Annotated in this window: 61 protein-coding genes, 1 tRNA gene and 2 pseudogenes (1 of these 64 cut by a window edge); 14 read left to right on the forward strand and 50 right to left on the reverse strand. The window is 68.9% G+C overall.

The window, feature by feature from the left end:
• Both BWR60_RS19330 and glgB read left to right on the forward strand, forming a co-directional pair.
• The coding region (locus BWR60_RS19330; protein WP_088152666.1) for a hypothetical protein at positions 1–1,242 on the forward strand (1,242 nt) is incomplete at its 5' end.
• Between the two features lie 103 nt (positions 1,243–1,345).
• Complete coding sequence (gene glgB / locus BWR60_RS19335) at positions 1,346–3,595, forward strand: 1,4-alpha-glucan branching protein GlgB (RefSeq protein ID WP_088152667.1); 2,250 nt, start codon at positions 1,346–1,348, stop codon at positions 3,593–3,595.
• Positions 3,596–3,776: 181 nt separating this feature from the next.
• Here glgB and BWR60_RS19340 read toward each other — a convergent pair whose 3' ends face one another.
• Positions 3,777–3,998, reverse strand: coding sequence for an antitoxin (locus BWR60_RS19340; protein WP_034841804.1), 222 nt, complete (start codon positions 3,996–3,998; stop codon positions 3,777–3,779).
• An 84-nt stretch (positions 3,999–4,082) separates the two neighbouring features.
• The gene (locus tag BWR60_RS19345) at positions 4,083–4,763 is read right to left on the reverse strand and encodes a hypothetical protein (protein ID WP_088152668.1); all 681 of its coding nucleotides are present in this window, start codon (positions 4,761–4,763) and stop codon (positions 4,083–4,085) included.
• A gap of 151 nt (positions 4,764–4,914) precedes the next feature.
• Between BWR60_RS19345 and glgX the strand changes: the two genes are divergently transcribed.
• From glgX to BWR60_RS19365, 4 genes are all read left to right on the forward strand, one after another.
• Positions 4,915–7,032, forward strand: a complete 2,118-nt coding sequence (gene glgX, locus BWR60_RS19350; RefSeq protein WP_088152669.1) for a glycogen debranching protein GlgX — start codon at positions 4,915–4,917, stop codon at positions 7,030–7,032.
• Positions 7,033–7,130: 98 nt separating this feature from the next.
• Positions 7,131–7,607, forward strand: a complete 477-nt coding sequence (gene bfr, locus BWR60_RS19355) for a bacterioferritin (protein ID WP_088152670.1) — start codon at positions 7,131–7,133, stop codon at positions 7,605–7,607.
• Between the two features lie 122 nt (positions 7,608–7,729).
• Positions 7,730–8,077, forward strand: coding sequence for a DUF6152 family protein (locus BWR60_RS19360; protein WP_088152671.1), 348 nt, complete (start codon positions 7,730–7,732; stop codon positions 8,075–8,077).
• A 4-nt stretch (positions 8,078–8,081) separates the two neighbouring features.
• Positions 8,082–8,585 (forward strand): hypothetical protein, encoded by a 504-nt coding sequence (locus BWR60_RS19365; protein ID WP_088152672.1) that lies wholly within the window; start codon positions 8,082–8,084, stop codon positions 8,583–8,585.
• A gap of 16 nt (positions 8,586–8,601) precedes the next feature.
• Here the strand turns inward: BWR60_RS19365 and phaR are convergent, their stop codons facing one another.
• Positions 8,602–9,243 carry a polyhydroxyalkanoate synthesis repressor PhaR gene (phaR, locus tag BWR60_RS19370; protein ID WP_088152673.1) on the reverse strand — a complete coding sequence of 214 codons (642 nt, stop codon included), beginning with the start codon at positions 9,241–9,243 and terminating at the stop codon, positions 8,602–8,604.
• A 354-nt stretch (positions 9,244–9,597) separates the two neighbouring features.
• On the opposite strand from phaR, the gene BWR60_RS19375 reads away from it, so the two are divergent.
• Positions 9,598–10,908, forward strand: a complete 1,311-nt coding sequence (locus BWR60_RS19375) for an alpha/beta fold hydrolase (protein ID WP_088152674.1) — start codon at positions 9,598–9,600, stop codon at positions 10,906–10,908.
• Here BWR60_RS19375 and BWR60_RS19380 read toward each other — a convergent pair.
• Positions 10,796–11,734 (reverse strand): 2-keto-4-pentenoate hydratase, encoded by a 939-nt coding sequence (locus tag BWR60_RS19380; RefSeq protein WP_218823579.1) that lies wholly within the window; start codon positions 11,732–11,734, stop codon positions 10,796–10,798. The two genes, BWR60_RS19375 and BWR60_RS19380, sit on opposite strands and share 113 nt — an antisense overlap.
• Positions 11,735–11,865: 131 nt before the next feature.
• Here BWR60_RS19380 and BWR60_RS19385 point away from each other — a divergent pair, with 131 nt between their 5' ends.
• Positions 11,866–13,038 carry an acetyl-CoA C-acetyltransferase gene (locus BWR60_RS19385; RefSeq protein ID WP_088152675.1) on the forward strand — a complete coding sequence of 391 codons (1,173 nt, stop codon included), beginning with the start codon at positions 11,866–11,868 and terminating at the stop codon, positions 13,036–13,038.
• A 107-nt stretch (positions 13,039–13,145) separates the two neighbouring features.
• Positions 13,146–13,868 (forward strand): acetoacetyl-CoA reductase, encoded by a 723-nt coding sequence (gene phbB / locus BWR60_RS19390; RefSeq protein WP_088152676.1) that lies wholly within the window; start codon positions 13,146–13,148, stop codon positions 13,866–13,868.
• Between the two features lie 28 nt (positions 13,869–13,896).
• On the opposite strand, the gene BWR60_RS19395 is transcribed toward phbB, so the two are convergent.
• Positions 13,897–14,250 (reverse strand): winged helix-turn-helix transcriptional regulator, encoded by a 354-nt coding sequence (locus BWR60_RS19395; RefSeq protein WP_088152677.1) that lies wholly within the window; start codon positions 14,248–14,250, stop codon positions 13,897–13,899.
• A 134-nt stretch (positions 14,251–14,384) separates the two neighbouring features.
• Here BWR60_RS19395 and BWR60_RS19400 point away from each other — a divergent pair, with 134 nt between their 5' ends.
• A complete protein-coding gene (locus BWR60_RS19400) occupies positions 14,385–15,401 on the forward strand; it encodes a zinc-dependent alcohol dehydrogenase family protein (RefSeq protein ID WP_088152678.1) in 1,017 nt (338 codons plus the stop codon).
• Positions 15,402–15,561: 160 nt separating this feature from the next.
• Here BWR60_RS19400 and BWR60_RS19405 read toward each other — a convergent pair whose 3' ends face one another.
• A complete protein-coding gene (locus BWR60_RS19405) occupies positions 15,562–15,969 on the reverse strand; it encodes a RidA family protein (RefSeq protein ID WP_179221841.1) in 408 nt (135 codons plus the stop codon).
• Positions 15,970–16,073: 104 nt separating this feature from the next.
• On the opposite strand from BWR60_RS19405, the gene BWR60_RS19410 reads away from it, so the two are divergent.
• Positions 16,074–16,955, forward strand: coding sequence for a LysR substrate-binding domain-containing protein (locus tag BWR60_RS19410; protein WP_088152680.1), 882 nt, complete (start codon positions 16,074–16,076; stop codon positions 16,953–16,955).
• Positions 16,956–17,022: 67 nt separating this feature from the next.
• Here BWR60_RS19410 and BWR60_RS19415 read toward each other — a convergent pair whose 3' ends face one another.
• From BWR60_RS19415 to BWR60_RS19565, 31 genes and pseudogenes are all read right to left on the reverse strand, one after another.
• Complete coding sequence (locus tag BWR60_RS19415; protein ID WP_088152681.1) at positions 17,023–17,616, reverse strand: adenylate kinase; 594 nt, start codon at positions 17,614–17,616, stop codon at positions 17,023–17,025.
• Entirely contained in the window at positions 17,613–18,965 is a 1,353-nt protein-coding gene (secY, locus tag BWR60_RS19420; RefSeq protein ID WP_088152682.1) for a preprotein translocase subunit SecY, read from the reverse strand. The genes BWR60_RS19415 and secY overlap by 4 nt, the downstream gene beginning before the upstream one ends.
• Positions 18,966–19,046: 81 nt before the next feature.
• Positions 19,047–19,562 (reverse strand): 50S ribosomal protein L15, encoded by a 516-nt coding sequence (gene rplO, locus BWR60_RS19425; protein ID WP_088152683.1) that lies wholly within the window; start codon positions 19,560–19,562, stop codon positions 19,047–19,049.
• Positions 19,563–19,588: 26 nt separating this feature from the next.
• Positions 19,589–19,780 (reverse strand): 50S ribosomal protein L30, encoded by a 192-nt coding sequence (gene rpmD, locus BWR60_RS19430; protein WP_034836970.1) that lies wholly within the window; start codon positions 19,778–19,780, stop codon positions 19,589–19,591.
• Entirely contained in the window at positions 19,773–20,378 is a 606-nt protein-coding gene (gene rpsE / locus BWR60_RS19435) for a 30S ribosomal protein S5 (protein ID WP_034836973.1), read from the reverse strand. Before rpsE ends, rpmD begins: the two co-directional genes overlap by 8 nt.
• A gap of 11 nt (positions 20,379–20,389) precedes the next feature.
• Positions 20,390–20,755: a 50S ribosomal protein L18 gene (gene rplR / locus BWR60_RS19440; RefSeq protein WP_034836977.1), complete on the reverse strand. Its 366-nt coding sequence runs from the start codon at positions 20,753–20,755 to the stop codon at positions 20,390–20,392.
• Positions 20,756–20,766: 11 nt separating this feature from the next.
• Positions 20,767–21,300 carry a 50S ribosomal protein L6 gene (gene rplF / locus BWR60_RS19445; protein WP_088152684.1) on the reverse strand — a complete coding sequence of 178 codons (534 nt, stop codon included), beginning with the start codon at positions 21,298–21,300 and terminating at the stop codon, positions 20,767–20,769.
• Positions 21,301–21,311: 11 nt separating this feature from the next.
• Positions 21,312–21,710: a 30S ribosomal protein S8 gene (rpsH, locus tag BWR60_RS19450; RefSeq protein WP_034836984.1), complete on the reverse strand. Its 399-nt coding sequence runs from the start codon at positions 21,708–21,710 to the stop codon at positions 21,312–21,314.
• 12 nt (positions 21,711–21,722) lie between these two features.
• Positions 21,723–22,028: a 30S ribosomal protein S14 gene (gene rpsN / locus BWR60_RS19455; protein WP_088152685.1), complete on the reverse strand. Its 306-nt coding sequence runs from the start codon at positions 22,026–22,028 to the stop codon at positions 21,723–21,725.
• A gap of 18 nt (positions 22,029–22,046) precedes the next feature.
• The gene (gene rplE, locus BWR60_RS19460) at positions 22,047–22,586 is read right to left on the reverse strand and encodes a 50S ribosomal protein L5 (RefSeq protein ID WP_088152712.1); all 540 of its coding nucleotides are present in this window, start codon (positions 22,584–22,586) and stop codon (positions 22,047–22,049) included.
• Positions 22,587–22,594: 8 nt separating this feature from the next.
• The gene (rplX, locus tag BWR60_RS19465; protein WP_218823581.1) at positions 22,595–22,915 is read right to left on the reverse strand and encodes a 50S ribosomal protein L24; all 321 of its coding nucleotides are present in this window, start codon (positions 22,913–22,915) and stop codon (positions 22,595–22,597) included.
• Positions 22,912–23,280: a 50S ribosomal protein L14 gene (gene rplN, locus BWR60_RS19470; RefSeq protein WP_026873847.1), complete on the reverse strand. Its 369-nt coding sequence runs from the start codon at positions 23,278–23,280 to the stop codon at positions 22,912–22,914. The genes rplX and rplN overlap by 4 nt, the downstream gene beginning before the upstream one ends.
• A gap of 3 nt (positions 23,281–23,283) precedes the next feature.
• Entirely contained in the window at positions 23,284–23,568 is a 285-nt protein-coding gene (gene rpsQ / locus BWR60_RS19475) for a 30S ribosomal protein S17 (protein WP_088152686.1), read from the reverse strand.
• Between the two features lie 14 nt (positions 23,569–23,582).
• A complete protein-coding gene (gene rpmC / locus BWR60_RS19480) occupies positions 23,583–23,789 on the reverse strand; it encodes a 50S ribosomal protein L29 (RefSeq protein ID WP_034837004.1) in 207 nt (68 codons plus the stop codon).
• A gap of 2 nt (positions 23,790–23,791) precedes the next feature.
• The gene (gene rplP, locus BWR60_RS19485; RefSeq protein WP_088152687.1) at positions 23,792–24,211 is read right to left on the reverse strand and encodes a 50S ribosomal protein L16; all 420 of its coding nucleotides are present in this window, start codon (positions 24,209–24,211) and stop codon (positions 23,792–23,794) included.
• A gap of 5 nt (positions 24,212–24,216) precedes the next feature.
• The gene (gene rpsC, locus BWR60_RS19490) at positions 24,217–24,969 is read right to left on the reverse strand and encodes a 30S ribosomal protein S3 (RefSeq protein ID WP_088152688.1); all 753 of its coding nucleotides are present in this window, start codon (positions 24,967–24,969) and stop codon (positions 24,217–24,219) included.
• Positions 24,969–25,346 (reverse strand): 50S ribosomal protein L22, encoded by a 378-nt coding sequence (gene rplV, locus BWR60_RS19495; protein ID WP_034837015.1) that lies wholly within the window; start codon positions 25,344–25,346, stop codon positions 24,969–24,971. The genes rpsC and rplV overlap by 1 nt, the downstream gene beginning before the upstream one ends.
• Positions 25,347–25,349: 3 nt before the next feature.
• On the reverse strand, positions 25,350–25,628 hold the full coding sequence (rpsS, locus tag BWR60_RS19500) for a 30S ribosomal protein S19 (protein WP_088152689.1): 279 nt from the start codon (positions 25,626–25,628) through the stop codon (positions 25,350–25,352).
• A 12-nt stretch (positions 25,629–25,640) separates the two neighbouring features.
• On the reverse strand, positions 25,641–26,465 hold the full coding sequence (rplB, locus tag BWR60_RS19505; protein WP_088152690.1) for a 50S ribosomal protein L2: 825 nt from the start codon (positions 26,463–26,465) through the stop codon (positions 25,641–25,643).
• A 4-nt stretch (positions 26,466–26,469) separates the two neighbouring features.
• Complete coding sequence (locus tag BWR60_RS19510; RefSeq protein WP_052120541.1) at positions 26,470–26,796, reverse strand: 50S ribosomal protein L23; 327 nt, start codon at positions 26,794–26,796, stop codon at positions 26,470–26,472.
• Entirely contained in the window at positions 26,793–27,413 is a 621-nt protein-coding gene (gene rplD / locus BWR60_RS19515; RefSeq protein WP_088152691.1) for a 50S ribosomal protein L4, read from the reverse strand. The genes BWR60_RS19510 and rplD overlap by 4 nt, the downstream gene beginning before the upstream one ends.
• 2 nt (positions 27,414–27,415) lie before the next feature.
• Positions 27,416–28,174: a 50S ribosomal protein L3 gene (gene rplC / locus BWR60_RS19520; RefSeq protein ID WP_088152692.1), complete on the reverse strand. Its 759-nt coding sequence runs from the start codon at positions 28,172–28,174 to the stop codon at positions 27,416–27,418.
• Between the two features lie 10 nt (positions 28,175–28,184).
• Positions 28,185–28,493, reverse strand: coding sequence for a 30S ribosomal protein S10 (gene rpsJ, locus BWR60_RS19525; protein WP_026873858.1), 309 nt, complete (start codon positions 28,491–28,493; stop codon positions 28,185–28,187).
• Positions 28,494–28,832: 339 nt separating this feature from the next.
• On the reverse strand, positions 28,833–29,144 hold the full coding sequence (locus tag BWR60_RS19530) for a hypothetical protein (protein WP_179221842.1): 312 nt from the start codon (positions 29,142–29,144) through the stop codon (positions 28,833–28,835).
• Between the two features lie 65 nt (positions 29,145–29,209).
• A pseudogene (locus BWR60_RS19535) lies at positions 29,210–30,019 on the reverse strand (elongation factor Tu); the annotation flags it as partial.
• Between the two features lie 20 nt (positions 30,020–30,039).
• Positions 30,040–30,453 (reverse strand): annotated as a pseudogene (locus BWR60_RS19540) (GTP-binding protein); the annotation flags it as partial.
• A 29-nt stretch (positions 30,454–30,482) separates the two neighbouring features.
• Entirely contained in the window at positions 30,483–32,558 is a 2,076-nt protein-coding gene (fusA, locus tag BWR60_RS19545; RefSeq protein WP_088152694.1) for an elongation factor G, read from the reverse strand.
• 27 nt (positions 32,559–32,585) lie between these two features.
• Positions 32,586–33,056 carry a 30S ribosomal protein S7 gene (gene rpsG, locus BWR60_RS19550; protein ID WP_034842379.1) on the reverse strand — a complete coding sequence of 157 codons (471 nt, stop codon included), beginning with the start codon at positions 33,054–33,056 and terminating at the stop codon, positions 32,586–32,588.
• A gap of 12 nt (positions 33,057–33,068) precedes the next feature.
• Positions 33,069–33,440, reverse strand: a complete 372-nt coding sequence (rpsL, locus tag BWR60_RS19555) for a 30S ribosomal protein S12 (RefSeq protein WP_026873043.1) — start codon at positions 33,438–33,440, stop codon at positions 33,069–33,071.
• A 316-nt stretch (positions 33,441–33,756) separates the two neighbouring features.
• Entirely contained in the window at positions 33,757–34,659 is a 903-nt protein-coding gene (sigJ, locus tag BWR60_RS19560; RefSeq protein ID WP_088152695.1) for an RNA polymerase sigma factor SigJ, read from the reverse strand.
• 69 nt (positions 34,660–34,728) lie between these two features.
• Positions 34,729–35,817, reverse strand: coding sequence for a glycosyltransferase family 4 protein (locus tag BWR60_RS19565; protein WP_088152696.1), 1,089 nt, complete (start codon positions 35,815–35,817; stop codon positions 34,729–34,731).
• Between the two features lie 180 nt (positions 35,818–35,997).
• Between BWR60_RS19565 and BWR60_RS19570 the strand changes: the two genes are divergently transcribed.
• The 3 genes from BWR60_RS19570 (at position 35,998) to BWR60_RS19580 (ending at position 37,525) form a co-directional block, all read left to right on the forward strand.
• Positions 35,998–36,624 (forward strand): 2OG-Fe(II) oxygenase, encoded by a 627-nt coding sequence (locus tag BWR60_RS19570; protein ID WP_088152697.1) that lies wholly within the window; start codon positions 35,998–36,000, stop codon positions 36,622–36,624.
• Positions 36,625–36,704: 80 nt separating this feature from the next.
• The gene (locus tag BWR60_RS19575) at positions 36,705–37,064 is read left to right on the forward strand and encodes a hypothetical protein (RefSeq protein WP_088152698.1); all 360 of its coding nucleotides are present in this window, start codon (positions 36,705–36,707) and stop codon (positions 37,062–37,064) included.
• Positions 37,065–37,150: 86 nt separating this feature from the next.
• Positions 37,151–37,525, forward strand: coding sequence for a hypothetical protein (locus tag BWR60_RS19580; protein ID WP_088152699.1), 375 nt, complete (start codon positions 37,151–37,153; stop codon positions 37,523–37,525).
• A gap of 7 nt (positions 37,526–37,532) precedes the next feature.
• Here the strand turns inward: BWR60_RS19580 and BWR60_RS19585 are convergent, their stop codons facing one another.
• The 13 genes from BWR60_RS19585 to BWR60_RS19645 form a co-directional block, all read right to left on the reverse strand.
• Positions 37,533–38,684: a glycosyltransferase gene (locus tag BWR60_RS19585; RefSeq protein ID WP_088152700.1), complete on the reverse strand. Its 1,152-nt coding sequence runs from the start codon at positions 38,682–38,684 to the stop codon at positions 37,533–37,535.
• A gap of 286 nt (positions 38,685–38,970) precedes the next feature.
• Positions 38,971–43,296, reverse strand: a complete 4,326-nt coding sequence (gene rpoC / locus BWR60_RS19590; RefSeq protein WP_088152701.1) for a DNA-directed RNA polymerase subunit beta' — start codon at positions 43,294–43,296, stop codon at positions 38,971–38,973.
• 81 nt (positions 43,297–43,377) lie between these two features.
• Positions 43,378–47,568, reverse strand: a complete 4,191-nt coding sequence (gene rpoB, locus BWR60_RS19595; protein ID WP_088152702.1) for a DNA-directed RNA polymerase subunit beta — start codon at positions 47,566–47,568, stop codon at positions 43,378–43,380.
• A 126-nt stretch (positions 47,569–47,694) separates the two neighbouring features.
• A complete protein-coding gene (rplL, locus tag BWR60_RS19600) occupies positions 47,695–48,075 on the reverse strand; it encodes a 50S ribosomal protein L7/L12 (RefSeq protein WP_088152703.1) in 381 nt (126 codons plus the stop codon).
• Positions 48,076–48,127: 52 nt separating this feature from the next.
• Complete coding sequence (rplJ, locus tag BWR60_RS19605; RefSeq protein WP_034834686.1) at positions 48,128–48,646, reverse strand: 50S ribosomal protein L10; 519 nt, start codon at positions 48,644–48,646, stop codon at positions 48,128–48,130.
• A gap of 341 nt (positions 48,647–48,987) precedes the next feature.
• Positions 48,988–49,695 (reverse strand): 50S ribosomal protein L1, encoded by a 708-nt coding sequence (gene rplA, locus BWR60_RS19610; protein ID WP_088152704.1) that lies wholly within the window; start codon positions 49,693–49,695, stop codon positions 48,988–48,990.
• A gap of 5 nt (positions 49,696–49,700) precedes the next feature.
• Positions 49,701–50,132, reverse strand: coding sequence for a 50S ribosomal protein L11 (rplK, locus tag BWR60_RS19615; RefSeq protein WP_088152705.1), 432 nt, complete (start codon positions 50,130–50,132; stop codon positions 49,701–49,703).
• Positions 50,133–50,280: 148 nt separating this feature from the next.
• Positions 50,281–50,814 (reverse strand): transcription termination/antitermination protein NusG, encoded by a 534-nt coding sequence (nusG, locus tag BWR60_RS19620; protein WP_088152706.1) that lies wholly within the window; start codon positions 50,812–50,814, stop codon positions 50,281–50,283.
• Between the two features lie 3 nt (positions 50,815–50,817).
• On the reverse strand, positions 50,818–51,015 hold the full coding sequence (gene secE, locus BWR60_RS19625) for a preprotein translocase subunit SecE (protein WP_088152707.1): 198 nt from the start codon (positions 51,013–51,015) through the stop codon (positions 50,818–50,820).
• A 49-nt stretch (positions 51,016–51,064) separates the two neighbouring features.
• A tRNA-Trp gene (locus BWR60_RS19630) sits at positions 51,065–51,140 on the reverse strand.
• 129 nt (positions 51,141–51,269) lie between these two features.
• Positions 51,270–51,887: a pyridoxal 5'-phosphate synthase glutaminase subunit PdxT gene (pdxT, locus tag BWR60_RS19635; protein WP_088152708.1), complete on the reverse strand. Its 618-nt coding sequence runs from the start codon at positions 51,885–51,887 to the stop codon at positions 51,270–51,272.
• Complete coding sequence (pdxS, locus tag BWR60_RS19640) at positions 51,881–52,813, reverse strand: pyridoxal 5'-phosphate synthase lyase subunit PdxS (protein WP_088152709.1); 933 nt, start codon at positions 52,811–52,813, stop codon at positions 51,881–51,883. The genes pdxT and pdxS overlap by 7 nt, the downstream gene beginning before the upstream one ends.
• Before the next feature lie 155 nt (positions 52,814–52,968).
• A protein-coding gene (locus BWR60_RS19645) for a PLP-dependent aminotransferase family protein (RefSeq protein WP_179221843.1) crosses the window boundary here: on the reverse strand, positions 52,969–54,412 show its 3' portion. It continues 20 nt past the right edge of the window; only the last 1,444 of its 1,464 coding nucleotides appear in the window; the start codon falls outside the window, past its right edge; it ends in the stop codon at positions 52,969–52,971.

Consider the following 54,412-nt stretch of genomic DNA (forward strand, 5'->3'; position numbering starts at 1 on the left):
CTCGAGATCATGAAGTCGATCTGCGGCACCGACTGGCAGAGCAGCGACCAGCCGGCCGCCCCGGCCGCACAGCAGGGCCAGGCCGCGGCCCCGCAGCCGCAGGGGCAGCAGGCCCCGACGCCGAAGGAGTTCACCATCGACGCCGGCGGGTGGAAAGGTGGGGCCGTTCCGAACCCGCAGAACCACCAGTTCAGCCATTGCGACATTTCGAAGCCCTATGACAATGGGCTGACGCTGGCCTTCACGCTGAACCCGAACTTCCTGTTCAACGTCGCCGTCGTGAAGCAGAACTGGGGGCTGAAGGAAGGCGACAAGGGCAAGGGCCGCATCCGCGTCGATTCCGCCTATGACAAGCAGATCGACATCGTCCCGGTGTCGCCGGTCGCCTATGTGCTGCCGGTCGGCCAGGACGGCGACCTGTTCCAGGCCCTGGCCAAGGGCAGCAAGGCGATCGTGACCACGCCGAAGGGCGAGTTCACCTTCCCGCTGACCGGCACCGGCGCCGCCCTGCCCGCGCTGAAGAACTGCATCGACACCGCCCGCGGCCTGATCGCCAAGGCCCAGGCCAACAACCCCCAGGTCGACCCGCGCACCCTGGTCGGCGCGCAGGGCTTCGGCATGCCGGTGGGCGCGCTGCAGGACATCCTGAACGGCGCCGGCATCAAGGATGTCGGCATCGCCGACCCGCGCAAGCTGCCGCGCGACCCGCTGCAGATCAACCAGGCCTGGCAGGTCGGCACCGACGGCAAGGTCATCGGCGGCCTGCACCAGGAGCCGCGCGGCGACACGGTCGAGATCGACCAGTTCGCCAAGCGCTATCTCGAGATCATGAAGTCGATCTGCGGCACCGACTGGCAGAGCAGCGACCAGCCGGCCGCGATCGAGGGCCCCTACGCCGTCAAGCGGGCCGAGCTGAGCTGCACGATGAACCAGCAGAAGATCGCCGCGTCGCTGGTCTTCACCCTGGACGACAACTACTACACCGCCTTCTTCCACCAGGCCCTGCAGACCGACAAGGCGCTGGCGGACGACGCCTCCAACAAGCTGGCCACCTTCATCCAGACGCAGATGGCGTCGGCCGAGGCGGAGAAGCAGAAGCAGGAGAACGGCCAGGGCGCCGCAACGCCGGATGCCGGCCAGGCGGCCCCCGCTGCCCCGGCAGCGCCCGCCGCGCCGGCGACTCCGCCGGCCGAGGGCACCCAGCCGCCCGCCGCGCCGGCCACGCCGCCGACCGGCAACTGACCGGCCCCATCCCGGCAATCGACGCGAGGGCGGATCCATACCGGATCCGCCCTTGTTGTTTCCGGAGAGAACCGGTCAAGATCGCGGCAGGATGGAGGCTTCGATGACCAACGCAGCGCCCCCTCGCCCGCCGGCCGGCACCGATGCCCCGGGCCGCCTGACCGACCCGGCCGACATCGCGGCCCTCGTCGCCTCGGACCATCACGACCCGTTCGGCGTGCTCGGCCCCCATCCGGACGGGGACGGCACGGTGCTGCGCTGCTTCCGGCCCGACGCCGCGGCGGTCGAGGCGATCGACCCCGACAGCGGCGTGGTGCTGGCGCGGCTGGAGCGGCGCCACCCCGACGGCGTGTTCGACGGCCGCATCGGCCGCCCCTTCCCGCCCCGCTACCGGCTGCGCATCGATTACGGCACCGCCGGCGGGGTGTGGGAGATCGAGGACCCCTACCGCTTCCCCTCGAGCTTCGGCGAGGTCGACCTGCACCTGCTCGGCGAGGGCACGCATCTGGAGCTGTATCATCGGCTGGGCGCCCATCCGCGCACGCTGGACGGGGTGGACGGCACGGTCTTCGCCGTCTGGGCGCCGAACGCCCGCCGCGTCGCCCTGGTCGGCGACTTCAACGGCTGGGACGGGCGGCTGCACCCGATGCGGCTGCATCCCGGTGTCGGCGTGTGGGAGATCTTCCTGCCCGGCGTCGGGCCCGGCGCGGCCTACAAGTTCGAGATCCGCGGCCAGAACGGCGACCTGCTGCCGCTGAAGACCGACCCGTTCGCCTTCCGGGCGGAGCATCCGCCGAAGACCGCCTCGATCGTGCACGGCCTGCCCGACTATGGCTGGGACGATGGCGGCTGGCTGGTCCGGCGCCCGGCGGCGCAGCGGCGCGACGCACCGATCAGCATCTATGAGGTCCATGCCGGGTCCTGGCGCCGGGTGCCGGAGGAGGGCAACCGGCCGCTGTCCTGGCGCGAGCTGGGCGACCAGCTGATCCCCTACGCGGCCGGCCTGGGCTTCACCCATATCGAGCTGCTGCCGGTCAGCGAATACCCGTTCGACGGTTCCTGGGGCTACCAGCCGATCGGCCTCTACGCTCCGACCAGCCGCTTCGGCCCGCCGGAGGATTTCGCCGCCTTCGTCGACCGCTGCCACCGCGCCGGCCTCGGCGTGCTGCTGGACTGGGTGCCCGGGCATTTCCCGACCGACGAGCACGGCCTGGCCCGGTTCGACGGCACCGCCCTCTACGAGCATGCCGATCCGCGCCAGGGCATGCACCAGGACTGGGGCACGCTGATCTACAATTACGGCCGGGCCGAGGTGCGCAACTTCCTGCTCGGCAACGCCCTCTACTGGCTCGACCGCTTCCATGTCGACGGGCTGCGGGTCGATGCCGTGGCCTCGATGCTCTATCTCGACTACAGCCGCAAGGCCGGGGAATGGGTGCCGAACCGCTTCGGCGGCCGCGAGAACCTGGAGGCGGTGGAGTTCCTGCGCGAGACCAATGTCGAGGTCTATGGCCGGCACGAGGGCGTGGCCACCGTGGCCGAGGAATCGACGGCCTGGCCGGCGGTGTCGCGCCCGGCCCATCTCGGGGGCCTGGGCTTCGGCTACAAGTGGAACATGGGGTGGATGAACGACACCCTGCGCTACATGCAGAAGGACCCGGTGCACCGGCACTGGCACCATCACGACCTGACCTTCGGCCTGCTCTACGCCTTCAGCGAGAACTTCGTGCTGCCGCTGAGCCATGACGAGGTGGTGCACGGCAAGGGGTCGCTCTTGGGCAAGATGCCGGGCGACGACTGGCAGAAATTCGCCAATCTCCGCGCCTATTTCGGCTTCATGTGGGCCCATCCGGGCAAGAAGCTGCTGTTCATGGGCGGCGAGTTCGCGCAAGCCAACGAGTGGAGCCACGACCGCAGCCTGGACTGGCATCTGCTGGAGGCCGGGCCGCACCATGCGGGTGTACAGCGTCTGGTCGGCGACCTGAACCGGCTGTATCGCGAGCTGCCGGCGCTGCATGTGCGCGACTGCGAGCCCGACGGGTTCGACTGGATCGACGCCAGCAACAGCGCCGATTCGATCCTGGCCTGGCTGCGCCTGGGGAATGAGGGCGACCGGCCGGTGCTGGCGATCTCGAACCTCACCCCGGTGCCGCGCCAGGGCTATCGCATCGGCGTGCCGCAGGGCGGCCGCTGGGCCGAGCGGCTGAACACCGACGCCGCCGCCTATGGCGGCTCCGGCATGGGCAATGGCGGCGGCGCCGAGGCCGAGGCCTCGCCCTGGCACGGCCGCCCCTTCTCGCTGCTGCTGACCCTGCCACCGCTGTCGACCGTGCTGTTCGAATGGGCGGGGTGAACGGCGGAATGAGGCTTGATCCCTCCAGCCCGATCATCGGGATCAACGGAAGGTCGGACGTTTTCTCGCGTTGCCTCTCCCGCTTGCGGGAGAGGCAACGCCGAATGCAATTCTTCCGGCGGAGTTTGACCCGAATCATCGGTCCCAGGTCATGGCTCAGGTTCGCCAAAGCGAACTCTGCCTATGCTTCCCTCTTCTGCGGGAGCGGATCGCTTCGGTCTTCGATGCCGATCGGAAGCTCGGCCAGCAACTCGAAGGCGCGGGCCATGCCGCGCCGCTTCTCGCGCAGCACGATCTCGTTACCGCGACGGAAGATCTCGACCTCGCGCCCCTCGAGGCGGAACTGCCTCGGCAGTTGAACGGCTTGGCCGTTGCCGGACCGGAACACGCGGGCCTTGGCCATGGCATTCTCCGCAGTCTGGGCCGCACGCTGGGTTCGCGGACGCGAAACCAGCCTACGACATCAGGACAGGCCTGTCGCCCGCCGCTACGGTTTCGGCGCCTCGGCCTGGCGCTTCAGCTCTTCCTGGGTGCGGGCGATCTGGGCCTGCAGGTCGGCCAGCTGCTGCCGGGCCGCCGCCAGGTCGCCCTGGGTCTTGCCCAGCTGCTCCGTCGCCTGCGCCAGCTGGCCGTTCACCGCCGCCGAATCGGCGTTCAGCCGGCCGTAGCTCTCGCGCTGCGCCGCCTCCTGCGCGCGCAGCTGGTCGATCTGGCCGGCAAGGTCCGCCACCTGCGCCTGACGGTCGGCCAGCTGCGAGTCGACGGCCTTGGCCTGGTCCTGCGCGGCCCGGGTCTGGGCCGCGGCCGCGTCGGCGTCGCGGACGGCCTGGTCGTGGCGCTGGCCGATCTGGTCCAGCGCCGCCTTGGCCTCGCCGATCTGCGTCTGCAACCGGTCGGACTCGGCCTTCAGCGCGTCGCGGTCGCCGCCGGCCTGCTTCAGCGCCGCCAGCTCCTGCTCCGTCGCCGCCAGCTTGCCCTGCAGCCCGTCGCGGGACTGGCCGGCGCTGCGGCTCTCGACGCCGAGATAGACCGCCGCCACCAGGGCGACGAAGGCGACGATCATCGCGACGACGACGCCGATTCGCGGCCCCTCGCCGTCGCGCGGCGGGACGGGATGCGGATCGGTCGGCGCGGCCGGGCTGTGGTCGGGATCGGCGAGGGTCGTCACGCTGTCGGTCCTTTCGGCGAACGGCTGGGCAACGGCTAGCGGCGAAACGTGGTGAAATCGTGTCGGCGGCGGCCGGTCATGATGGCCGGTGGACGGGCAGCGCCCGCGCACCCCATCCTGCCCTCCGGACAGGCTCGAAGGAACCGTCACGATGCCGCTGCCGACCAACTTTCCCGCGGGACCGCTTCCGGCTGGCAGCCCCTGGCCGCTGGGCGCCACGCTGGCCGGGGACGGGGTGAACTTCGCCCTGTTCTCCGCCCATGCGGAGCGGGTCGAGCTGTGCCTGTTCGACGCCGAGGGCCGGCAGGAGGCAGCGCGGTACGAGCTGGCGGCCCGCACCGACCAGGTCTGGCACGGGCTGCTGCCCGGCGCCGGGGCCGGCACCGTCTACGGCTTCCGCGTCCACGGCTCCTACGCCCCCTTGGACGGCCACCGCTTCAACCCGAACAAACTGCTGCTGGACCCCTATGCGAAGGGCCTGGCCGGCGGCTTCCGCTGGGATGATTCGGTGCATGGCTACACCCGCGGCGACCCGGCGGCCGACCTGTCCTTCGACCCGCGCGACAGCGCCGCCTTCGTGCCGAAAGCCGTGGTCATCGACCCCGCCCATGACTGGGAAGGCGACGAGGCGCCGCGCACGCCCTGGGCCGACACCGTGATCTACGAGGCGCATGTCCGCGGCCTGACCATGCGCCATCCGGGCGTGCCGGAGCCGCTGCGCGGCACGCTGGGCGGGCTGGCCCATCCGGTGATGGTCGACCATCTGCGCCGCCTCGGCGCCACCGCGGTCGAGCTGATGCCGGTGCACGCCTTCCTGGACGAGCGGGCGCTGGTCGAGCGGTCCTTGCGCAACTACTGGGGCTACAACACCACCGCCTTCTTCGCCGTCCATCCCGCCTATGCCGGCGCCCTCCCCCCTCTCGAAGCGCTGCGCAACGCGGTCAAGGCGCTGCACCGGGCCGGGATCGAGGTGATCCTCGACGTCGTCTACAACCACACGGCGGAGAGCGATGTCTTCGGTCCGACGCTGAACCTCCGCGGTATCGACAATCTCTCCTACTACCAGCATGCGGCGCATGACCGGCGCGAGCCGTTCAACCCGACCGGCACCGGCAACGCACTCAACCTCGGCCATCCGCGGGTGCTGCAGATGGTGATGGACAGCCTGCGCTGGTGGGTGGAGGCGGCGCATGTCGACGGCTTCCGCTTCGACCTGGCCACCACCCTGGCCCGCGTCGACGGCGAGTTCTCCGCTGCCGCGCCGTTCCTGCAGGCGGTGGCGCAGGACCCGGTGCTGGCGCAGGCCAAGCTGATCGCCGAGCCCTGGGACATCGGCCCGGGCGGCTGGCGCGTCGGGCAGTTCCCGACCGGATGGTCGGAGTGGAACGACCACTACCGCGACGGCATCCGCCGGGCCTGGCGCGGCGATCCCGGGTCGCGGCCGGAGCTGGCGCAGCGCCTTTCCGCCTCCGCCGACCTGTTCGACCATGGCGGTCGCGGCGCCCGGGCGACGGTCAACTTCGTCACCGCCCATGACGGCTTCACCCTGGCCGACCTCGTCTCCTACGCCCAGAAGCACAATGAGGCCAATGGCGAGGGCAACCGCGACGGCACCGGCGACAACCATTCCGACAATTGCGGCGTCGAGGGGCCGACCGAGGATCCCGCGATCCTGGCGCGGCGTGTGCGCCGGCGGCGCAACCTGCTGGCGACGCTGCTGTTCAGCCAGGGCGTGCCGATGCTGCTGGGCGGCGACGAGCTGGGCCACAGCCAGCAGGGCAACAACAACGCCTATTGCCAGGATGGCCCGCTGACCTGGCTGGACTGGGCGGCCGCCGATCCCGGCTTCGTCGATTTCGCCGCCCGCGTCGTGGCGCTGCGCCGAGCCCATCCCGCACTGCACCAGCCGCGCTTCCTGCATGGCGGCCCGAGCGGGCGCGACGACCTGCCCGACATCGCCTGGCTGCGGCCGGATGGCCAGGCGATGGACGGCGCCGACTGGGGCGATCCCGCCGGCCTCGCCCTGGGCGTGCTGCTGAGCCGGGCGGGCGCGCCGCCCCTGCTGCTGCTGCTCAACCCGGGGCCGGAGGGGCTGGCGTTCACGCTGCCGCCGCTCGGCGCTTGGCATCCCTGGCTGGACACGGCGCGCACGCCCAGCGTGGCGCGGCTGGAGCCGGGGGCCCCGGCCTATCCGCTGGCGGCGGAGAGCCTGGCATTGCTGGCGCTCGGCGCGGCCTCACCAGCGGAAATCAAGAATGATTTGCAGTAAACCTGCGACTGTCTCTCAATCACATAAGTAAAACTTTACGGACTCCTGTAATCGTTCTAAGGTGCGCCCCGACATCGACGACAACGGCCGAGGCGGCAATGCAGGGCGACAAGAAAGTCATCAACCACCTGAACGCGGTTCTGAAGAACGAGCTGACCGCGATCAACCAGTATTTCCTGCATGCGCGGATGCTCAAGAACTGGGACATCAAGCGCCTGGCCAAGAAGGTCTATGAGGAATCGATCGGCGAGATGAAGCACGCCGATCTGCTGATCGAGCGCATCCTGGTGCTGGAGGGCCTGCCGAACCTGCAGGATCTCGGCAAGCTCGGCATCGGCGAGAACGTGCCGGAGATGCTGGAATCCGATCTCGGGCTGGAGACCTTCAACCAGAAGACGGTGAAGGAGGCGATGGCGCATTGCGAATCGGTGCGCGACTTCGTCTCCAAGGACATCCTGCTGAAGATCCTCGGCGACACCGAGGAGCACATCGACTGGCTCGAATCGCAGCAATACCTGATCAGCCAGATGGGCCTGCAGAACTACATCCAGCTGGTGTCGACCGACGAGGAGTGACGGAATCAGGTCTCCGCAGCGCAAGAGCCCCGCTTCGGCGGGGCTTTTTTGCGCCCGGACGATTGCATCGCGGGCCCGGCACCCAACCTGATACGGAGATCCATCAGCACGGGAGACGACAGATGCCCCGGTGCGTGCCGATCATCCTGCTGGCGGCGCTCATTCCCGCCACCGCCCTGGCCCATCACGGCTGGAGCACCTATGACGCCAACACCACGCTCACGCTCTCCGGGCCGATCGAGGCCGCGAGCTACCAGAACCCGCACGGCCAGATCACCCTGACCCAGGACGGCAAGACCTGGCAGGTGGTGCTGTCGCCGCCATCGCGCATGGACCGTCGCGGCCTGCCGCGCGAGGACCTCGCCGTCGGCACGCCCGTGACCGTGGTCGGCTATCCCAGCCGGGTGGCCGCCGACGAGATGCGGGCCGAGCGCATCACCATCGGCGGCCGCACCGTCGAGCTGCGCTGAGCCGATGGAGCATGCCCCGCCCGGCAGCGGCCTGCTCGCCGAGACGGCCGCGCTGCTCGAGCACTCGGCCCTCGGCACGCTGATGCGCGATTCCCTGTGGCTGTACCCGGCGGCGAACCTGCTGCATCTGCTGGGGCTGGTGCTGCTGGCCGGAGGCATCGGGCTGCTGGACCTGCGCCTCGTCGGCTTCGGGAGATCCTTGCCGATCGACACCGTGTCACGCCTGCTGACCCGGGTCGCGCTGGTCGGCCTGGCGCTGATGGTCGTGACCGGCGCGGCGCTGTTCGCCGCCGATGCCGGGCCGCTGGCCGCGGCCGACATCTTCCAGCTGAAGATCGTGGTGATTGCCGCGGCGCTGGCGAATGCGCTGGCCTTCCGCTGGGTGTGGCGCCGGTCGCTGGCGGATTGGGATCGCACCCCGCCGCTGCTCGGCCGGATCCAGGCGGCGGGGTCGATCGTGCTGTGGTTCCTCGCCGGCGCGCTCGGCCGGCTGATCGCCTACGGATAAGGGCTCGGCCCAGCCGTCACCGCTTCGGCTTGGTGATCTCCTCGATCTGGCGCTGCAGGTCGTCCAGCTTCTGGCGCAGCGTGTCGATCGACCCGCCCTGCTCGGCGGTTTTGGCCGGCTCGGCCGCGGCCTCGCCGGCCCCGCCCGCCCCCGGCGGCTTGCCCTTGCCGGCGAAGGGCGTGAACATCTGCATCGCCCGCTCGAACAGCGCCATGTTCTGCTTGCCCATCTCCTCGAAGGCGCCGAACGGGAAGACCCCGCTGACGTCCTTGAAGTACTGGCGCATCTGGTCCTGGTTGCGGGCAAAGGCCTCCATCGAGGATTCGAGGTAGCGCGGCACCATGAACTGCAGGTTGTCGCCATACAGGCTGATCAGCTGCCGCAGGAATCCGATCGGCAGCATGTTCTGGCCCTTGCCCTCCTCCTCGACAATGATCTGGGTCAGCACCGACCGGGTGATGTCTTCGCCCGTCTTCGCGTCATAGACCACGAATTCAACGCCGTCCTTGACCATCTGGGCCAGGTTCTCGAGCGTCACATAGCTCGACGTCGCCGTGTTGTAGAGCCGGCGGTTGGCGTATTTCTTGATGGTGATCGGCGGGTCTTTCGGCCCTTCCGCCGAAGGGGCATTTCCAGGGGCGGCCTGACTGGTCGGCATGGGTTGTCCCTATCGCTTCTTGGGGCCGCGGGCACACGGCCGCTTTGACGGATTTGTGGCTATACTGGTCCGACCGGGCCGGCATGTCACGATCCTTTCGCATCGCAGCAACCGCCGGGCATAGGCAGGCCCGGCACGGCCGACTATGATCGCCGCCGATGACTGCGCCGAAACCGCCCCACGCCCCGCCGCCCGGCGACGGCGACAGCCCGGACGACCTGGCCCGCCGTTTCCTCGATCTCTGGCAAGAGCATTGGACCGCAACCCTGACCGATCCCGAGACGCTGCGCGGCTGGTCCGCCCTCCTGGACCCCGGTCCCATCTCGCGCGTCCTGGCCGGGCTGGGGGCCGGCGATGACGCCGCGCCTGGGGCCGCGGCCGCTGCCGCTGCATCTCGCCGCCGCGGCGGCGAGCCTGATGAGCGGGACCGCCGCATTGCCGCTCTGGAGGAGCGGGTCGCCCGGCTCGAAGCCGCTCTGGCCGGAGCCGCTGCGCCGCGCCGCCGAACGCCTCGCAAGCCTGCCGGCTGACGCCGCCGGCGCCGCCTTGGCGCGGGAGGCGACGCGGCGCGCCGCCGCCTTCCTGACCGGGCTGGAGCGCTACACCCGCCACCCCTACCGCCGCGACCTGCCGGCGCCGCCGGTGCTGTGGCGCGACGGGTCGGCCCGGCTACGGGACTATGGTCCCGCCGACGGCCTGCCGCTGCTGGTGGTGCCGTCGCTGGTCAACCGCGCCTATGTGCTGGATTTGACGGCGGAGCGCAGCCTGCTGCGCTTCCTGGCGGCGCAGGGCTTGAGGCCGCTGCTGCTGGAATGGGACGCGCCCGAGGGCGCCGAGCGCGACTTCACCCTGAGCGACGTGATCCTGCGGCGGCTGGAGCCGACGCTGGACGCCGCCCTCGCCGCCGCGAACGGCCCGGTCGGGCTCTTGGGCTACTGCATGGGCGGCACGCTGGCGGCGGCGCTGGCGGCGCGGCGGCCGGACGACATCGCCGGCATCGCCTTCCTGGCCGCGCCCTGGGATTTCCACGCCGATGCGCCGCACCAGGCCGAGATCGGCCGGATGGCGGGGGCGGCCAGCCTCTCGGTCATCGCTGCGCTCGGCGTGCTGCCGGTCGACGGCATCCAGGCGCTGTTCACCACGCTCGACCCGCTGACCGCGCTGCGCAAGTTCAGCGCCTTCGGCCGGCTGGACCCGGAGTCCGCCGAGGCTGCGCGCTTCGTGGCCTTGGAAGACTGGCTGAACGATGGCATCCCGCTGCCGGGGCCGGTGGCGCTGGAATGCCTGGCCGGCTGGTACGGCGAGAACATGCCCGGCCGCGGCCTGTGGCGGATCGACGGCACGCCGGTGCGGCCGGAGGCGATCCGCCGGCCCAGCCTGCACCTGATCCCGGCCCGCGACCGCATCGTGCCGCCGGCCAGCGCCCGGGCCCTGGCCGATCGCATCCCCGGCGCCGAGCGGATCGAGCCGGCGCTGGGCCATATCGGCATGGTGGTGGCCGGCGGCGCCGAGGCCCAGGTGTGGCGGCCGCTGGCGGCGTGGCTGGCCGGCGCTATTCGAAGCGCACGGACAGCGACACCGGCGCCGCCGAAAGCCCGTCATAGCGCACCGTCACGGTCCCGCCGGGCACCGGCTGCGCCGGCGGGCCGAAAGAGCCGAGGCTGACCAGCTGCCCCGGCCGCAGCGCCTCGCCCCGTGCCGCCAGGTCCTGCGCCAGCCAGATCACCGCGTTCAGCGGGTTGCCGAGAATGGCGGCACCCGGCGCCTCGGCCAGCACCTTGCCGCTGCCGTCGGTCAACGAGACCTGCATCGTCGCCAGCCGCTCGGCGAAGCCGGGCTCGATCGCGATCGGCTCGCCCAGCACGCCGAGGCGGGCGCCGACATTGATCGCGGCGATCGAGGCGGCACTCGGTTTCTCGTCCGGCGCCAAGGCGAGGTCGGCCAGCTCGATGAAAGGGTACAGACCGGCGAGATGCTGCAACACCTCGGCCGGCGTCTTCGCCTGGTTCACCCCCTCATCCGCCACGATCGCGATCAGATCGGCCTCGACCAGCGGGCGGGCAGCGAAATCGGCCGGGATCGGGCCGTTGTGCGCCGTGACTCCGTCTCCCAGCGGAAACGGACCGATCAGCAGGCTCTCCTTGCCATCTTTGCCCGTGGCGTACTTCACCCCGGGAAACCGCAGCATGCCTGTCAGCAGCACGCCCGACACCGGATGGTCGACGCCCAGCCGCTGCTGCATCGCCTTGCCGGTCAGGCCGACCTTGTAGCCGACCGGCGCCCCGGCATCCGGCGCGAGGTCCCCGACCAGCGTCTTCTGGACGCAGGCGGCGGTGGCCGCGTCGATCCCGGCCAGGCCGGACACCACCGCTTTCGCCCGCCAGGCCGCGGCCGCGCGGGCGGCGATGCCGGCGCAATCCCCGGCCGCCAGCGCTGGCATCGTTCCCACCATCACGGCCAGCATCGCGGCCCGCAGCAAGGGCTTGCGCATCGGTCCCCCTCCCCTTCGCACCTATCCTCCCGTCGTGGTTGCGCGGGCGGAAGCGGCATGGCTATCGTCATCCTAGCGCAAATCGACCGGTGCGGCCCGGCCGCGCCGAACAGCAAAGGGAAATCGCCCCTATGACCAATGTCGTCATCGCCGCAGCCGCGCGCACGCCGGTCGGGGCCTTCAGCGGCGCCTTCGCCGCGGTGCAGGCACATGAGCTGGGCACCATCGCGATCACCGCGGCGCTGGGCCGGGCCAAGGTCGACGCCGCCGAGGTCGACGAGGTGGTGCTGGGCCAGGTGCTGACCGCCGCCGCCGGCCAGAACCCGGCGCGCCAGGCTGCCATCGCCGCCGGCATCCCGAAATCCGCCACCGCCTACGGCATCAACCAGGTCTGCGGCTCCGGCCTGCGCACCGTGGCGCTGGGCAGCCAGGCGATCGCGCTGGGTGACGCCCGCATCGTCGTCGCCGGCGGGCAGGAGAGCATGTCGCTGGCGCCGCACGCGCTGCATCTGCGTGCCGGCACCAAGATGGGCGACGCCAAGATGGTCGACACCATGATCCGCGACGGGCTGTGGGACGCCTTCAACGGCTACCACATGGGCAACACGGCGGAGAACGTGGCCCGGCAGTGGCAGATCACCCGCGAGGAGCAGGATCGCTTCGCCCTGGCGTCGCAGCAGAAGGCGGGCGCAGCGCAGCGTGAGGGCCGGTTCAAGGACGAGATCATTCCGGTCACGGTCAAAGGCCGCAAGGGCGACACCGTGATCGATGCCGACGAATACCTGAAGCCGGACACCACGATCGAGGTGCTGGCCAAGCTGCGCCCGGCCTTCGACAAGGAGGGCACGGTCACCGCCGGCAACGCCTCCGGCCTCAATGACGGCGCCGCGGCGCTGGTGCTGATGACCGAGGAGGAAGCGGCGCGCCGCGGCATCACCCCGCTGGCGCGCATCGCCTCCTGGGCCACGGCCGGCGTCGACCCGGCGGTGATGGGCTCGGGCCCGATCCCGGCCAGCCGCGCCGCCCTGAAGAAGGCCGGCTGGACCGCCGAGCAGCTGGACCTGGTCGAGGCCAACGAGGCCTTCGCCGCCCAGGCCTGCGCCGTGAACAAGGACATGGGCTGGGACCCGGCCCGGGTGAACGTCAATGGCGGCGCCATCGCCATCGGCCACCCGATCGGCGCGTCCGGCGCCCGCATCCTGACCACCCTGCTCTACGAGATGGGCCGGCGGGACGCGAAGAAGGGCCTGGCCACCCTGTGCATCGGCGGCGGCATGGGCATCGCCCTCTGCGTCGAGCGCTGAGAGGCTCTCCGAGACCGGCGCCTCCCCGCTGAGGCGCCGTTTCCCGGGCCGCTCGCCGATCTCTCGTCGCGGCCGGCGGCCCTTCAATCCAACCCTGGGAGGACGCTATGGGACGTGTGGCCGTTGTGACCGGCGGGACGAGAGGCATCGGCGAGGCGATCTCGCTGGCTTTGAAGGAGAAGGGCTACAGGGTCGCCGCGACCTATGCCGGCAATGATGACGCCGCCCGCGCCTTCAGCGAGCGGCACGGCATCAGCGTCTACAAGTTCGATGTCGCCGATTTCGAGCAGTGCCAGGCCGCGATCGCGAAGATCGAATCCGAGCTCGGGCCGGTCGAGGTGCTGGTGAACAACGCCGGCATCACCCGCGACGGCACCATCCACAAGATGGACCGCCAGGCCTGGGACGCGGTGATCGACACCAATCTCGGCTCCTGCTTCAACATGTGCCGCTGCGTCATCGACGGCATGCGGGCGCGCAGCTTCGGCCGCATCGTCAACATCGGCTCGATCAACGGCCAGGCCGGCCAGTACGGCCAGGTGAACTACGCCGCGGCGAAGTCGGGCATCCACGGCTTCACCAAGGCGCTGGCGCAGGAAGGCGCCGGCAAGGGCGTCACCGTCAACGCCATCGCCCCGGGCTACATCGACACCGACATGGTGCGCGCCGTGCCGCCGAACGTGCTGGAGAAGATCGTCGCCAAGGTGCCGGTCGGCCGGCTGGGCAAGGCGTCGGAGATCGCCCGCGGCGTGCTGTTCCTGGTCGATGACGAGGGCGGCTTCATCACCGGCTCGACCCTGTCGATCAACGGCGGCCAGCACATGTACTGAGACCCCGGGGAGGGCCTCGGGTCCTCCCCTACGCCGCCTCTGCCGTGCCCTCGACCCGGTCCCGGAAGCTCTGGCCCCAGGCCTTCATGGCGTCGAGCACCGGGGCCAGCGTGCGGCCGTACTCGGTCAGCGAGTACTCGACCCGCGGCGGCACCTCGGCAAAAACCTGCCGGTGCACGATGCCGTCCGTCTCCAGCTCGCGCAGCTGCAGCGTCAGCGAGCGCTGCGAGGCGCCGTCGACCGTCTTGCGCAGCTCGCCGAAGCGCCGCGGCCCGGCCAGCAGCTGGTACAGGATCACCGGCTTCCACTTACCGCCCATGACGGCGAGCGTGACTTCGACGGCGCAGCCATAGGGCCGGCGGGCCTGGTCTCGTGGCGGCATTCTCGTCTCCATAGGTGCAAAAGAGTATCCTATGGCAAGAAATGTTGCCTTCTTGCGCGAAGGCCTGCAAGCCGCAACATGGCGCCCATGCCGCCGATCCGGCGGTATCCCGACCTCATCGGAGTGTTCGAGCCATGCGCCAGTACCGCTTTCCCCGCACCGGCAGCATCGACGACCTGACCCTGGCCGAGACCGAGATCCCGACGCCCGGCCGCGGCCAGGCGCTGGTCCGGCTGCGCGCGGCGTCGCTGAACTATCGTGACCTGATGGTCGCCACCAACCGCTACGGCCGCGGTGCACCCCGGCCGGACCTGGTGCCGCTGTCGGATGGCGCCGGCGAGGTGGTGGCGGTCGGCCCCGACGTCACCCGGGTCAAGGTCGGCGACCGCGTCGCCGGCATCTTCATGCAGAGCTGGATCGGCGGAGAGATCGACGCCGCCGATCAGGCCAGCGCCCTGGGCGGCGCGGCCCATGGCGTGCTGGCCGAGCATCGCGTCTTCGACCAGGAGGGGCTGGTGCACCTGCCGGAGCATCTGAGCTTCGAGGAGGGGGCCGCCCTGCCCTGCGCCGGGGTGACCGCCTGGAACGCGCTCTATGGCGGCCAGCATCCGCTGCAGCCGGGCGAGACCGTGCTGGTGCTGGGCACCGGCGGCGTCTCGATCCTGGCCCTGCAATTCGCCCATGCCGCCGGGGCGCGGGTGATCGCCACCTCCTCCAGCGACGCCAAGCTGGAGCAGGCGAAGGCGCTGGGCGCCGCCGATCTCATCAACTACCGCAGCCATCCGGACTGGGAGAAGGAGGTGCTGCGCCTGACCGGCGGGCGCGGCGTCGACCATGTCATCGAGGTCGGCGGCGCCGGCACGGTGCCGAAATCGATCGCCGCCACCCGGATCGGCGGCCAGGTCCAGCTGATCGGCGTGCTGACCGCCGGCAGCCCGTTCGAGCCGACGCCGCTGATCGGCCGGTCGGTGACGCTGCGCGGCCTCTATGTCGGCTCGCGCCAGATGTTCGAGGCGATGAACCGGCATATCGCCCGGGCCGGCATCAAGCCGGTGATCGACCGGGTCTTCCCCTTCGAGCAGGCGAAGGACGCCTACCGCCATCTCGAGGCGGCCGGCCATGTCGGCAAGATCGTGATCGCGATCGGGTGACGGGCGGACGTCCTGTCGAAGCCCAGATCGGCCCGCAGATGGACGGACAGGGCGTCCGGCTGCAGCAGCGGCGGACGGCGCTGGCGGGGAGGGTGCGCCCCGCCGGCGAGGCGGCGCAGCGCCGCCATCAGCCGGAACGAGAGGGTTGCCGACATCGCGCTCACCCCGGCACCATGGCCAGCACGTCGAGCTCGAACAGCAGCCCCTCGCGGAAGAAGCGCGAGACCTGCAGCGTGGTGCTGACCGGCGGCGCCGCCACGTTGACATAGCGATCGCGGACCGCGCGCAGGGTCGGGCCCTGGGCGGCGAAGTCGGTGACGAACATGCCCAGCCGGATCACGTGCTCGAAGCCGCTGCCGGCGGCGGCCAGCCCGGCCTCGACATTGGCGAAGGCCTGCTCGGCCTGTTCAGCGAAGCCTGGCCCGGCGATCGTCCCGTCCGGGCGGATGCCGACCTGGCCGGCAAGCTGCACCAGCCGGGCGCCGGCCGGGACCAGCACGACCTGGGAATAGCCGTTCGGCGCCGGCATGGCGTCGGGGTTGAGGAAGACGGGAAGATCGGCAGGCATCGCGGCCATCCTGGCTGGTGGGGATGGGCGGAGGATGCGTCGGCGGCCCCGGCCGAACCACGCAGGGCCTCGCCGCCGATCATAAGCCAGGCTTATACTGGACCATGCCGACCGACAGCTTGCCCCTGCCCGCCCTGCACGCCTTCGAGGCGGCGGCGCGGCATGTCAGCTTCACCCGCGCGGCGGAGGAGCTGGGGCTGACCCAGGCCGCCGTCAGCTATCACATCAAGCGGCTGGAGGAGCGGTTGGGCGCGCCGCTGTTCGCCCGCCGCGGCCGCAGCCTGGCCCTGACCGAGGCCGGCGAGCGGCTGGCCGCCGAGGTGGTCGACGCCTTCGGCCGGCTGCGCGCCGCGGTCGGCGGCGAGACCGACATGGCCGACCGTACCCTCTCCATCGCCTCGGTCTCGATCTTCGCCACGCACTGGCTGGCGCCGCGGCTGGGGGCCTTCCAGGCGATGCATCCGGAGATCACGCTGCGGCTGGCCACCAGCGGCGACCTGGGCGACAGCATCGACGAGGCGCTGACCGCCGATGTCGAGATCCGCAGCGGCACGGGCGGCTTCCCGCCCCGCCTCGCCGCGCATCGGCTGCTGGATGTCCACCTCGCCTGCGTGGTGGCGCCCCGGCTGGCGGCAGCCCTGAAGGACCCGGCGGATGTGCTGTCGCTGCCGCTGATCGGCATGGCGATGAGCTGGGACGCGTGGTTCGCCGCCGCCGGCATCGAGGCGCCGCCGTCGCAGCGCAAGCCGGCGCCGCGCTTCGACAGCCAGGCGGCCTCGGCCCAGGCCGCCGCGGCCGGGCTGGGGGCGGCGCTGGTGACTCCCGCCTTCTTTGCCGAAGAGATCGCCGCCGGCCGGCTGGTCACGCCGTTCCCGCTGACGGTCGACCGCGGCAAGGCCTATTGGCTGGTGCATGCGGCGGCGGAGCGGCACCGGCCGAAGATCCGCGCCTTCCGCGACTGGGCCCTGGCCGCCGTCCCGACATGAGAGAGGGCCGGCCCATGAAAAAGGGCGGCCCGGAGGCCGCCCTGATCCGTCGCGCCGGCGCCCCTGATCAGGAGGCCGGGGCGTTCGCCGGCTGGAAGCCGAGGATGGTCTCGATCTGCCGGGTCACCGTGTCCATGTCGGCCATGCCGTCGACCGACTTCAGCAGGCCCTTGCCGCGGTAGTAGGGGATGATCGGCGCGGTCTGCTCCCGATAGACGCCGAGGCGCTTGCGCAGCGTCTCCTCGGTGTCGTCGGAGCGCTTCTCGGTCGACTGAGCGGCGCGGTTGGCGACGCGGGCGAACAGCGCCGCCTCGTCGACCTTCATCTCGATCACCACCGCCAGCGCCTTGCCGTGCCGGGCCAGGGTCTCGTCCAGCCCCTCGGCCTGGCGCACGGTGCGCGGGAAGCCGTCGAGGATGAAGCCGCGGTCGCAGTCGGGCTGGGCGATCCGCTCCGCGATCATGTCGAGCATGATCTCGTCGGTCACCAGATCGCCGCGGTCGAGGATCTCCTTCACCTGCCGGCCGAGCGGCGTGCCCTCGGCTATCGCCGCCCGGAGCATGTCGCCGGTCGAGAGCTGCTTCAGCCCGTAGCGATCCTCCAGCCGCTTCGCCTGGGTCCCCTTCCCTGCCCCCGGCGGGCCCAACAGGATCAAATTCATCGACGGCTCCCCCGCAGCTTCGACTTCTTGATCAGCCCCTCATACTGATGGGCCAGGAGATGGGAGTGGACCTGGGCCACCGTGTCCATGGTGACCGTGACCACGATCAGCAGGCTGGTGCCGCCGAAATAGAACGGCACCGAATAGCTGGACGTCAGGAACTCCGGCAGCAGGCAGACCACCGTCAGATAGGCGGCGCCGATCACCGTGATCCGGGTCAGCACATAGTCGATGTAGTCGGCGGTCGACTTGCCCGGGCGGATGCCGGGGATGAAGCCGCCATACTTCTTCAGGTTGTCGGCCGTCTCCTCCGGATTGAAGACGATCGCGGTGTAGAAGAAGCAGAAGAAGATGATCAGCGCGGCGTAGAGCGCCATGAACAGCGGCTGGCCATGCGCCAGCTGCCCGGCGATGAAGGCGACCCAGCTGCCGGTGTCGCCGGCCTGGTTGCCGGCGAAGCCGATCAGCGTCGCCGGCAGCAGCAGCAGCGACGAGGCGAAGATCGGCGGGATCACGCCCGAGGTGTTGAGCTTGAGCGGCAGGTGCGAGCTCTCGCCGCCGAACATCCGGTTGCCGACCTGGCGCTTCGGGTACTGCACCAGCAGGCGGCGCTGCGCCCGCTCCATGTAGACGATGAAGAAGATCACCGCCACGCACAGCACCAGCAGCACCAGGATGACGAAGGGCGACAGCGCGCCCGTCCGGCCCAGCTCCAGCATCTGCACCAGGGCATGCGGCAGCGAGGCGACGATGCCGGTGAAGATGATCAGCGAGATGCCGTTGCCGACGCCGCGCGAGGTGATCTGCTCGCCCAGCCACATCAGGAACATGGTGCCGCCGACGATGGTCACCACCGTGGTGAAGCGGAAGTACCAGCCGGGATCGACCACCGCCGCGCCCATCGAGCCGTGCACGCTCTCCAGGCCGACCGCCAGGGCATAGGCCTGGGCGGTGGCGAGGACCACGGTGAAGTAGCGGGTGTACTGGTTGATCTTCTTGCGCCCGGCCTCGCCCTCCTTCTTCAGCGCCTCGAGCGTCGGCGACACCGCCGTGAGGAGCTGGATGATGATGGAGGCCGAGATGTACGGCATGATGTTCAGCGCGAAGATGGTCATCCGACCCAGCGCGCCGCCAGCGAACATGTTGAGGATGCCGAGGAGGCCGCCACCCTGCTGCTGGAAGATCTCCGACAGCACGCGGGGATCGATGCCCGGAATCGGCACATAGGTGCCGATGCGGTAGATGATCAGCGCGCCAAGGGTGAACCAGATGCGCTTGCGAAGCTCCGTGGCCTTGGCGAAGGCACCGAAGTTCAGGTTCGCAGCGAGCTGTTCTGCAGCAGATGCCATGCGAGGCCTCGAATGAAAAAAGGCGGGGACTGCGAACATGCGCGGTCCCCGCCCCTGTTTTACCCGCGTTGGACGGCGGCGTTAAGCCTGGGACGACGCCCCTGCGTCATTATCGACGGCCTCGGCCGGGGCCGGGGCGGTCTGGACCACCGAGCCGCCGGCCTTCTCCACCGCCGCGACCGCAGCCGCCGAGGCGCTGTGGACGTGCAGGGTGACCTTGGCCGAGATCTCGCCCTTGGCCAGCAGGCGGATGCCGTCCAGCGACTTGGCGACCAGGCCGCCGGCGATCAGCGCCTCGGCGTCGACCGGCTTGGCCGCGTCGACGCGGCCCGCCTCGATCGCCTTCTGCAGGCGGCCGAGATTGACCACGGCGAAGTTCGACCGGAACTTCTTGTTGTTGAAGCCCCGCTTCGGCAGCCGCATGTAGATCGGCATCTGGCCGCCTTCGAAGCCCTTGAGGGCCACGCCGGTCCGGCTCTTCTGACCCTTGACACCACGGCCGCCGGTCTTGCCCTTGCCGGAGCCGATGCCGCGGCCGACGCGGATGCGCGACTTGCGCGCGCCCGCGTTGTCGCGGAGATCGTTGAGTTTCGTCATGATTGCTCCTCAGGAACAGACGGGCCTCAGCCCGCCTGCTCGACCCGCACCAGATGCTTGACCTTCTGGATCATCCCGCGGACCGCCGGAGTGTCCTCCAGCTCGCGGGTGCGATGCAGCTTGTTGAGGCCGAGGCCGATCAGCGTCTGGCGCTGATCCTCCCGGCGGCCGATCGGGCTGCCGATCTGGGTGACGATGACAGTCGCCTTCTCAGCCATTCGCGGCCTCCACCACCTCGACGCCACCCTCGCGCTTGCCCTGGGTGCCGATGATGTCGGCGACGCGCTTGCCGCGGCGGGCGGCGACGGCGCGCGGGCCCTCGATCGCACGCAGCGCCTCGAAGGTCGCCTTGATCATGTTGTGCGGGTTCGACGTGCCGATCGACTTGGCGACGACGTCCTGGACGCCCAGAGCCTCGAAGATCGCGCGCATCGGACCGCCGGCGATGATGCCGGTGCCCTGGGTGGCGCTGCGGAGCTGGACCTTGCCGGCGCCGAAGTGACCCAGGATGTCGTGATGCAGCGTCCGGCCCTCGCGCAGCGGGACGCGGATCATGCTGCGCTTGGCCTGCTCGGTGGCCTTGCGGATCGCCTCCGGCACCTCGCGGGCCTTGCCCGAACCGTAGCCGACCCGGCCGCGGCCGTCGCCGGTCACGACCAGCGCGGCGAAGCCGAAGCGCCGGCCGCCCTTCACCACCTTCGCGACGCGATTGATGGAGACGAGCTTCTCGATCAGCTCCTCACCAGCCTCGCGCTCGCTCGGGCGCTTGTCGCCACGATCCCGCGGACCGCGCGTGTCTCTGCTTTCGCGTGCCATGCGCGTCCTCCTTAGAAGTCCAGGCCGCCCTCACGGGCGGCATCGGCTAGGGCCTTGACCCGGCCGTGATACAGGTAGTGCCCACGATCGAACACGACCTTGTCGACCCCGGCGGCCTTGGCACGCTCCGCCAGGAGCTTGCCGACGGCGGCGGCGGCCTCGATGGTGGCGCCGGTCTTCAGCGACCCGCGCAGGTCCTTCTCGATCGACGAGGCGGCGGCAAGGGTCTTGCCGGCCTGGTCGTCGATGACCTGGGCATAGATCTGCTTGGAAGAGCGGAACACGGACAGGCGGACCCGGCCATAGCGGGCCTGGCTCAGCTTGTGGCGGAGACGCTCCTTGCGGCGCTCGCGCAGCTCGTTGGTCTTGGTGGTCATCCCGGCCGTCCTTACTTCTTCTTGCCTTCTTTGCGCAGGATGGTCTCGGTCTCGTACTTGATGCCCTTGCCCTTGAACGGCTCGGGCTTCTTGTACCCGCGGATCTCCGCGGCGACCTGGCCAACGCGCTGCTTGTCGAAGCCGGTGATCGAGATGGAGGTCGGCTTCTCGCACTTGATCGCGATCCCCTCGGGGATCGGATAGCGCACCTCATGGCTGAACCCGAGGGTCAGCACCAGCTCCTTGCCCTGGACCGCGGCGCGGTAACCGACGCCGTTGATCTCGAGGTTGGAGGTGAAGCCCGCGCTGACACCCACGACCATGTTGTTGATCAGGGTGCGGCTGGTGGCCCACATGGTCTGCGCCAGGCGCGACTGGCTCTTCGGCTCGACCTTGATCGAACCGTCTTCCAGCGACACCTTGATCTCGTCGTTGACGACGAGCTTGAGCTGACCGAGCTTGCCCTTGACCGAGACGGCCTGGCCCGAGACCGAGGCATCGACCCCGGCCGGGACCTTGACCGCGTGCTTGCCAATTCGCGACATCGCCGGCCTCCTCAGAACACGCGGGCGAGGATCTCGCCGCCGACATTGGCGGCGCGGGCCTCGACGTCGGACATCACGCCGCGCGGCGTCGACAGGATGGAGATGCCCAGCCCGTTATACACCTTCGGCAGGTCCTTGATGCCGGAGTAGACGCGGCGGCCCGGCTTCGACACGCGGTCGATGCGCTTGATGGCCGGCTGGCCCTCGGCATATTTCAGCTCGACCTTGATGGCCGAGAAGCCCGGCTTGACCTCATGGGTCTCGTAGCCGCGGATGTAGCCTTCGCGCTTCAGCACGTCGAGAACATTGGCCCGCAGCTTGGAGGCCGGGGTCTCGATCACGGCCTTGCCGACGCGCTGGCCATTGCGGATGCGGGTGAGCAGATCGCCCAACGGATCACTCAGCGACATGGTCCGTTCTCCTTACCAGCTCGACTTCGTCATGCCGGGGATCTGCCCGCGCGAAGCCAGTTCACGCAGCGCGATACGGCTCAGCTTGAAGCGGCGGTAGAACGCCTTCGGGCGACCGGTCAGCTCGCACCGGTTGTGGATGCGCACCGGGGAGGAGTTCCGCGGCAGCTCCGCCAGCTTCAGGCGGGCGGTGAAGCGGTCTTCCATCGGCAGGCTTTGGTCGTTGGCGATCGTCTTCAGGCGCTCGCGGCGGCCGGCGAACGCCTTCGCCAGCTTCTCGCGACGCTTGTTCTTCTCGACCGAGCTCTTCTTGGCCATGATCTAATCCTTGCTCGTTCAGCTGACGAACGGGAAATCGAAGGCCTTGAGGAGCGCACGCGCCTCCTCGTCGGTCTTCGCGCTCGTCACGATAACGATGTCCATTCCCCGCACCGTCTCGATCTTGTCGTACTCGATCTCGGGGAACACGATCTGCTCCTTGACACCCAGGGCATAGTTGCCCCGGCCGTCGAAGGACTTGGGCGACAGGCCGCGGAAGTCGCGGACACGCGGCAGGGCGATGTTCACCAGGCGGTCCAGGAACTCATACATCCGCTCGCGGCGCAGAGTGACCTTGGTGCCGATCGACATGCCTTCGCGCAGCTTGTAGGTCGCGATCGACTTCCGGGCCTTGGTGGTCACCGGCTTCTGGCCGGCGATCAGCGTCAGCTCGGACACCGCAGCCTGGATCTTCTTGCTGTCAGCGACGGCGTCACCGACGCCCATGTTGATGATGATCTTCTCGATCCGCGGCACCTGCAGGTCGTTCGCATAGGCGAAGTCCTGCTTCAGCTTCGGCCGGATGACCTTGTCGTAGTGGGTCTTGAGACGAGCCATGGCCATCCTCACCGATCAATCACTTCGCCGGAGGCCTTGGCGACCCGGACCTTGCGGCCGTCCTCGAGCGTCTTGAAGCCGACGCGGGTCGGCTTGCCGCTCTTCGGGTCGACATGCGCCACGTTCGAGACGTGCAGCGCAGCCTCCTGCTCCACGATCCCGCCCTGCGTCTTCGCAGTCTGGCGGGTGTGGCGCTTCACGATGTTCACGCCGCGGACGACGACACGCTCGTCGGCCGGACGCACCTCGATGACCTCGCCCTTCTTGCCCTTGTCACGGCCGGCGAGGACGACGACCTGGTCGCCTTTCTTGATCTTCGCAGCCATCACAGCACCTCGGGGGCGAGCGAGATGATCTTCATGAACTTCTTGGCCCGCAGCTCGCGCGTCACGGGCCCGAAGATGCGGGTGCCGACCGGCTCGCCCTGCTTGTTGATCAGCACGGCCGCGTTGCGGTCGAACTTGATCGTCGAGCCATCCGGGCGGCGCAGTTCCTTCGCGGTCCGAACGATGACGGCGCGATGCACGTCACCCTTCTTCACGCGGCCCCGCGGAATCGCCTCCTTGATCGACACGACGATGACGTCGCCGACGGTGGCGGTCCGGCGGTGGGAACCGCCCAGCACCTTGATGCACATCACCCGACGGGCGCCGGAATTATCGGCGACGTCCAGGTTCGTCTGCATCTGAATCATGGTTTACGCTCCCGACGCAACAGCGGGGTCGGCCGACACGCCCATGGCGCTGGCCTCGGCCTCGGACAGGACGAGCCAGGACTTCCGCTTGCTGATCGGACGGGTCTCGATGATCGAGACGCGGTCGCCGACCTTGCAAACGTTGGCCTCGTCATGGGCGAGGTACCGCTTGGTCCGCTTGATGAACTTCTTGTAGACCGGGTGCATCAGGTTGCGTTCGACGAGGACCGTAACGGTCTTGTCAGTCTTGTCGGACACAACCGTCCCGATGAGCACGCGCCGCGGCATGGCTCACTATCCTCTTACTTGGCGGGCGCGGCAGACTTGCCACGCTCGCCCATGACGGTCTTGATGCGCGCGATGTCGCGGCGCACGACGCGGACCCGCGCCGTGTTCTCGAGCTGCCCCGAGGCCGCCTGGAAGCGCAGGTTGAACTGCTCCTTCTTCAGCGCCAGCAGATCGTCCTTCAGCTGGTCCGGCGTCTTGGCGCGGACGTCTTCGATATCCATGGTCAGACCTCCTCTCCAAGGCGGGCAATGAACTTGCAGGCAATCGGCAGCTTGGCGGCGGCCAGGGCGAAGGCTTCCTTCGCCAGGTCGCCGGGCACGCCGTCGAGCTCGAACATGACGCGGCCGGGCTTGACCTTCGCGGCCCAGAACTCCGGCGCGCCCTTGCCCGAGCCCATGCGGACTTCGGCGGGCTTCGACGACACGGGCACGTCCGGGAAAATCCGGATCCAGACCCGGCCCTGACGCTTGATGTGGCGGGTGATCGCGCGGCGGGCCGCCTCGATCTGCCGCGCCGTCAGCCGGGCCGGCTCCTGCGCCTTCAGGCCGTAGGCGCCGAAGTTCAGCGTGGTGCCGCCCTTCGCAACGCCGTGGATCCGGCCCTTGTGCTGCTTACGGTACTTGGTGCGCTTGGGACTCAGCATGATCCTCAGCCCTCCCGACCGCGATCGCGATCGCGGCCACGACGGTCGTCACGACGATCGCCACGCTCCGGCCGGGCCGAAGACGGGCCGGCGGCCGCCTCGGCCGCCCGCTTGTCCTGGGCCATCGGGTCATGAGCGAGGATCTCGCCCTTGAACACCCAGACCTTGACGCCGCAGGTGCCGTAGGTGGTCTTCGCCGTCGCCGTGCCGTAGTCGACATCGGCGCGCAGCGTGTGCAGGGGCACCCGGCCCTCGCGGTACCACTCGGTGCGGGCGATCTCGGCGCCGCCGAGGCGGCCGCCGCAGTTGATCCGGATGCCCTGGGCGCCCAGGCGCATCGCGTTCTGCACCGCGCGCTTCATGGCACGGCGGAACGCCACGCGGCGCTCCAGCTGGCTGGCGATGTTCTCGGCGACCAGCTTGGCGTCGATCTCCGGCTTGCGGATCTCGACGATGTTCAGGCTGACCTCGCTGCCGGCCATCTTCGCCAGCTCCTGACGGAGCTTCTCGATGTCGGCGCCCTTCTTGCCGATCACCACGCCCGGACGGGCGGTGTAGACCGTGACGCGCGCCTTCTTCGCCGGCCGCTCGATGACGATGCGGCTGATGCCCGCCTGGGCCAGGCGCTTCTCGAGGAACTCGCGGATCTTCAGGTCGGCATGCAGCAGGCCGGCGTAGTCCTTGGTCGCGAACCAGCGCGAGTCCCAGGTCCGGTTGATGCCGACCCGAAGGCCGATCGGATTGACTTTCTGACCCATTACGCCGTCTCCCGCTCCCGGACGATGACCGTCAGGTTCGACCAGAGCTTCTCGATGCGGGACGCACGGCCGCGAGCGCGGGCGTGGAACCGCTTCATGACGATCTGACGCCCGACATAGGCCTCGGCCACATAGAGCCGATCGACGTCAAGCTGGTGATTGTTCTCGGCATTGGCGATCGCCGACTGCAGCACCTTCTTCACGTCGTCGGCGATGCGCCGGCGGGAGAAGGTGAGCTCGGCCAGCGCCTTGGCCGCATCCTTGCCCCGGATCGACTGAGCGACGAGGTTCAGCTTGCGGGGGCTGGTGCGCAGCGTCTTCGCAAACGCACGCGCCTCATTCTCCGCAAGGCGAGGGGGGTTCTTCTCCTGTCCCATCGCTTACTTCCTCTTCGACTTCTTGTCCGACGCGTGGCCGTAGTACGTCCGCGTCGGCGAGAACTCGCCGAACTTGTGCCCGACCATATTCTCGTTGACCACGACCGGCAGGAACTTCTGCCCGTTGTAGACACCGAAGGTCAGGCCGACGAACTGCGGCAGGATGGTCGAGCGACGCGACCAGATCTTGATGATCTCGTTCCGGCCCGACGCGCGCGACTTATCCGCCTTCTTGAGCAGATAGCCGTCGACGAACGGGCCCTTCCAAACGGAGCGTGCCACCGTCGCTCTCCCTTACTTCTTGCGACGGCGGATAATGAGCTTATCCGTCGCCTTGTTGCTGCGGGTCTTGCGGCCCTTGGTCGGCTTGCCCCACGGGGTGACCGGATGACGGCCGCCCGAGGTCCGGCCTTCACCACCACCATGCGGGTGGTCGACCGGGTTCATGGCGACGCCGCGGGTCACCGGCTTCTTGCCGAGCCAGCGGTTGCGGCCGGCCTTGCCGATCGACACGTTCGACTGGTCCGGATTGGAGACCGCGCCGACCGTGGCGAAGCACTCGCCGCGCACGACGCGCAGCTCGCCCGAGGCCAGCTTCAGCTGGGCGTAGCCCATGTCGCGGCCGACGAGCTGGGCGTAGGTGCCGGCGGACCGCGCCAGCTGGCCGCCCTTGCCGGCCTTCAGCTCGACATTGTGGACGATCGTGCCGACCGGCATGCTGCGCAGCGGCATGGCGTTGCCGGGCTTGATGTCCACCTTCTCGCCGGAGACGACCTTGTCGCCCGCAGCCAGGCGCTGCGGCGCCAGGATGTAGGCCTGCTCGCCATCCTCGTAGGTGACCAGCGCGATGAAGGCGGTCCGGTTCGGATCGTACTCCAGGCGCTCCACGGTCCCGACGACGCCGAGCTTGCGGCGCTTGAAGTCGATGATCCGGTAGGTGCGCTTGTGCCCGCCGCCCTGATGGAAGGCGGTGATCCGGCCGGTGTTGTTGCGACCGCCCTTCTTGGTCAGGCCTTCGGTCAGGGTCTTGACCGGCTTGCCCTTCCAGAGGTCGGAGCGATCCACCTGGACCAGCTGGCGCAGGCCCGGGGTGATGGGATTGAAGGTCTTCAAAGCCATCGGATCAAACCCCCGTGGTCACGTCGATCTGCTGCCCTTCGGCGAGCGTCACGACGGCCTTCTTCACGTCCGAACGCTTGCCCGGGAGGCCCCGGAAGCGCTTGGTCTTGCCCTTGGCGATCAGGGTGTTCACCGCAGTGACCTTGACGCCGAACACGCCCTCGACCGCGCTGCGGATCTCGGGCTTGGTGGCGTCGAGCGGCACCTTGAACACGACCTGGTTGTGGCCGGCGGCGAGCGTCGCCTTCTCGGTGATCACCGGCGCGCGGATGATGTCGTACATCCGCGGGGTGACGGCCGTGTCGGCCTTCTTCTTGCGGGAGCGGATCATTTCAGGCGAGCCTCGAGCTGCTCGACCGCCTGGCGCGACAACACGAGGGTGTCACGGCGCAGGATGTCGTAGACGTTGGCGCCCTGGCTGGGCAGCACGTCGATGAACGGCAGGTTCCGGGCGGCAAGCGCGAAGTTGGTGTCGATCTGCTCACCGGCCAGGATCAGCGCGGAGTCGAGACCCAGCGCCGTCAGCTTGGCGGCGAGGCCCTTGGTCTTGTGGCTGTCGGCCACGACCGCATCGACCACGACCAGCTTGCCGTCGGCCGCCTTGGAGGACAGCGCATGGCGCAGGGCCAGCTTGCGGACCTTCTTCGGCAGGTCGTGCGCATGGCTGCGGACGACCGGCCCGAAGATCCGGGCGCCGCCGCGGAACTGCGGCGACCGCGTCGAGCCCTGGCGGGCGTGACCCGTGCCCTTCTGCTTGTAGGGCTTCTTGGTCGTGCCGCTGATCTCGCTGATGCCCTTGGTCTTGTGGTTGCCGGAGCGGCGCTTGGCCAGCTGCCAGTTCACCATGCGGAAGAGCAGATCGGTGCGGACCTCGAGACCGAACACGGTATCGTCGAGCTCGATCTCACCGGCGCTGGTGTTGTCGAACGTCTTGACGGCGATCTTCATGCTCAGCCCTCCTGGCCGGCGGTGTCGGCCGCAGGCGCGTCAGCAGCCGGAACCTCGGCAGCAGGCGCCTCGGTCGCCGCAGCGGCAGCCTTGCGGACCGCGCCCGGGAACGGGACGTCCTTCGGCGCCGGCCGCTTGGCCGCGTCGCGGATCAGCACCCAGCCGCCCTCGGCGCCCGGGACCGCACCCTTGACCATGATCAGGCCGCGCTCGACATCGGTGGTGACGACGGTGAGGTTCTGCACCGTCACCCGCTCATCACCGAGATGGCCGGCCATCTTCTTGTTCTTGAACACCTTGCCGGGGTCCTGCCGCTGGCCGGTCGAACCATGCGACCGGTGCGAGACGGACACGCCGTGCGAGGCGCGCAGGCCACCGAAGTTCCAGCGCTTCATGACGCCGGCGTAGCCCTTGCCGATCGAGGTGCCGGTGACGTCGACGATCTGGCCGGCCAGGAAATGGTCGGCGGTCAGCTCGTCACCGACGGCCAGCAGCGCATCGCTGCTGACGCGGAACTCGACCAGCTTCTTCTTCGGCTCGACCTGGGCCTTGGCGTAGTGGCCGCGAACCGCCTTGGAGACGTTCTTGACTTTGGCCGTGCCGGCACCGAGCTGCACCGCGGTGTAGCCGTCGGTCGCCTCGGTCTTCACCGCGACGACCTGGACGCCGTCGAGCTTCAGGACCGTGACCGGGACGTGCTGGCCCTCGGCGTCGAAAATTCGTGTCATGCCCAGCTTCTGGGCGATCAATCCAGAGCGCATCGTCACCGCCTCAGAGCTTGATCTCGACATCGACACCGGCCGCGAGGTCGAGCTTCATCAGAGCATCGACGGTCTGCGGCGTCGGGTCGACGATGTCGAGCAGACGCTTGTGGGTGCGGATCTCGAACTGCTCGCGCGACTTCTTGTCGACATGCGGCGAGCGGTTGACGGTGTAGCGCTCGATGTTCGTCGGCAGCGGGATCGGCCCGCGCACCCGAGCACCGGTCCGCTTCGCGGTGTTGACGATCTCGCTGGTCGACTGGTCGAGCACGCGATGATCGAACGCCTTGAGGCGGATACGGATGTTCTGACTGTCCATCGTTCTGTATCCGAGTGTTCTTGCCGAGAGGTGGAAAACCGGCTCATTCCGGCCCCCACATCGCGAACAGTCCAAAAAAAAACTCACCCAAGCCGCGAGGGGGCTCGGGTGAGGCGCGTTTCATAACCGAACCCGATCCCGATGTCACCCCCGGAATCCCCGGTTGTGACGATTTCGTGATCGGGCCCGCCATGCGCGAAGCTCAAGGCTCAGCACCTCTCGCTTCTCTCATCCCGGGCCGCCCTTTCCGCTCCGCCTTTCGGCGGGTCGCGGAGGTACGGTCCTTGGTCCTTCACAAGCCGGGAGCCGAGGCCCCCGACCCATGATCCTGCATCACCCTCAGGCGATGATCTTGGCGACGACGCCGGCGCCGACGGTGCGGCCGCCCTCACGGATGGCGAAGCGCAGGCCCTCGTCCATGGCGATCGGGGCGATCAGCTTCACCGTCATCGAGATGTTGTCGCCCGGCATCACCATCTCGGTGCCTTCCGGCAGCGACACCACGCCGGTCACGTCCGTCGTCCGGAAGTAGAACTGCGGACGGTAGTTGGTGAAGAACGGCGTGTGACGGCCGCCCTCTTCCTTCGTCAGGATGTACGCCTCGGCCGTGAACTCCGTGTGCGGCGTGATCGAGCCCGGCTTCGCCAGCACCTGGCCGCGGATGACGTGCTGTTCCGGCCGGGCGGGGACCCGACGGCGCCGACGCCGATCCCNATCAGCTTCACCGTCATCGAGATGTTGTCGCCCGGCATCACCATCTCGGTGCCTTCCGGCAGCGACACCACGCCGGTCACGTCCGTCGTCCGGAAGTAGAACTGCGGACGGTAGTTGGTGAAGAACGGCGTGTGACGGCCGCCCTCTTCCTTCGTCAGGATGTACGCCTCGGCCGTGAACTCCGTGTGCGGCGTGATCGAGCCCGGCTTCGCCAGCACCTGGCCGCGCTCGACGTCCTCACGCTTGGTGCCGCGCAGCAGCGCGCCGATGTTGTCGCCCGCCTCGCCCTGGTCCAGCAGCTTGCGGAACATCTCGACGCCCGTGCACGTCGTCTTCTGCGTCGCACGGATACCGACGATCTCGATTTCCTCGCCGACCTTCACCACGCCGCGCTCGACCCGGCCCGTCACCACCGTGCCGCGGCCCGAGATCGAGAACACGTCCTCGATCGGCATCAGGAACGGCTTGTCCTTCGGACGCTCCGGCTGCGGGATGTACGCGTCCACCTGCTTCATCAGCTCCAGGATCGCGTCGCGGCCCAGCTTCGCGTCGCCGTCCTCCAGCGCCACCAGCGCCGAGCCCGGCACGATCGGAATGTCGTCGCCGGGGAAGTCGTAGCTCGACAGCAGCTCGCGCACCTCGAGCTCCACCAGCTCCAACAGCTCCGCGTCGTCGACCATGTCGACCTTGTTCAGGAACACCACCAGCGCCGGAACGCCCACCTGGCGCGCCAGCAGGATGTGCTCGCGCGTCTGCGGCATCGGGCCATCGGCCGCCGACACCACCAGGATCGCGCCGTCCATCTGCGCCGCNCCGCGTCGTCGACCATGTCGACCTTGTTCAGGAACACCACCAGCGCCGGAACGCCCACCTGGCGCGCCAGCAGGATGTGCTCGCGCGTCTGCGGCATCGGGCCATCGGCCGCCGACACCACCAGGATCGCGCCGTCCATCTGCGCCGCACCCGTGATCATGTTCTTCACGTAGTCGGCGTGGCCCGGGCAGTCCACATGCGCGTAGTGACGGTTGTCCGTCTCGTACTCCACATGCGCCGTCGAGATCGTGATCCCGCGCGCCTTCTCCTCCGGCGCCTTGTCGATCTGGTCGTACGCCGTGAACGTCGCCCCGCCCTTCTCCGCCAGCACCTTCGTGATCGCCGCCGTCAGCGACGTCTTGCCATGGTCCACGTGACCAATCGTGCCGATGTTGCAGTGCGGCTTCGTCCGCTCAAACTTCGCCTTCGCCATTCTCTCTCTCCGTTCTTCTTACGCGCGCATCAAGCCAGCTTGGCGCGGACTTCGTCGGCGACCGCCTGGGGCACTTGCTCGTAGTGATCGAAGTGCATCGAATACTGGGCACGCCCCTGGCTCATCGAGCGCAGGGTGTTGACGTAGCCGAACATGTTGGCCAGCGGCACCATCGCCGAGATGACCTGCGCGTTGCCGCGGCTGTCCATGCCCGAGATCTGGCCGCGACGGCTGTTCAGATCGCCGATGACGTCGCCCATGTAGTCCTCGGGCGTCACCACCTCGACCTTCATGATCGGCTCCAGCAGGGCCGGCTTCGCCTTCGGAATGCCCTCGCGGAACGCCGCGCGGGAGGCGATTTCGAAGGCCAGCACCGACGAGTCGACGTCGTGGTAGGCGCCGTCCGTCAGGGTGGCCTTGAAGTCGATCACCGGGAAGCCGGCGATCACACCCGTATCCTTGGCCGAGTTCAGGCCCTTTTCGACGCCGGGGATGTACTCCTTCGGCACGGTGCCGCCGATGACCGAGCTCGCGAACTGGTAGCCCGAGCCCGCCGGCAGCGGCTCGAAGGTCAGCTTGACGCGAGCGAACTGGCCCGAACCGCCGGTCTGCTTCTTGTGCGTGTAGTCGATCTCGGCCTTCTGCGTGATCGTCTCGCGATAGGCGACCTGAGGCGCGCCGACATTGGCGTCGACCTTGAACTCGCGCTTCATGCGGTCGACCAGGATCTCGAGATGGAGCTCGCCCATCCCCTTGATCACGGTCTGGCCGCTCTCGGCGTCGACGGCCACGCGGAAGGACGGATCCTCCTGCGCCAGGCGCTGCAGCGCGGTCGACATCTTCTCCTGGTCGGCCTTCGACTTCGGCTCGACGGCGACCTCGATGACCGGCTCCGGGAACTCCATGCGCTCGAGCACGATCGGCTTGGCCGGGTCGCACAGCGTGTCGCCGGTGGTGGTCGACTTCAGGCCGACCAGCGCGACGATGTCGCCGGCATTGGCCTCTTTGATCTCCTCGCGGTTGTTCGCATGCATCAGCAGCATGCGGCCCACCCGCTCCTTCTGGTTCTTGACCGAGTTCTGGACGTAGGAACCGGCCAGCAACGTGCCCGAATAGATGCGGGCGAAGGTCAGCGAGCCGACGAACGGGTCGGTCATGATCTTGAAGGCGAGAGCCGAGAACGGCGCCTCGTCATTGGTCGGGCGGGTGTCGGCCTCGTCGGAATCGACCTTGTGGCCCTGGACCTCGGCGACGTCGAGCGGCGACGGCAGGAAGTCGACGACGGCGTCGAGCAGGGTCTGCACGCCCTTGTTCTTGAAGGCGGAGCCGCAGAGCACCGGCACGAACTTGAACGACAGCGTGCCCTTGCGGATGCAGGCGCGCAGCTGCTCCGGCGTCGGCTCGTTGCCGTCCAGATAGGCCGTCATCACGTCGTCATCCATCTCGACCGCGGTGTCGAGCAGGGCCTGGCGCAGCTCGGCAGCCTTCTCCTGCAGATCGGCCGGGATCTCGGCGAAATGGAACTTGGCGCCGAGGCTGTCGTCCTCCCAGATCACCGCCCGGTTCTCCACCAGGTCGACGATGCCGGAATAGTCGCTCTCGATGCCGATCGGCATGTTCAGCACCAGCGGGTTCGCGCCCAGCCGGTCCTTGATCATGTCGACGCAGCGATAGAAGTTGGCGCCGATCCGGTCCATCTTGTTGACGAAGCAGATCCGCGGCACGTGGTACTTGTCGGCCTGGCGCCAGACGGTCTCGGACTGCGGCTCGACGCCGGCGACCGAGTCGAACACCGTCACCGCACCATCGAGCACGCGCAGCGACCGCTCGACTTCGATGGTGAAGTCGACGTGGCCGGGCGTGTCGATGATGTTGATGCGGTGGTCGTTCCAGAACGCCGTGGTGGCAGCCGAGGTGATGGTGATGCCGCGCTCCTGCTCCTGCTCCATCCAGTCCATCGTCGCCGTGCCTTCATGCACTTCGCCGATCTTGTAGGACTTTCCGGTGTAGTAGAGGATTCGCTCGGTCGTGGTCGTCTTACCGGCATCGATGTGCGCCATGATGCCGATGTTGCGGTATTTCTCGATCGCGTGGCTACGCGGCATGATCAGTCTCTCGGGCCGGAGGCTGGGTTACCAGCGGTAGTGCGAGAACGCCTTGTTGGCGTCCGCCATCTTGTGCGTGTCTTCGCGCTTCTTCACCGCGGCGCCGCGCTGGTTGGCGGCATCCATCAGCTCGTTCGAGAGGCGGTCGACCATGGTGGTCTCGGAACGCTTGCGCGCGGCCGCGATCAGCCAGCGGATGGCCAGGGCCTGGCCACGCTCGGCACGAACCTCGACCGGCACCTGGTAGGTGGCACCGCCGACGCGGCGCGACCGGACTTCCACATGCGGGCGGACATTCGCCAGCGCCTCGTGGAAGGCCACGATCGGGTCGGCCTTGGTGCGGGCCTGCAGCTTGTCGAGGGCGCCGTAGACGATGCTCTCGGTGGCCGACTTCTTGCCGTCGTACATGAGGTTGTTCATGAACTTCGACAGGATGACATCGCCGAATTTCGGGTCCGGCAGGATCTCACGCTTCTCGGCGCGATGGCGACGGGACATGGGGAGACCTCCTTACTTCGGACGCTTGGCGCCGTACTTCGACCGGCGCTGGCGACGATCCTTGACACCCTGCGTATCGAGCGTGCCGCGAATGATGTGGTAGCGCACGCCCGGCAAGTCCTTCACACGACCGCCGCGGATCATGACGACCGAGTGCTCCTGCAGGTTGTGGCCTTCACCCGGAATGTAGCTGGTGACCTCGAACCCATTGGTGAGGCGCACGCGGGCCACCTTACGAAGCGCCGAGTTCGGCTTCTTCGGAGTGGTGGTGTAGACACGGGTGCAAACGCCACGCTTCTGCGGGCAGGCCTGGAGAGCCGGCACCTTGTTGCGCGCCCGCTGAGGCTGGCGCGGCTTACGGATCAACTGGTTGATCGTCGGCATATCTGCCCTTCTTGGTTCTTCGACAAAAAACGGCCCGGCAAAGCGGCCCACCCCTCCGGGTCCCACCGTGCAGACACCCATTCCGAGAGAAGGATGACGCAAACGATACAGGACCCCGAGGCGCCCACACCTGCGGGGCCAACCGGAGTCCTTCGCTTGTCGCGGCCGCATCCCAGATGCATCCGCGGTCGTCTGTCTCTGCGGAAAGCGCGTCTAACCCGTCCTGCGACGGGTTACAGCCGGCTCCCGGAAAAGCGCGCGGACTATACGGATGCACCCCTGCCCCGTCAAGCCGCATCGATCGCCGCCGGAACGATCAGGCGCGGCCCCGTTCCGGCAGCGAAACGGAGCCCAGCTTGTCGGGGTTCCGGGTCCAGAACACGCCGGTGATGCCTTCGGGGCCGACAGCGATGTCGATGGTGCCCATCATCTCGTCGCCCTTCATCACCAGATAGCCCGGCTGGCCGTTGATCCAGCGCGGCAGATACGCGAATTCGCGGCCGAATTTGCGCCAGACGCCGTGCAGGAACTGGGCTACCCGCTCGTCGCCCTCAAGCACGTTCATCGCCGCCCGCACCTTGCCGCCGCCGTCGCTGTACAGCCTGGCGTCGCGGGCCAGCAGCGCGGTCAGCCGCGCCAGGTCGCCCGAGTTCAGCGCGTCGCGGAAGGCGGTCAGCATCGCCGCGTGCTGCGGCTGGGGCACCGGCTCGGCGATCAGGGCGCTGCCCTCGAGCTTGCGCCGGGCCCGGCTGACCAGCTGGCGGGTGGCGGCGTCGGTGCGCCCCAGCGCCGCCGCCACCGCCGCATGCTCCAGGCCGAAGACATGCTGCAGCAGATAGGCCGCGCGCTCGACCGGGGTCAGCGCTTCCAGCAGCAGCAGGAAGGCGGTGGTCAGCGTCTCGCTGCGCTCCATCTCCTCGGCGGCGGAAGGGACGGTCTCGGTCACCAGCGGCTCCGGCAGCCAGGGGCCGACATAGGTCTCGCGCCGGTGCCGGGCCGAGCGCAGCTGGTCGATGCACAGCCGGCTGCAGGCCGTGACCAGCCAGGCCCGGGCGTTGTCGATGCCGCGGCGGTCGGCCGCCTGCCAGCGCAGCCAGGTCTCCTGCACCGCATCCTCGGCATCGGCGCGCGAGCCGAGCATGCGGTAGGCCAGGCCCCAGAGCACCCTGCGGCTGGCTTCGAAATCCGCGGCGTCGGTGCGGGCATGGGCTCGGTCCATCTGCGTCTCGGGGGCGACGGGTGATGCAGACAAGACGAAGCAGCCTTCCAGGATGTGACGTCGGGGCGCCTAGCCTACACCCGAAGCGGCCAGATGGCGGGCGCGGATCTCGTCGAGCCCGGCGACGATGGCGCGGGCGTCGAAATGTGCCCGGGCCCGGGCCGGCCCCTCGACCTGCAGCCGGCGGCGCAGCACCGGGTCGCCGATCAGCGTCTCGGCCGCGGCCTGGATGGCCTCCGCCGTCACCTTGGGCAGGGTCACGGCGGTGTCGGCGGTGATCTCGCGCAGGCCGCCGGTGCCGGAGCAGATCAGCGCGGCGCCCCAGGTCAGCGCCTCCAGCGCCGTCCGGCCGAACGGCTCCTCATAGACCGAGGGGACGGAGGCGATGGCGGCACGGCGGACCCAGCCCATCACCTCGTCATGCGGCATGAAGGGCAGGAACTGCGCCCGGTCCCCGGCCTCGGCCAGGGTGGACTTCACCTGCTCGACGAAATCCGGATCACGGCCGCGGCCGATCATCACCGCCCGCCAGTCCGGATGCGCCGCCAGCACCGGCTTCATCGCCCGGGCGAATTCCAGCGGTCCCTTGTCCGGGATCACCCGCCCGACCTGGATGATGATGTTCTCCTTCGCCTCCGGCGGCGGCGCCGGGGCGTCCATGTCCAGGCCGTTATGGACGACGTCGAGCGTGCCCTTGAACCACGGCGCATGCTCACGGAAGTGGCGACGCAGCGCCTCCGACACGAAGACGAAGCCGGCGAAGCGCGAGACCGCGGCGCGGTAGTGCAGCCGCCACAGCAGGCCCTTGTGGAAGCGGATGAAGTTGTGCCGGAAGTAGAGCAGCGGCACCCGCGGCAGCGCCCGGGCCAGGGCCGAGGCGGTGACCCTGTGGGCATGGACCTCGATCAGCGACGGGTTCATGGCCGCGATCTGCGGCAGGGCCCGTTTCATCCAGCGGCGGTGCGGCTCGCCCTCCTGCAGCGGGATCGGGTGGAAGCGGATGCCCGGGAACGGCTCGCCCGCATCCTGCCCGACCACGACGATATCCCGCGCGTAGCGGCTGAAGGTGACGGTGTCGCGCGCATAGAGATCGACCGGGCTGGCGCCGACGGCGCCGAACTTCATCTTGCGCGGCAGGACGATGACGATGGGACCCATGGATACCTCCGGCCGTCTTTATGGCGGGGCGCGGCGGCCGATGCCAGGGTTTCCCCAGGGAGTCCCGCGGCCTGCGACCGCGCTGCGAGTTGATCGCAGCCGGCCCCGGGCCTATTCTCGCGACCAGATCGCGCGGCCGGCCTCGCCTCGGGGCCCGGGGCCGCGTTTCAGGAGACGGTGATGCTGCGTTACGATGTGCTCGAACAGGCGGCGGTGGACCGGACGCCGTTCCCGCATGTGATTTCCGGGGACGTGCTGCCCGAGGCGCGCCGCGCCGAGCTGGAGAAGGACTTCCCGGACATCCCGATCACCGGCTTCGTGCCGCCGGACGAGTACCCGGCCGGCGCCGCGTTCCAGGAGCTGGTGGCGGATGTCACCAGCCAGGAATTCGCCACCATGCTGGGCGCCAAGTTCGGCCTGGACCTGGCGTCGAAGCCGACCCTGGTGACGGTGCGGAAATGGTCGGAGGCGGCGGCCGGGCGGCCGCACACCGACGGGCCCGACAAGATCGTCACCGCGCTGGTCTATCTGAACCAGGAATGGGCATCGAACGAAGGCTGCCTGCGCATCCTGACCAGCCAGGACATCAACAGCCCGAACGCGCGGGAAGTGGCGCCGACCTTCGGCAACTTCCTGGCCTTCCAGCGCTCGGACCATTCCTGGCATGGCCACCTGCCGTTCAAGGGCGAGCGCCGGGTGCTGCAGATCGCCTGGTGCGTCAGCGACGAGGCGATCGCCCGCAAGCGCAAGCGCCACGGCCAATCGAGCTTCCTCAAGAAGCTGTTCTCCTTCGGCAAGAAGCATTGAGCGAAGCGGCCGGCGCCCCATATGGCAGGGGCGCCGGCCCGCTCCGTTCCCGGCCGCGCCATTCCTTGGGAGAAGCGGCCATGACCGAGATCCGTGCCATCCCCCTCTGGGCCCTGCTTCTGTCCGGCTGCGCCAATGTCGAGCCGCCCTCCGTCCCGCCCGACCCGGCGGTGGCGGCCCGGGTGAAGTCGCTGTCGGACAGCGACCCCTGCAGCGACGCCTTCGCCGGGGTGCTGACCGCCTACCGCATCGCGCCGGACCGCCTCTCCGGCTTCGACCTGCCGCCGGTGTCACGCGACCATCCCGGCCTGCCGCTGCTGCGCCAGGCTTGGTTCAAGCTGTCCGGCGGCGGCAGCCTGGTGCTGGGCTACGATGCGGACCAGTGCCTGGTCACCGACATCACCCCGCGCGGCGGGGCGGCGCTGCCCGCCATCGGCTGAAGCCATTGAGGGGCGCGGCCGGCGCCCCATATCCGCTCAGGAAGGAGTGGTCCGTCCGGCCGCGCCTCGATCGACGGGAGACGGCCATGCACCCGATCCGAACCCTTGCCGTCGCCGGCCTCGTGCTGACCGGCTGCATCGCCGCGGCGCCGCCGGAGGCCGCGCCCGACCCGGCGCTGGCGGCGAAGCTGCGGCAGCTTTCCGACAACAATGCCTGCAGCGACCGCATCGCCGGGGCGCTGACCGCGGCGGGGATCACCGCCGACCGTGTCGCCGGCTACGACCTGGCGCCGGCGGCCACGGCCGGCCGGCGCAGCGGCGGGACGCGGCGGAACCTGCAGCGCCAGGCCTGGCTGAAGATGGCCGGCGGCGGCAATGTCGTGGTGCAGTTCGAGCCTTCGTCGTGCCGCATCGCCCTGCTCTACGCCCGCGACGGCGCGGTGCTGCCGGCGGCGGGCTGACCCGCCCTCACCGCGCCGCGAGGCGTTCCAGCAGCGGCACCATCGCCGCCGGATCCGGCATCGCGGCGATCTCTCGCGCCATCCGCGCCGCCGCCGCCCGATACGCCGGATCGGCCAGCACCGCCTGAGCCGCCTCGCCCACCATCGCCGGCGAGCAGCCGACCGGGTCGAGCACCCGGGCGACGCCGAGCGCGGCGCAGCGCCCGGCATTGGCCGGCTGGTCGGCGCCGATCGGCAGCAGCACCATCGGCACGCCATGGGCCAGCGCCCCGGTCACGCCGCCGGATCCGGCCTGCGACACCATCAGGCTGCAGCGCGGCAGCAGCAGCGACTGCGGCACATAACGCTCGATCCGGACATGGGGCGGCTGCGGCCCGAGCGAGGCCGGGTCGATCTCGCGCCCGGTGGTGACCACCAGGCTAACCGGCAGGTCGCTCAAGCCCACCACCACCCGCTCCAGCAGGTCGCCGGATTCGAGATGGAACACGGTGCCGAGCGTGGCGTAGACGACCGGCCGGTCCGCCGGCAGGGCGTCGAGCCAACCCGGCGCCTCTGCCGCGCCCTCCTCCGTCGCCGGGCGGATCAGCCGCGCCGTCGCCGGCAGCGGGAAGGCCGGATCGCGGAAGGCGGGCGGCACCGGCGACAGCACCAGGTGCCGGCGCAGCATCGCCAGATCCGGATCCGGCCCGAGGCCGTGCTCCGCCCGCAGCGCGTCCAGCGGCGCCCGCACCAGGTCGGGCCGGACCAGGGCGCCGGCGGCGATCACCAGCACCGAGGCGTGCGGCAGCCCCAGGCGCTCCGCCGCGACCATGGCGCCGAAATCCAGCTCGTCGCAGACCAGCAGGTCCGGCCGCCAGCGGCCGCAGAGATCCAGCAGGGCGGCGGCGCGGGCCCGCGCCGTCCGGCCGGCGAAGCCGTCGCGCACCGCCCGGTCCTCCTGGGCCGCATCATAGGCGAGCAGCGGTGTGCGCACCGGATCCGTGCGCAGCGTCTCGCCGCCGGTGGCGAAGGCGGTGAAGCCGGCGGCCTCGACCGCCCTGGTCATCGCCGGCTGGCCGGCGAAGGCGACGTCATGCCCGGCCGCCCGCACCGCCCGGGCGAGCGGCACCAGCGGCAGGAAATGCCCGCTGCCGCCGGCAAAGCTGAACAGGACGCGCATGACGATCTCCCGAACGGCGTTTTCAGAATCACGAACCCCTCGCCGTCATTGCGAGGAGGCGAAGCCGACGAATCCATCCAGGGGCCGGTTCGCACTGGCCCTGGATTGCTTCGCTTCGCTCGCAATGACGGTGAAGGGCTTTGTGAAGAGGTCCCCGGAGGCTGTCGAGACCTTCAGGATGCCCTGATCAAGCCCGGGCATGACAGGAGGAGAGGTGCTCAGGCGTTGGACAAAGAAAAACCCCCTCCGGCGGACCGGAGGGGGTTGGATCGGAGCTAAGCCCGGATCAGGCCGCCGCCTCGCCCGAGGGCAGGGCCGGCTCGCCGTCCTGCTCCTCGTGCTGCAGCCGCGCCTGGCGGTCGCGCTCGCCGGCGATCGCTCGCAGGCGGTTGACCACCGAGCCGGTGCCGGCCGGGATCAGGCGGCCGACGATGACGTTCTCCTTGAGACCGGCCAGGTCGTCGACCTTGCCGGAGACCGCCGCCTCGGTGAGGACGCGGGTGGTCTCCTGGAACGAGGCCGCCGAGATGAACGACTTGGTCTGCAGCGAGGCCTTGGTGATGCCCTGGAGCACCGAGACGCCCTTGGCCGGCCGCAGGTTCTCGCGGATCGTCTTCTCGTTCTCTTCCTCGAAGTCCTCGCGGTCGATCTGGTCGCCGATCAGCAAGGTGGTGTCGCCCACCTCGGTGATCTCGACCTTCTGCAGCATCTGGCGGACGATCACCTCGATGTGCTTGTCGTTGATCTTCACGCCCTGCAGCCGGTAGACGTCCTGGATCTCATTAACCAGGTAGTCCGCCAGCGCCTCGACGCCGAGGACCGACAGGATGTCGTGCGGCACCGGGTTGCCGTCCAGCAGCTGGTCGCCCTTGAGGACGTAGTCGCCTTCCTGCACCGAGATGTGCTTGCCCTTCGGAATGAGGTATTCGCGCTCGTCGCCCGACTCCTCGTTCCGCACGACGATGCGCCGCTTGGTCTTGTAGTCCTTGCCGAACTCGACCCGGCCATCGAGGTCCGAGATGATGGCGTAGTCCTTCGGCTTGCGGGCCTCGAACAGCTCGGCGACGCGCGGCAGACCGCCGGTGATGTCACGCGTCTTCGAGCCTTCGCGCGGGATACGGGCCAGCACGTCGCCGGCCTGCACCTGCGCGCCGTTCTCGACCTGCAGGATGGCGTCGACCGAGAGGAAGTAGCGCGCCTCGAGGCCGTTCGGCAGACGGATGACCTCGCCCTTCTCGTCGCGCAGGACGATGCGGGGCTTCAGCTGGTCGCCGCGCGGCTGCTGCCGCCAGTCGACCACCACCTTGGCCGAGATGCCGGTCTGCTCGTCGACGACCTCGCGCATCGAGACGCCTTCGACCAGGTCCATATAGGTCGCCGTGCCCGCCTTCTCGGTGATGATCGGCATGGTGTACGGATCCCACTCGGCCATCTTGCGGCCGCGCTCGATCTTCTCGCCGTCATCGACCAGCAGCTTGGCGCCGTAAGGCAGTCGATGGCGCGCCTTCTCGCGGCCCTGCCCGTCGACCAGCTGCAGTTCGCAGTTCCGGCTCATCACCACCAGGACGCCCTGGCCGTTCTTCACCACGTTGCGGTTCTTGATCTGGACCTTGGCGTCGAACGCCGCCTCGATCGCCGACTGCTCCGCACCGCGCTGGGCCGCGCCGCCGATGTGGAACGTCCGCATCGTCAGCTGGGTGCCCGGCTCACCGATCGACTGCGCCGCGATGACGCCGACGGCCTCGCCGATGTTCACCGTGGTGCCGCGGGCCAGGTCGCGGCCGTAGCACTTGCCGCAGATGCCGCCCTTGGTCTCGCAGGTCAGGGCCGACCGGATCAGCACCCGGTCGACGCCGGCCACCTCGACCGCTTCGACCAGCGCCTCGTCGATCAGCTCGCCGGCCTCGACCACGACCTCGCCGGTCAGCGGGTGCAGCACCGCCTCGCCGGCGCAACGGCCGAGGATGCGCTCGCCCAGCGGCACGATCACCTCACCGCCATCGATATGGGCGCTGGTGGTGATGCCGTTCTTGGTGCCGCAATCCTCCTCGATCACCACGCAATCCTGGGCGACGTCGACCAGGCGGCGGGTGAGGTAGCCCGAGTTCGCGGTCTTCAGGGCGGTGTCGGCCAGGCCCTTGCGGGCGCCGTGCGTCGAGTTGAAGTACTCGAGAACGGTCAGGCCTTCCTTGAAGTTCGAGATGATCGGCGTCTCGATGATCGAGCCGTCCGGCTTCGCCATCAGGCCGCGCATGCCGGCGAGCTGGCGGATCTGCGCCGCCGAACCGCGGGCGCCGGAATGGGCCATCATGTAGACCGAGTTCACCTGCCGGCTCGGGTCGGTGAGCGTGGCCTGGATCTCGGCCATCATCTCACGCGCCACCTCGTCGGTGGTGTTCGACCACACGTCGACCACCTTGTTGTACTTCTCGCCGCGGGTGATCAGGCCGTCGAGATACTGGTTCTCGTACTCCTTCACCAGCTCCGACGCCTTGGCGATCAGCTGCTCCTTCGCCTTCGGGATGACCATGTCATCCTTGCCGAAGGAGATGCCGGCGCGGCAGGCATGGGCGAAGCCCAGGCCCATCAGCCGGTCGCAGAAGATCACCGTCTCCTTCTGGCCGCAGTGGCGGTAGACGGTGTCGATGACGTTGGTGACGTCCTTCTTGGTCAAGAGCCGGTTGACCTGGCTGAACGGCACCGCCGGGTGCCGCGGCAGGATCTCCGACAGCAGCATCCGGCCCGGCGTGGTGGTGACGCGCTGGATGATGCTCTGGCCGTTCTCGTCGACCGTCTTGAACCGGGTCTTGATCCGGCTGTGCATGCCGATCACGCCGGCCGCCATCGCCTGCTCCATCTCGCCGATCGAGGCGAAACGGGGCACCTGGTGGGCGGTCAGCTTGCCCGACTTCAGCTTCTCGAACACCGCCTTGATGTCGGAGGCGTCGACCACATCCGCCGGCTTGGCCGGGTTCTGCAGGATGATGTCGTCATTCGTGATCGCCGCGGTCAGCGCCTCGATCCCGTCGATCGAAAGCGGCGCGCCGAGGCGGTCGTTGCGCTCCATCGACAGGTAGTAGATGCCGAGGACGATGTCCTGCGACGGCACGATGATCGGCTTGCCGTTGGCCGGGCTGAGGATGTTGTTGGTCGACATCATCAGCACGCGGGCCTCGAGCTGGGCCTCGAGCGCGAGCGGCACGTGCACGGCCATCTGGTCGCCGTCGAAATCGGCGTTGAAGGCGGTGCAGACCAGCGGGTGCAGCTGGATCGCCTTGCCCTCGATCAGGGTCGGCTCAAAGGCCTGGATGCCGAGGCGGTGCAGCGTCGGGGCGCGGTTCAAGAGGACCGGGTGCTCGCGGATGACCTCCTCGAGGATGTCCCAGACCTCCGGCCGCTCCTTCTCCACCATCCGCTTCGCGGCCTTGATGGTGGACGCCATGCCGTACAGCTCGAGCTTGTGGTAGATGAACGGCTTGAACAGCTCGAGCGCCATCTTCTTCGGCAGGCCGCACTGGTGGAGCTTCAGCTCCGGCCCGACGACGATGACCGAACGACCCGAATAGTCGACGCGCTTGCCGAGCAGGTTCTGGCGGAACCGGCCCTGCTTGCCCTTCAGCATGTCGCTGATCGACTTCAGCGGGCGCTTGTTGGCGCCGGTGATGACGCGGCCGCGGCGGCCGTTGTCGAACAGCGCGTCCACCGCCTCCTGCAGCATGCGCTTCTCGTTGCGCACGATGATGTCGGGCGCGCGCAGCTCGATCAGCCGCTTCAGGCGGTTGTTGCGGTTGATGACGCGGCGGTAGAGGTCATTGAGGTCCGACGTGGCGAAGCGGCCGCCGTCCAGGGGGACGAGCGGGCGCAGCTCCGGCGGAATCACCGGAACGACGTCGAGCACCATCCACTCCGGATGCGAGCCGGACTCGAGGAAGGCGTCGATCAGCTTCAGCCGCTTGACCAGCTTCTTGCGCTTGGCCTCGGAGCCGGTCTCGCGCAGCTCCTCACGGACCTTGACGCGCTCCTCCTCCAGGTCGATGCCCGAGAGCATGCCCTTCAGCGCCTCGGCGCCAATCTTGGCGGTGAACGCATCCTCGCCGTACTCGTCCTGGGCGCGAAGATACTCGTCCTCGGTGAGGAGCTGGTTCTTCTTCAGCGCGGTCAGGCCGGGCTCGACCACCACGAAGCTCTCGAAGTACAGGACCTTCTCGAGATCCTTGAGCGTCATGTCGACCATCAGGCCGATGCGCGACGGCAGCGACTTCAGGAACCAGATATGCGCCACCGGCGAGGCCAGCTCGATATGGCCCATGCGCTCGCGCCGGACCTTCGACAGCGTGACCTCGACGCCACACTTCTCGCAGATGATGCCGCGGTACTTCATGCGCTTGTACTTGCCGCACAAGCACTCGTAGTCCTTGATCGGACCGAAGATCCGGGCGCAGAACAGGCCGTCGCGCTCCGGCTTGAAGGTCCGGTAGTTGATCGTCTCCGGCTTCTTGATCTCGCCATAGGACCAGGAGCGGATGCGCTCCGGGCTGGCGATCTGGATCTTGATCTGGTCGAAGCTCTGCGGCGTCGAGACCTGGCCGACGAGATTCATCAACTCGTTCATGTACCTGCTCCCCCGGGGTAGGGACGGACAAAATGGGGTTCAGCGGCGGCCGATCCAAGGGGACCGGCCGCCGGAGACGGATCAGTAGTTGCGCTGCTCGAGCTCGACATTGAGGCCCAGCGACCGCAGCTCCTTCATCAGCACGTTGAAGGATTCGGGGATGCCGGCCTCGAAGTTGTCGTCGCCGCGGACGATCGCCTCGTAGACCTTGGTGCGGCCGGACACGTCGTCCGACTTCACCGTCAGCATCTCCTGCAGCGTGTACGCCGCGCCGTAGGCCTCGAGCGCCCACACCTCCATCTCGCCGAAGCGCTGGCCGCCGAACTGGGCCTTGCCGCCCAGCGGCTGCTGGGTGACCAGGCTGTACGGGCCGATCGACCGGGCGTGGATCTTGTCGTCCACCAGGTGATGCAGCTTCAGCATGTAGATGTAGCCGACGGTCACCTTGCGGGCGAACTGCTCGCCGGTGCGGCCGTCCTGCAGCGTGACCTGGCCCGAGGAGGCCAGGCCGGCCTTCTCCAGCATGTGGACGATGTCGTCCTCGCGGGCGCCGTCGAACACCGGCGTCGCCATCGGCACGCCCTTGCGCAGGTTGCCGGCCATCTCGACCAGCTCGTCCGCGGACATGTCCTCGATGTCGTCGTCGTACTGGGCCTTGCCGTAGACGTCCTTCAGCTTGCCCTGCAGCGCCTTCACCGTCTTGGCGTTGTCCTCACCGCGCCGGGCGTGGGCCTGGTACTGGTCGACGACCTCGCCGATCTGGCGGCCGATGCCGGCGGCCGCCCAGCCGAGATGGGTCTCCAGGATCTGGCCGACATTCATGCGGCTGGGCACGCCGAGCGGGTTCAGCACGAGGTCGACATGGGTGCCGTCCTCCAGGTAGGGCATATCCTCGATCGGCATGATCTTGGACACGACGCCCTTGTTGCCGTGGCGGCCGGCCATCTTGTCGCCGGGCTGCAGCTTGCGCTTCACCGCGACGAAGATCTTGACCATCTTCATCACGCCGGGCGGCAGCTCGTCACCGCGCTGCAGCTTCTCGACCTTGTTGTCGAACCGCGCCTCGAGGCCCTTCACCTGGTCGTCGAAGTGACGGCCCATGGCCTCGATATCGGCCATGCGCGCCTCGTCGGCGATGGTGATCTGGCGCCACTGGCCGCGGCTGAAGTCCTTCAGCTGCGCCTCGCCGATCTCGCCGCCGGTCTGGAAGCCCTTCGGGCCGGAGACCGAGGTCTGGCCCAGCAGCAGCTCCTTGAGGCGAGCGAAGAAGCTGCGCTCGAGGATCGCGCGCTCGCTGTCGCGGTCCTTGGCCAGCCGCTCGATCTCGGCCCGCTCGATCGCCAAAGCGCGCTCGTCCTTGTCGACGCCGCGGCGCGAGAACACCCGCACCTCGACGATCGTGCCGGTGACGCCCGGCGGCAGGCGCAGCGAGGTGTCGCGGACGTCGGACGCCTTCTCGCCGAAGATGGCGCGGAGCAGCTTCTCCTCCGGCGTCATCGGGCTCTCGCCCTTCGGCGTGACCTTGCCGACCAGGATGTCGCCCGGCTTCACCTCGGCGCCGATGTAGACGATGCCCGCCTCGTCGAGGTGGCGCAGCGCCTCTTCACCGACATTCGGGATGTCGCGGGTGATTTCCTCCTGGCCGAGCTTGGTGTCGCGCGCCATCACCTCGAATTCCTCGATGTGGATCGAGGTGAAGACGTCGTCCTTGACGATGCGCTCGGAGATGAGGATCGAGTCCTCGAAGTTGTAGCCGTTCCAGGGCATGAAGGCGACGAGCACGTTGCGGCCGAGCGCGAGCTCGCCGAGCTCGGTCGACGGGCCGTCGGCGATGATGTCGCCCTTGCGCACCCGGTCGCCCACGCGCACCAGCGGGCGCTGGGTGATGCAGGTGCTCTGGTTCGAGCGCTGGAACTTCAGCAGGTTGTAGATATCGACGGTCGACGACGCGCCTTCCGTGTCGGTCACCCGCACGACGATGCGGGTGGCGTCCACCGTGTCGATGATGCCGGCGCGGCGGGCGACGATGGTAACGCCGGAATCCCGGGCCACCGTGCCCTCCATGCCGGTGCCGACCAGCGGCGCGTCGGCGCGCACCAGCGGCACGGCCTGGCGCTGCATGTTCGAGCCCATCAGCGCGCGGTTGGCGTCGTCGTTCTCGAGGAACGGGATCAGCGCCGCGGCCACCGAGACGATCTGCTTCGGCGACACGTCCACCAGGTCGATCGATTCCGGCTTCGACATGATGTAGTCGCCGCCCTGCCGGCACGACACGAGGTCGCCGACGAAGCGGCCCTCCTCGTCCAGCTCGGCATTCGCCTGGGCGATGGTGTAGCGGCTCTCCTCCATCGCCGAGAGGTAGATCACCTCGTCGGTGACGCGGCCGTCCGCCATCTTGCGGTACGGGCTCTCGATGAAGCCGTACTTGTTCACCCGGGCATAGGTGGCCAGCGAGTTGATCAGGCCGATATTCGGGCCTTCCGGCGTCTCGATCGGGCAGATCCGGCCGTAATGGGTCGGGTGCACGTCGCGCACCTCGAAGCCGGCGCGCTCGCGGGTCAGACCGCCCGGCCCGAGGGCCGAGAGGCGCCGCTTGTGCGTGATCTCGGACAGCGGGTTGGTCTGGTCCATGAACTGGCTGAGCTGCGAGGAGCCGAAGAACTCCCGCACCGCCGCCGCCGCCGGCTTCGCGTTGATCAGGTCGTGCGGCATGATCGTGTCGATGTCGACCGACGACATGCGCTCGCGGATCGCGCGCTCCATGCGCAGCAGGCCGACGCGGTACTGGTTCTCCATCAGCTCGCCGACCGAGCGGACACGGCGGTTGCCGAGGTTGTCGATGTCGTCGATCTCGCCGCGGCCGTCCTTCAGGTCGACCAGGATCTTCAGGATCGACAGGATGTCGTCCTTGCGCAGCACGCGCAGCTGGTCGTCGGTCTCGAAGCCCAGGCGCGCGTTCATCTTCACCCGGCCGACGGCCGAGAGGTCGTAGCGCTCCTGGTCGAAGAACAGGCCGTTGAACAGCGCCTCGGCGCTCTCCAGCGTCGGCGGCTCGCCCGGGCGCATGACGCGGTAGATGTCGATCAGCGCGTCCTCGCGGGAGGCGTTGCGGTCGATCGCCAGGGTCGAACGGAGATACGGGCCGACATTGACGTGGTCGATCGCCAGCACGGTCAGGGTGTCGAAACCCTTCTCCTCGAACAGGTCGAGGACGGCCTGGGTGACCTCGTCACCGGCCTCGAAGAAGACCTCGCCGGTCTGCTCGTCGATCACGTCGCCGGCCAGGTAGCGGCCGGCCAGGTCCTCGGCCGGGACCAGGATCTCGGTGACGCCCTGCTCGGCCAGCTTCTTGATGACGCGGGGGGTCATCTTGGTGTCGGCTTGCGCCACCACCTCGCCCGAGGCGGCGTCGACCAGGTCGGCCGTCAGCTTGACGCCCTTCAGGCGCTCGCCGTCGAAGGCGGTCTTCCAGCCGTCCTTGGCGCGCTTGTACTCGACGCTGTCATAGAACCAGGCGAGGATCTCCTCGCGGCTCATGCCCTGCGCCTCATAGGGCTGCAGGCCGCGGCCTTCCTTCGCCCGCGCCTGGCGCAGGGTGGCGGTCTCGGCCGAATCCAGCGCCATCAGCAGCGTGGTGGTCGGCAGCTTGCGGCGGCGGTCGATGCGGACATAGAGGTGGTCCTTGGCGTCGAACTCGAAGTCGAGCCAGGAGCCGCGATAGGGGATGACGCGGGCCGCGAACAGGTACTTGCCCGAGGAATGGGTCTTGCCGCGGTCATGGTCGAAGAACACGCCCGGGCTGCGGTGCATCTGGCTGACGATGACGCGCTCGGTGCCGTTGATGATGAAGGTGCCGTTCGCCGTCATGAGCGGCATGTCGCCCATGTAGACGTCCTGCTCCTTGATGTCGCGGATCGAGCGCAGGCCCGTGTCCTCCTCGACATCGAACACGGTCAGGCGCAGCGTCACCTTCAGCGGCGCGGCGAAGGTCATGCCCCGCTGCTGGCACTCCTCGACGTCGTATTTCGGCTCTTCGAGCTCGTAGGAAACAAAATCGAGCTCGGCGCGTTCAGAGAAGTCCTTGATCGGGAACACCGACCGGAACACCTCCTGCAGGCCCACGACGGCACGGGCCGCCGGCTTGACGTTCATCTGCAGGAACTGATCGTAGGAGCTGCGCTGCACCTCGATCAGGTTGGGCATCTGGGCGACCTCGGGGATCCGCCCGAAACTCTTGCGGACGCGCTTACGGCCGGTGAAGGTCTGAGCCATGTGAGCCCCTCGTTTCCAACAAATGCCGAACAGGTACGGAACACAAACGCCCGTTCGCGGCCGACCCCGAGGGATCGGCCGCGCCCGGACTACAGTGACAAAACAGCTTGAAGTGCCACGCGGGTCTTACTTGACGTCGACCTTGGCGCCGGCTTCCTCGAGCTGCTTCTTGATCTTGGCGGCCTCGTCCTTCGACACGCCTTCCTTGACGGGCTTCGGCGCGCCTTCGACGAGGTCCTTGGCCTCCTTGAGGCCGAGGCCGGTGATCGCACGGACCTCCTTGATCACGTTGATCTTCTTCTCGCCGGCATCCGCGAGGATGACGTTGAACTCGGTCTGCTCCTCGGCCGGAGCGGCAGCGGCGGCACCACCGGCCGGGGCGGCGGCAACCGCGACCGGAGCGGCGGCGGACACGCCCCACTTCTCCTCGAGCAGCTTCGAGAGCTCAGCGGCCTCGAGGACCGTCAGGCTCGACAGATCGTCGACGAGCTTTGCGAGATCAGCCATTTCTTTCTCCTAAGACTTGGGTCTTCTGGGTACGGTTTCAACAGGTGCGGCTCTATGCCGCCTCGTCCTTCTTGGCATAGGCCCCGAAGACGCGGGCGAGCTGCCCGGCCGGAGCCTGCAGAACACCGGCGATACGGGTCGCCGGGGTCTGGATCATGCCCACCAGCTTCGCCCGCAGCTCGTCGAGCGACGGCAGCGAAGCGAGAGCCTCGACACCCTTCTGATCGAGCAGCTGAGAACCGAGTCCGCCGCCGATGATCTGCAGCTTGTCGTTCTTCTTGGCGTAGTCGACCGCCACCTTCGCCGCCGCGACCGCGTCCTGGGAGAACGCGATGGCGGTCGGGCCGGTGAACAGGTCGGCCAGATGCTCGAACTGGGTGCCCTGAAGGGCGATGCGGGCGAGCCGGTTCTTGGTCACGCGGAACGAGGCCCCCGCCGCGAGCATTTGCCGCCGGAGATCGGTCGACTCGGCCACCGTCATCCCGCCTTGGCGGGTGACGACAACCGTGTACGCCGTCCGGAACGACTCCTGCAGCGCGGCGATCTTCTCGGTCTTCTGTGTACGGTTCACGGATCGCCTCCGTTGTCGGGGCCCCGTCCCGGCCGAAGCCGGCCCGGAACCCCAGTCCACACTGGACCGGCCCTTGGGCTGATGCGCCCGGTACCGATCCGCTCTCCTGTCCCAGAAGTCCAAGCCCCGTACGACGGCCGGGCCGAGGCCCGGTCGCCGACGTTGATTGGGTTTGACTCCCGTCTATGCAGGTGGGTTTTAAGCGCCTCGCGACGCCCCTGCAGTCTCGGACAGGTTCGGGCAGGCCGAAGCCCACCCTAGCCGTCGCCCGTTGCCGGGCGACGTATCTTGTAAATGGCCCCTTGCGGGGCCCCGCCGCCCGTTGCCGGGCGGCGTATTCCTCAGGCGCCGGCGCCCTCGTGCAGCTTCTGCAGGTCCAGCTTGTAGCCCGGGCCCATGGTCGAGGTGACGGTCACCTTCTTGAGGTAGGTGCCCTTCGCCCCGCTGGGCTTGGCGCGCTGGATCGCCTCGACGAAGGCGCGGATGTTGCCGACCAGCGCCTCTTCCGTGAAGCTGGCCTTGCCGACGCCGGCATGGACGATGCCCGCCTTCTCGGCCCGGAACTCCACCGCGCCGCCCTTGGCGGCCTTGACCGCGCCGGCGACGTCGGGGGTGACGGTGCCCAGCTTCGGGTTCGGCATCAGGCCGCGGGGGCCCAGCACCTTACCGAGGCGGCCGACCAGGCCCATCATGTCCGGGGTGGCGATGCAGCGGTCGAAGTCGCTGCGGCCATCCTGGATCTCCTTGGCCAGATCGTCGGCGCCGACGATGTCGGCCCCGGCGGCCAGGGCCTGCTCGGCCTTGTCGCCACGGGCGAACACCAGGACGCGGACGGTCTTGCCGGTGCCGTTCGGCAGCTGCACGACGCCGCGGACCATCTGGTCGGCGTGGCGCGGGTCGACGCCGAGATTCATCGCGATCTCGACGGTCTCGTCGAACTTCGCCGTGGCCGACGCCTTCAGCATCTTGACGGCCTGGGCCAGCTCGTAGGTCGCCTCGGGGTTCAGACCCTTGGTCGCGGCGCGGATGCGCTTGGAAACCTTCGCCATGCCGATTACTCCACCACCTCGATGCCCATCGACCGGGCGGAGCCCTTGATCATCTGGGCAGCCGCATCGACGTCGTTCGCGTTGAGATCCTTCATCTTGATCTCGGCGATCTCGCGGATCTGCTTCATCGTGATCTTGCCGACCGTGGCGCCCTTGCCCGGCGTCTGGCTGCCCTTGTCGAGCCCGGCGGCCTTCTTGATGAAGTAGGTGTTCGGCGGCGTCTTGGTGACGAAGGTGAACGTCCGGTCCGCATAGGCCGTGATCACGACCGGGATCGGCATCCCCTTCTCGAGATTCTGGGTCAGCGCGTTGAACGCCTTGCAGAACTCCATGATGTTCAGACCGCGCTGGCCCAGCGCCGGGCCGATCGGCGGCGACGGGTTGGCGGCGCCCGCGGGCACCTGCAGCTTGATCTGTCCTACGACCTTCTTTGCCATCTCATATCCCTCAACAACTGATCCCTCCGGTGGAACCGGAGGGATGGGGAAGCGCGGTCACGACCCCCGGAGGACTTCCCGGGAGGGTCTCCCGCGCCGCTCCCCCGCGCCCTGGAGCGCGGGGTATCCGACGACGATCAATGGACCGTCACGAAACCTTCTCGACCTGCGTGTACTCTAGCTCCACCGGAGTCGCACGGCCGAAGATCGACACCGCGACCTTGAGCCGCGAACGTTCCTCGTCCACCTCCTCCACCACGCCGTTGAAGCTGGTGAAGGGGCCGTCGGCCACGCGCACCGTCTCGCCGACCTCGAAGATGATGGACGGCTTCGGCCGCTCCACGCCTTCCTGGACCTGCTGCATGATCCGCATCGCCTCGGCCTCGCTGATCGGGATCGGCTTGTTGCCGGACCCGAGGAAGCCGGTGACCTTCGGCGTGTTCTTGACCAGATGCCAGGCCCGGTCGGACAGCTCCATCTTGAGCAGCACGTAGCCGGGGAAGAACTTGCGCTCGGTGTTGACCTTCTGGCCGCGGCGGATCTCGACGACCTCCTCGGTCGGCACGACGATCTGCTCGAAATGGTCGGCCAGGCCCTTCTGCTCGGCCTGCTCGCGGATCGACTCCGCGACCTTCTTCTCGAAATTCGAATAGACGTGCAGCACGTACCAGCGCGTCGCCATGGGTCAGCTCCCCATGCCGATGATCGACGTCACCGCCCAGCCGGCGATCCAGTCGACCAGCAGGAAGAAGATCGACATGAGGATGACGAACACGAACACCATGCCGGTGGTGATCGCGGTCTCCTTCCGTGTCGGCCAGGTGACCTTCGCGGTCTCCTGCCGGACCTGCCTGAAGAACTGGACGGGGCTGGTCTTGGCCATGTCTACCAATCAAATCGCCGGTCAGTCTGGACGCCAAAAGGGGCGGGTTTGGCAGGAGTGGAGGGTTTCGAACCCCCAGCCTTCGGTTTTGGAGACCGACGCTCTACCAGTTGAGCTACACTCCTCCGGGAACCGCCCTGCCTTCAGGAAACACGACGAGGCACGCTCGCCGCCCTGACCGCGGAGCGAACGGTCTTCTAGCGGAAGCGCCGGACAGAATCAACACCCTGTTCGGAACCCCCGTCGGATTTCTCTCAGGCCGCCCGTTCCGCCCCTCGTCCGGCCCCGGCGGCGATGTCGATGAACAGGCGGTGCACCCGTCGGTCGGCCGACAGCTCGGGATGAAATGTCGCGGCCAGCAGCCGGCCCTGGCGCACCAGCACCGGGTCGCCGTCGCGCTCGGCCAGCACCTCGACGCCGGGGCCGATCACGGCGATGCGCGGCGCCCGGATGTACACCGCCTCCAGCGGACCGCCCGGCAGCGCGGTCGGCGTCTCCAGGATCGCCGAATCGATCTGCCTCCCATAGGCGTTGCGCTCGACCGTGGCGTCGAGCACGCCGAGACTCCTCTGCTCCGGCCGCAGCACCCGCCGGGCCAGCAGGATGCAGCCGGCGCAGGTGCCGAAGACCGGCATCGTCCAGACGAAGGCGCTGAGCGCCTCGTACATCCCGTCGCGGGCCGCCAGCTTCAGCAGCGCGCTCGACTCGCCGCCCGGGATCACCAGGCCGGCGAGGCCTTCGAGATGGGCCGGCAGGCGAACCGGGACCGCCTCGGCCCCGGCCTCGCCCAGCGCCCTGGCATGGGCCTCGAAATCGCCCTGCAGCGCCAGCACGCCGATGCGCGGCGTGCCCCTGCCCCGCCCGGTCACCATCCGCGGGTCTGCAGCAGCTGGGCCGGCTCCAGCGCCGACACCGCCAGGCCCTTCATCGCGCCCTGGCACTCGGCGCTGGCCTCGGCCAGGATCGCCGCGTCCTCGTAATGGGTGGTGGCGCGGACGATGGCACGGGCGCGGCGCTCCGCCTCCTCCGGCTCGGCGAAGGTGCGCGAATCCTGCATGAAGATGCCGGAGCCGACGAACACGGCCTCGGCGCCCAGCTGCCGCACCAGGGCGGCATCGGCCGGGGTGGCGATGCCGCCGGCGGAGAAGTTCGGCACCGGCAGCCGGCCGGTCTCGGCCACCAGCCGCACCAGCTCATAGGGCGCGCCCAGCTCCTTGGCGGCGGTGTACAGCTCTTCCGGCCGCAGCACGGTCAGGCCGCGGATGTCCCGGCTGATCTGGCGCAGATGCTGCACCGCATGGACCACGTCGCCGGTGCCGGCCTCGCCCTTGGTGCGGATCATCGCCGCGCCCTCGGCGATGCGGCGCAGCGCCTCGCCCAGGTTGCGGGCGCCGCAGACGAAGGGGGTGGTGAAGGCCTGCTTGTCGACGTGGTTCGCCTCGTCGGCCGGGGTCAGGACCTCGGATTCGTCGATGAAGTCGACGCCGAGCGACTGCAGGATCTGCGCCTCGGCGAAATGGCCGATGCGGCACTTGGCCATCACCGGAATCGACACCGTGCCCAGGATCTCCTTGATCTTGAGCGGCGAGGCCATGCGGGCGACGCCACCCTCGGCCCGGATCTGCGCCGGCACCCGCTCCAGCGCCATCACCGCGACGGCGCCGGCCCGTTCGGCAATCTCGGCCTGGCGGGCGTCGGTGACGTCCATGATGACGCCGCCCTTGAGCATCTCGGCCAGGCCGGTCTTGAGGCGCAGGGCCTGGGGGGAATGGGTGCCGTTGGTGCCGTTCGTGGTCATGGGTCTCTCCGAAAGAACTGACGGAGACGCTAGGCTTCCGACGGTGGTCGGAGAAGATCCACCAAACTGCCAATTTCATGGATCCAATTCGGACCTGGATCACGGCGGGCTTCCGGGCAGTGGATTCGGATTCTGAGAGAAACGATGGATCCAGTTCAGGCTGCGCCGCCGCGGCGAAAGGACTGCACCACCTCGCGCAGCAGGGCCACGCCCTGGCGGATATCCGCCTCCTCCAGCGCGGCGTAGCCCATCAGGAAGCTGGCGCCGGCCTCGCCGATCCCGGCCGGAACGATGCCGACCGAGCGCAGCGCCGCCGCCTCGGCGACGCTGCCGGCCAGGGTGGCCGGGATGTCGCGGAAGCGGACCACCACATGCAGCCCGGCCTTCGCGCCCTCGATCGCCACGGCCGCGCCGAAGCCGGCCTTCAGCGCCGCCACCAGCGCGTCGCGGCGGCGCTGATTGCGCCGGCGGGTGCGGCGGATGTGGCGCTCGAAATGGCCGTCGCGGATGAGATGGGCGAACACCGCCTGATCGAGCGAGGCGGTGTGCCGGTCGGTCAGCTGCTTGGCCTGCAGGAACGGCTCCACCAGCTCCGGCGGCAGCACCATGTAGCCGAGGCGCAGCCCGGGCGAGAGCACCTTGGACACGGTGCCGGAGTAGATCACGAGGCCGGCGCGGTCGAGCGCCTGCAGCGATTCCACCGGCCGGCCCTCATAGCGGTACTCGCTGTCGTAGTCGTCCTCGAACACATAGGTGCCGCCGCGCCCGGCCCAGTCCAGCAGGGCTAGGCGGCGCGCCGCCGGCATCACCCCGCCGGTCGGGAACTGGTGGCCCGGCGTCACATGCGCCAGCCGCGCCCCGGCCTCCGGCGGCGGCAGCAGGGCGGTGTCCAGCCCGTCGGCGTCGACCGGCACCGGCAGCAGCCGGGCGCCGATCGCCTCCACCGCCAGCCGGGCGCCGCTGTAGCCCGGATCCTCGACCACCACCGTGTCGCCGGGGTCGACCAGCACGCGCAGTGCCAGGTCGACCGCCTGCTGCGAGCCGTTGACGATTAGGATCTGCTCCGGCCGGGCCCGCACCGCCCGGGCGCGGCCGAGATAGTCGGACAGGGCGGCGCGCAGCTCCGGCAGGCCCTGCGGGTTCTCGTAGAGATAGGGCTTGCCGGCGCGGCGGCGGATCTCGCGCAGCAGCAGGCTGCGCCAGATGTCGGCCGGGAAGTCGGCGGCGCTGACGGTGCCGTAATGGAAGCTGTAGCGCAGCCCGGCGCGGCGGGTCAGCGCGTCGGTGTCGAGGCCACGCAGCCGCTGGCTGTAGCGCGACAGCCGGGGCGCGCGGTGCGCCTCGGCCGGGGTCGTGGCGGCCGGGCGCGGGGCGGCGCCGGCCGGCAGCGCCGCGCCGACGAAGGTGCCGGCGCCCGGCCGGCTCTCGAGATAGCCCTCGGCCAGCAGCTGCTCATAGGCCAGCAGCACGGTGTTGCGCGCGATCGCGAACTGGTCGGCCAGCGCCCGGGACGAGGGCAGCCGGCTGCCCGGCGCGGCGTCGCCGCTCAGGATCGACGCCTTGAGCTGGTCGTAGATCTGGGTCTGCAGCGGGGCGTCG

It is taken from the genome of Inquilinus limosus (assembly GCF_002195995.1).
Classification (GTDB): Bacteria; Pseudomonadota; Alphaproteobacteria; order DSM-16000; family Inquilinaceae; genus Inquilinus; species Inquilinus limosus_C.

Bases quoted from the DNA above. Each gene is read 5' to 3' on its own strand.
- BWR60_RS19385 (WP_088152675.1), top strand. From the start codon at position 11,866: ATGACCAATGTCGTCATCGCCGCAGCCGCGCGCACGCCGGTCGGGGCC.
- pdxS (WP_088152709.1), bottom strand. From the start codon at position 52,813: ATGACCACGAACGGCACCAACGGCACCCATTCCCCCCAGGCCCTGCGC.
- rpsJ (WP_026873858.1), bottom strand. From the start codon at position 28,493: ATGGACAGTCAGAACATCCGTATCCGCCTCAAGGCGTTCGATCATCGC.
- BWR60_RS19585 (WP_088152700.1), bottom strand. From the start codon at position 38,684: ATGCGCGTCCTGTTCAGCTTTGCCGGCGGCAGCGGGCATTTCCTGCCG.
- rpsQ (WP_088152686.1), bottom strand. From the start codon at position 23,568: ATGCCGCGGCGCGTGCTCATCGGGACGGTTGTGTCCGACAAGACTGAC.
- secE (WP_088152707.1), bottom strand. From the start codon at position 51,015: ATGGCCAAGACCAGCCCCGTCCAGTTCTTCAGGCAGGTCCGGCAGGAG.
- rpsE (WP_034836973.1), bottom strand. From the start codon at position 20,378: ATGGCACGCGAAAGCAGAGACACGCGCGGTCCGCGGGATCGTGGCGAC.
- glgB (WP_088152667.1), top strand. From the start codon at position 1,346: ATGACCAACGCAGCGCCCCCTCGCCCGCCGGCCGGCACCGATGCCCCG.
- glgX (WP_088152669.1), top strand. From the start codon at position 4,915: ATGCCGCTGCCGACCAACTTTCCCGCGGGACCGCTTCCGGCTGGCAGC.
- rplN (WP_026873847.1), bottom strand. From the start codon at position 23,280: ATGATTCAGATGCAGACGAACCTGGACGTCGCCGATAATTCCGGCGCC.
- rplA (WP_088152704.1), bottom strand. From the start codon at position 49,695: ATGGCGAAGGTTTCCAAGCGCATCCGCGCCGCGACCAAGGGTCTGAAC.
- secY (WP_088152682.1), bottom strand. From the start codon at position 18,965: ATGGCATCTGCTGCAGAACAGCTCGCTGCGAACCTGAACTTCGGTGCC.
- BWR60_RS19365 (WP_088152672.1), top strand. From the start codon at position 8,082: ATGGAGCATGCCCCGCCCGGCAGCGGCCTGCTCGCCGAGACGGCCGCG.
- fusA (WP_088152694.1), bottom strand. From the start codon at position 32,558: ATGCCGCGTAGCCACGCGATCGAGAAATACCGCAACATCGGCATCATG.
- BWR60_RS19405 (WP_179221841.1), bottom strand. From the start codon at position 15,969: ATGCCTGCCGATCTTCCCGTCTTCCTCAACCCCGACGCCATGCCGGCG.
- BWR60_RS19565 (WP_088152696.1), bottom strand. From the start codon at position 35,817: ATGGGTCCCATCGTCATCGTCCTGCCGCGCAAGATGAAGTTCGGCGCC.
- rplP (WP_088152687.1), bottom strand. From the start codon at position 24,211: ATGCTGAGTCCCAAGCGCACCAAGTACCGTAAGCAGCACAAGGGCCGG.
- BWR60_RS19580 (WP_088152699.1), top strand. From the start codon at position 37,151: ATGCACCCGATCCGAACCCTTGCCGTCGCCGGCCTCGTGCTGACCGGC.
- BWR60_RS19375 (WP_088152674.1), top strand. From the start codon at position 9,598: ATGACGCCGCGCCTGGGGCCGCGGCCGCTGCCGCTGCATCTCGCCGCC.
- rplC (WP_088152692.1), bottom strand. From the start codon at position 28,174: ATGCGCTCTGGATTGATCGCCCAGAAGCTGGGCATGACACGAATTTTC.
- BWR60_RS19410 (WP_088152680.1), top strand. From the start codon at position 16,074: ATGCCGACCGACAGCTTGCCCCTGCCCGCCCTGCACGCCTTCGAGGCG.
- BWR60_RS19395 (WP_088152677.1), bottom strand. From the start codon at position 14,250: ATGCCGCCACGAGACCAGGCCCGCCGGCCCTATGGCTGCGCCGTCGAA.
- BWR60_RS19575 (WP_088152698.1), top strand. From the start codon at position 36,705: ATGACCGAGATCCGTGCCATCCCCCTCTGGGCCCTGCTTCTGTCCGGC.
- rplD (WP_088152691.1), bottom strand. From the start codon at position 27,413: ATGAAGATCGCCGTCAAGACGTTCGACAACACCAGCGCCGGTGAGATC.
- rplB (WP_088152690.1), bottom strand. From the start codon at position 26,465: ATGGCTTTGAAGACCTTCAATCCCATCACCCCGGGCCTGCGCCAGCTG.
- rpoC (WP_088152701.1), bottom strand. From the start codon at position 43,296: ATGAACGAGTTGATGAATCTCGTCGGCCAGGTCTCGACGCCGCAGAGC.
- rplF (WP_088152684.1), bottom strand. From the start codon at position 21,300: ATGTCGCGAATTGGCAAGCACGCGGTCAAGGTCCCGGCCGGGGTCGAT.
- rpsL (WP_026873043.1), bottom strand. From the start codon at position 33,440: ATGCCGACGATCAACCAGTTGATCCGTAAGCCGCGCCAGCCTCAGCGG.
- rpsN (WP_088152685.1), bottom strand. From the start codon at position 22,028: ATGGCCAAGAAGAGCTCGGTCGAGAAGAACAAGCGTCGCGAGAAGCTG.
- rplR (WP_034836977.1), bottom strand. From the start codon at position 20,755: ATGACCACCAAGACCAACGAGCTGCGCGAGCGCCGCAAGGAGCGTCTC.
- rpmC (WP_034837004.1), bottom strand. From the start codon at position 23,789: ATGGATATCGAAGACGTCCGCGCCAAGACGCCGGACCAGCTGAAGGAC.
- nusG (WP_088152706.1), bottom strand. From the start codon at position 50,814: ATGGCGACGCGCTGGTACGTGCTGCACGTCTATTCGAATTTCGAGAAG.
- BWR60_RS19400 (WP_088152678.1), top strand. From the start codon at position 14,385: ATGCGCCAGTACCGCTTTCCCCGCACCGGCAGCATCGACGACCTGACC.
- pdxT (WP_088152708.1), bottom strand. From the start codon at position 51,887: ATGGTGACCGGGCGGGGCAGGGGCACGCCGCGCATCGGCGTGCTGGCG.
- BWR60_RS19415 (WP_088152681.1), bottom strand. From the start codon at position 17,616: ATGAATTTGATCCTGTTGGGCCCGCCGGGGGCAGGGAAGGGGACCCAG.
- sigJ (WP_088152695.1), bottom strand. From the start codon at position 34,659: ATGGACCGAGCCCATGCCCGCACCGACGCCGCGGATTTCGAAGCCAGC.
- rplL (WP_088152703.1), bottom strand. From the start codon at position 48,075: ATGGCTGATCTCGCAAAGCTCGTCGACGATCTGTCGAGCCTGACGGTC.
- BWR60_RS19510 (WP_052120541.1), bottom strand. From the start codon at position 26,796: ATGATCCGCTCCCGCAAGAAGAAGGCCGACACGGCCGTCACCCCGCGG.
- phaR (WP_088152673.1), bottom strand. From the start codon at position 9,243: ATGCCGACCAGTCAGGCCGCCCCTGGAAATGCCCCTTCGGCGGAAGGG.
- rpoB (WP_088152702.1), bottom strand. From the start codon at position 47,568: ATGGCTCAGACCTTCACCGGCCGTAAGCGCGTCCGCAAGAGTTTCGGG.
- phbB (WP_088152676.1), top strand. From the start codon at position 13,146: ATGGGACGTGTGGCCGTTGTGACCGGCGGGACGAGAGGCATCGGCGAG.
- BWR60_RS19380 (WP_218823579.1), bottom strand. From the start codon at position 11,734: ATGCGCAAGCCCTTGCTGCGGGCCGCGATGCTGGCCGTGATGGTGGGA.
- BWR60_RS19360 (WP_088152671.1), top strand. From the start codon at position 7,730: ATGCCCCGGTGCGTGCCGATCATCCTGCTGGCGGCGCTCATTCCCGCC.
- rplE (WP_088152712.1), bottom strand. From the start codon at position 22,586: ATGGCTCGTCTCAAGACCCACTACGACAAGGTCATCCGGCCGAAGCTG.
- rplV (WP_034837015.1), bottom strand. From the start codon at position 25,346: ATGGGACAGGAGAAGAACCCCCCTCGCCTTGCGGAGAATGAGGCGCGT.
- BWR60_RS19340 (WP_034841804.1), bottom strand. From the start codon at position 3,998: ATGGCCAAGGCCCGCGTGTTCCGGTCCGGCAACGGCCAAGCCGTTCAA.
- rpmD (WP_034836970.1), bottom strand. From the start codon at position 19,780: ATGGCTGAGAAGGCGACTGTCATCGTCACCCAGATCGGCAGCCCGATC.
- rplO (WP_088152683.1), bottom strand. From the start codon at position 19,562: ATGACGAAACTCAACGATCTCCGCGACAACGCGGGCGCGCGCAAGTCG.
- bfr (WP_088152670.1), top strand. From the start codon at position 7,131: ATGCAGGGCGACAAGAAAGTCATCAACCACCTGAACGCGGTTCTGAAG.
- rpsH (WP_034836984.1), bottom strand. From the start codon at position 21,710: ATGTCGCTGAGTGATCCGTTGGGCGATCTGCTCACCCGCATCCGCAAT.
- BWR60_RS19570 (WP_088152697.1), top strand. From the start codon at position 35,998: ATGCTGCGTTACGATGTGCTCGAACAGGCGGCGGTGGACCGGACGCCG.
- rpsG (WP_034842379.1), bottom strand. From the start codon at position 33,056: ATGTCCCGTCGCCATCGCGCCGAGAAGCGTGAGATCCTGCCGGACCCG.
- rplK (WP_088152705.1), bottom strand. From the start codon at position 50,132: ATGGCAAAGAAGGTCGTAGGACAGATCAAGCTGCAGGTGCCCGCGGGC.
- rpsC (WP_088152688.1), bottom strand. From the start codon at position 24,969: ATGGGTCAGAAAGTCAATCCGATCGGCCTTCGGGTCGGCATCAACCGG.